At 36.9% G+C, this 57,671-nt stretch carries 54 protein-coding genes and 2 pseudogenes (1 of these 56 only partly in view); 32 read left to right on the forward strand and 24 right to left on the reverse strand.

The features are described 5' to 3' along the window. Window positions 1-843: the 5' portion of an anthranilate 1,2-dioxygenase large subunit gene (gene antA / locus B806_RS0115775; RefSeq protein ID WP_017403214.1), read on the reverse strand. 573 nt of this gene lie to the left of the window's left edge; the window shows 843 of its 1,416 coding nt (coding positions 1-843); its start codon is at window positions 841-843; its stop codon lies off the left edge, out of view. Between the two features lie 221 nt (window positions 844-1,064). Between antA and B806_RS0115780 the strand changes: the two genes are divergently transcribed. The 7 genes from B806_RS0115780 to B806_RS0115810 all read left to right on the forward strand — a co-directional run bounded on the left by B806_RS0115780 (window position 1,065) and on the right by B806_RS0115810 (window position 6,460). Continuing rightward, window positions 1,065-1,415 carry a LysR family transcriptional regulator gene (locus B806_RS0115780; protein ID WP_017386939.1) on the forward strand — a complete coding sequence of 117 codons (351 nt, stop codon included), beginning with the start codon at window positions 1,065-1,067 and terminating at the stop codon, window positions 1,413-1,415. Window positions 1,416-1,594: 179 nt separating this feature from the next. Then, complete coding sequence (modA, locus tag B806_RS0115785; RefSeq protein ID WP_017386940.1) at window positions 1,595-2,380, forward strand: molybdate ABC transporter substrate-binding protein; 786 nt, start codon at window positions 1,595-1,597, stop codon at window positions 2,378-2,380. Next, window positions 2,377-3,069: a molybdate ABC transporter permease subunit gene (modB, locus tag B806_RS0115790; protein WP_017386941.1), complete on the forward strand. Its 693-nt coding sequence runs from the start codon at window positions 2,377-2,379 to the stop codon at window positions 3,067-3,069. Before modA ends, modB begins: the two co-directional genes overlap by 4 nt. A gap of 4 nt (window positions 3,070-3,073) precedes the next feature. Next, the gene (locus tag B806_RS0115795) at window positions 3,074-3,694 is read left to right on the forward strand and encodes an ATP-binding cassette domain-containing protein (protein WP_017386942.1); all 621 of its coding nucleotides are present in this window, start codon (window positions 3,074-3,076) and stop codon (window positions 3,692-3,694) included. Between the two features lie 359 nt (window positions 3,695-4,053). Further along, window positions 4,054-4,824 (forward strand): SDR family oxidoreductase, encoded by a 771-nt coding sequence (locus B806_RS0115800; RefSeq protein WP_017386943.1) that lies wholly within the window; start codon window positions 4,054-4,056, stop codon window positions 4,822-4,824. Window positions 4,825-4,891: 67 nt separating this feature from the next. After that, a complete protein-coding gene (locus tag B806_RS0115805; protein WP_017386944.1) occupies window positions 4,892-5,554 on the forward strand; it encodes an isochorismatase family protein in 663 nt (220 codons plus the stop codon). A gap of 504 nt (window positions 5,555-6,058) precedes the next feature. Beyond that, on the forward strand, window positions 6,059-6,460 hold the full coding sequence (locus tag B806_RS0115810) for a transcriptional repressor (protein ID WP_005069251.1): 402 nt from the start codon (window positions 6,059-6,061) through the stop codon (window positions 6,458-6,460). A gap of 66 nt (window positions 6,461-6,526) precedes the next feature. Here B806_RS0115810 and B806_RS0115815 read toward each other — a convergent pair whose 3' ends face one another. Beyond that, window positions 6,527-8,317: a bifunctional metallophosphatase/5'-nucleotidase gene (locus tag B806_RS0115815; protein ID WP_017386945.1), complete on the reverse strand. Its 1,791-nt coding sequence runs from the start codon at window positions 8,315-8,317 to the stop codon at window positions 6,527-6,529. Between the two features lie 249 nt (window positions 8,318-8,566). On the opposite strand from B806_RS0115815, the gene pqqA reads away from it, so the two are divergent. The 8 genes from pqqA to B806_RS0115850 all read left to right on the forward strand — a co-directional run bounded on the left by pqqA (window position 8,567) and on the right by B806_RS0115850 (window position 14,139). Further along, complete coding sequence (gene pqqA / locus B806_RS19610) at window positions 8,567-8,641, forward strand: pyrroloquinoline quinone precursor peptide PqqA (protein WP_001982218.1); 75 nt, start codon at window positions 8,567-8,569, stop codon at window positions 8,639-8,641. A 74-nt stretch (window positions 8,642-8,715) separates the two neighbouring features. After that, complete coding sequence (gene pqqB / locus B806_RS0115820) at window positions 8,716-9,627, forward strand: pyrroloquinoline quinone biosynthesis protein PqqB (protein WP_017403215.1); 912 nt, start codon at window positions 8,716-8,718, stop codon at window positions 9,625-9,627. Window positions 9,628-9,635: 8 nt separating this feature from the next. After that, window positions 9,636-10,394: a pyrroloquinoline-quinone synthase PqqC gene (gene pqqC, locus B806_RS0115825; protein ID WP_017403216.1), complete on the forward strand. Its 759-nt coding sequence runs from the start codon at window positions 9,636-9,638 to the stop codon at window positions 10,392-10,394. Beyond that, the gene (gene pqqD / locus B806_RS0115830) at window positions 10,391-10,675 is read left to right on the forward strand and encodes a pyrroloquinoline quinone biosynthesis peptide chaperone PqqD (protein ID WP_004792407.1); all 285 of its coding nucleotides are present in this window, start codon (window positions 10,391-10,393) and stop codon (window positions 10,673-10,675) included. Before pqqC ends, pqqD begins: the two co-directional genes overlap by 4 nt. Continuing rightward, window positions 10,672-11,826 carry a pyrroloquinoline quinone biosynthesis protein PqqE gene (gene pqqE / locus B806_RS0115835; protein ID WP_017403217.1) on the forward strand — a complete coding sequence of 385 codons (1,155 nt, stop codon included), beginning with the start codon at window positions 10,672-10,674 and terminating at the stop codon, window positions 11,824-11,826. The genes pqqD and pqqE overlap by 4 nt, the downstream gene beginning before the upstream one ends. Window positions 11,827-11,841: 15 nt before the next feature. Next, window positions 11,842-12,894, forward strand: coding sequence for a dipeptidase (locus B806_RS0115840; protein ID WP_017403218.1), 1,053 nt, complete (start codon window positions 11,842-11,844; stop codon window positions 12,892-12,894). Window positions 12,895-13,473: 579 nt separating this feature from the next. Then, window positions 13,474-13,650 carry a hypothetical protein gene (locus tag B806_RS0115845; RefSeq protein WP_002113575.1) on the forward strand — a complete coding sequence of 59 codons (177 nt, stop codon included), beginning with the start codon at window positions 13,474-13,476 and terminating at the stop codon, window positions 13,648-13,650. 252 nt (window positions 13,651-13,902) lie between these two features. Then, window positions 13,903-14,139 (forward strand): hypothetical protein, encoded by a 237-nt coding sequence (locus B806_RS0115850; RefSeq protein WP_017403219.1) that lies wholly within the window; start codon window positions 13,903-13,905, stop codon window positions 14,137-14,139. A gap of 80 nt (window positions 14,140-14,219) precedes the next feature. Here B806_RS0115850 and B806_RS0115855 read toward each other — a convergent pair whose 3' ends face one another. After that, complete coding sequence (locus tag B806_RS0115855; protein ID WP_017403220.1) at window positions 14,220-17,327, reverse strand: efflux RND transporter permease subunit; 3,108 nt, start codon at window positions 17,325-17,327, stop codon at window positions 14,220-14,222. After that, a complete protein-coding gene (locus B806_RS0115860; RefSeq protein ID WP_017403221.1) occupies window positions 17,324-18,490 on the reverse strand; it encodes an efflux RND transporter periplasmic adaptor subunit in 1,167 nt (388 codons plus the stop codon). The genes B806_RS0115855 and B806_RS0115860 overlap by 4 nt, the downstream gene beginning before the upstream one ends. 143 nt (window positions 18,491-18,633) lie before the next feature. Between B806_RS0115860 and adeR the strand changes: the two genes are divergently transcribed. The 3 genes from adeR to B806_RS0115875 all read left to right on the forward strand — a co-directional run bounded on the left by adeR (window position 18,634) and on the right by B806_RS0115875 (window position 21,126). Continuing rightward, complete coding sequence (gene adeR, locus B806_RS0115865; protein ID WP_017386947.1) at window positions 18,634-19,365, forward strand: efflux system response regulator transcription factor AdeR; 732 nt, start codon at window positions 18,634-18,636, stop codon at window positions 19,363-19,365. Then, window positions 19,355-20,419 carry a two-component sensor histidine kinase AdeS gene (gene adeS, locus B806_RS0115870; protein WP_017386948.1) on the forward strand — a complete coding sequence of 355 codons (1,065 nt, stop codon included), beginning with the start codon at window positions 19,355-19,357 and terminating at the stop codon, window positions 20,417-20,419. Before adeR ends, adeS begins: the two co-directional genes overlap by 11 nt. Before the next feature lie 119 nt (window positions 20,420-20,538). Continuing rightward, entirely contained in the window at window positions 20,539-21,126 is a 588-nt protein-coding gene (locus tag B806_RS0115875; RefSeq protein ID WP_017386949.1) for a DNA glycosylase, read from the forward strand. A gap of 17 nt (window positions 21,127-21,143) precedes the next feature. On the opposite strand, the gene B806_RS0115880 is transcribed toward B806_RS0115875, so the two are convergent. After that, window positions 21,144-22,733, reverse strand: coding sequence for a phospholipase D family protein (locus B806_RS0115880; RefSeq protein ID WP_017403222.1), 1,590 nt, complete (start codon window positions 22,731-22,733; stop codon window positions 21,144-21,146). 188 nt (window positions 22,734-22,921) lie between these two features. Between B806_RS0115880 and B806_RS0115885 the strand changes: the two genes are divergently transcribed. The 3 genes from B806_RS0115885 (at window position 22,922) to B806_RS0115905 (ending at window position 25,137) form a co-directional block, all read left to right on the forward strand. After that, entirely contained in the window at window positions 22,922-23,356 is a 435-nt protein-coding gene (locus tag B806_RS0115885) for a GFA family protein (protein WP_079380999.1), read from the forward strand. A 187-nt stretch (window positions 23,357-23,543) separates the two neighbouring features. Next, on the forward strand, window positions 23,544-23,999 hold the full coding sequence (locus B806_RS0115890) for a hypothetical protein (protein WP_005069217.1): 456 nt from the start codon (window positions 23,544-23,546) through the stop codon (window positions 23,997-23,999). An 832-nt stretch (window positions 24,000-24,831) separates the two neighbouring features. Next, on the forward strand, window positions 24,832-25,137 hold the full coding sequence (locus tag B806_RS0115905; RefSeq protein ID WP_017386953.1) for a hypothetical protein: 306 nt from the start codon (window positions 24,832-24,834) through the stop codon (window positions 25,135-25,137). Between the two features lie 65 nt (window positions 25,138-25,202). On the opposite strand, the gene B806_RS0115910 is transcribed toward B806_RS0115905, so the two are convergent. Further along, window positions 25,203-26,360, reverse strand: a complete 1,158-nt coding sequence (locus B806_RS0115910) for a catalase family protein (RefSeq protein ID WP_017386954.1) — start codon at window positions 26,358-26,360, stop codon at window positions 25,203-25,205. 182 nt (window positions 26,361-26,542) lie between these two features. Between B806_RS0115910 and B806_RS0115915 the strand changes: the two genes are divergently transcribed. Further along, window positions 26,543-28,414: a hypothetical protein gene (locus B806_RS0115915; RefSeq protein ID WP_017386955.1), complete on the forward strand. Its 1,872-nt coding sequence runs from the start codon at window positions 26,543-26,545 to the stop codon at window positions 28,412-28,414. Window positions 28,415-28,642: 228 nt separating this feature from the next. Then, the gene (locus B806_RS0115920; protein ID WP_004792384.1) at window positions 28,643-29,752 is read left to right on the forward strand and encodes an S-(hydroxymethyl)glutathione dehydrogenase/class III alcohol dehydrogenase; all 1,110 of its coding nucleotides are present in this window, start codon (window positions 28,643-28,645) and stop codon (window positions 29,750-29,752) included. Window positions 29,753-29,808: 56 nt separating this feature from the next. Here B806_RS0115920 and B806_RS0115925 read toward each other — a convergent pair whose 3' ends face one another. From B806_RS0115925 to B806_RS0115955, 7 genes are all read right to left on the reverse strand, one after another. Beyond that, entirely contained in the window at window positions 29,809-30,783 is a 975-nt protein-coding gene (locus tag B806_RS0115925) for a DUF4882 family protein (RefSeq protein ID WP_017386956.1), read from the reverse strand. Window positions 30,784-30,895: 112 nt separating this feature from the next. Further along, window positions 30,896-31,906 (reverse strand): fimbrial protein, encoded by a 1,011-nt coding sequence (locus B806_RS0115930; RefSeq protein WP_017386957.1) that lies wholly within the window; start codon window positions 31,904-31,906, stop codon window positions 30,896-30,898. After that, window positions 31,903-34,464, reverse strand: a complete 2,562-nt coding sequence (locus tag B806_RS0115935) for a fimbria/pilus outer membrane usher protein (protein WP_017403223.1) — start codon at window positions 34,462-34,464, stop codon at window positions 31,903-31,905. Before B806_RS0115935 ends, B806_RS0115930 begins: the two co-directional genes overlap by 4 nt. 55 nt (window positions 34,465-34,519) lie before the next feature. Then, a complete protein-coding gene (locus B806_RS0115940) occupies window positions 34,520-35,254 on the reverse strand; it encodes a fimbria/pilus periplasmic chaperone (protein WP_017386959.1) in 735 nt (244 codons plus the stop codon). A gap of 87 nt (window positions 35,255-35,341) precedes the next feature. Continuing rightward, on the reverse strand, window positions 35,342-35,875 hold the full coding sequence (locus B806_RS0115945; protein WP_002113678.1) for a fimbrial protein: 534 nt from the start codon (window positions 35,873-35,875) through the stop codon (window positions 35,342-35,344). A gap of 479 nt (window positions 35,876-36,354) precedes the next feature. Beyond that, complete coding sequence (locus tag B806_RS0115950; protein ID WP_005069200.1) at window positions 36,355-36,645, reverse strand: hypothetical protein; 291 nt, start codon at window positions 36,643-36,645, stop codon at window positions 36,355-36,357. A gap of 938 nt (window positions 36,646-37,583) precedes the next feature. Then, window positions 37,584-37,796, reverse strand: coding sequence for a hypothetical protein (locus B806_RS0115955; RefSeq protein ID WP_017403088.1), 213 nt, complete (start codon window positions 37,794-37,796; stop codon window positions 37,584-37,586). A 183-nt stretch (window positions 37,797-37,979) separates the two neighbouring features. Here B806_RS0115955 and B806_RS0115960 point away from each other — a divergent pair, with 183 nt between their 5' ends. From B806_RS0115960 to adeT1, 3 genes are all read left to right on the forward strand, one after another. Next, window positions 37,980-39,203 (forward strand): phage/plasmid replication protein, II/X family, encoded by a 1,224-nt coding sequence (locus B806_RS0115960; RefSeq protein ID WP_017403087.1) that lies wholly within the window; start codon window positions 37,980-37,982, stop codon window positions 39,201-39,203. Window positions 39,204-39,216: 13 nt separating this feature from the next. Continuing rightward, the gene (locus B806_RS0115965; protein ID WP_017403086.1) at window positions 39,217-39,498 is read left to right on the forward strand and encodes a hypothetical protein; all 282 of its coding nucleotides are present in this window, start codon (window positions 39,217-39,219) and stop codon (window positions 39,496-39,498) included. Between the two features lie 706 nt (window positions 39,499-40,204). Further along, a complete protein-coding gene (gene adeT1, locus B806_RS0115970) occupies window positions 40,205-41,200 on the forward strand; it encodes a putative multidrug efflux protein AdeT1 (RefSeq protein ID WP_017386960.1) in 996 nt (331 codons plus the stop codon). Between the two features lie 43 nt (window positions 41,201-41,243). Here the strand turns inward: adeT1 and B806_RS19790 are convergent. Next, a pseudogene (locus B806_RS19790) lies at window positions 41,244-41,339 on the reverse strand (hypothetical protein); the annotation flags it as partial. A gap of 130 nt (window positions 41,340-41,469) precedes the next feature. Between B806_RS19790 and B806_RS0115975 the strand changes: the two are divergent. Together B806_RS0115975 and B806_RS0115980 are read left to right on the forward strand one after the other, a co-directional pair. Next, window positions 41,470-42,105, forward strand: coding sequence for a 3'-5' exonuclease (locus tag B806_RS0115975; RefSeq protein WP_017386961.1), 636 nt, complete (start codon window positions 41,470-41,472; stop codon window positions 42,103-42,105). Between the two features lie 75 nt (window positions 42,106-42,180). Next, a complete protein-coding gene (locus tag B806_RS0115980) occupies window positions 42,181-42,882 on the forward strand; it encodes a hypothetical protein (protein ID WP_017386962.1) in 702 nt (233 codons plus the stop codon). A gap of 303 nt (window positions 42,883-43,185) precedes the next feature. Here the strand turns inward: B806_RS0115980 and B806_RS0115985 are convergent, their stop codons facing one another. Further along, complete coding sequence (locus B806_RS0115985) at window positions 43,186-43,944, reverse strand: Bro-N domain-containing protein (RefSeq protein ID WP_017403224.1); 759 nt, start codon at window positions 43,942-43,944, stop codon at window positions 43,186-43,188. A 222-nt stretch (window positions 43,945-44,166) separates the two neighbouring features. Between B806_RS0115985 and B806_RS0115990 the strand changes: the two genes are divergently transcribed. The 3 genes from B806_RS0115990 (at window position 44,167) to B806_RS20115 (ending at window position 45,813) form a co-directional block, all read left to right on the forward strand. Further along, window positions 44,167-44,757, forward strand: a complete 591-nt coding sequence (locus tag B806_RS0115990) for a hypothetical protein (RefSeq protein ID WP_017387292.1) — start codon at window positions 44,167-44,169, stop codon at window positions 44,755-44,757. A 239-nt stretch (window positions 44,758-44,996) separates the two neighbouring features. Continuing rightward, the gene (locus B806_RS0116000; protein ID WP_017403225.1) at window positions 44,997-45,623 is read left to right on the forward strand and encodes a hypothetical protein; all 627 of its coding nucleotides are present in this window, start codon (window positions 44,997-44,999) and stop codon (window positions 45,621-45,623) included. Next, a complete protein-coding gene (locus B806_RS20115; protein ID WP_017403226.1) occupies window positions 45,592-45,813 on the forward strand; it encodes a hypothetical protein in 222 nt (73 codons plus the stop codon). The genes B806_RS0116000 and B806_RS20115 overlap by 32 nt, the downstream gene beginning before the upstream one ends. Window positions 45,814-45,999: 186 nt before the next feature. Here B806_RS20115 and B806_RS0116005 read toward each other — a convergent pair whose 3' ends face one another. Then, the gene (locus B806_RS0116005; protein ID WP_025466055.1) at window positions 46,000-46,560 is read right to left on the reverse strand and encodes a TetR/AcrR family transcriptional regulator; all 561 of its coding nucleotides are present in this window, start codon (window positions 46,558-46,560) and stop codon (window positions 46,000-46,002) included. An 806-nt stretch (window positions 46,561-47,366) separates the two neighbouring features. On the opposite strand from B806_RS0116005, the gene B806_RS0116010 reads away from it, so the two are divergent. Then, window positions 47,367-47,807 (forward strand): HD domain-containing protein, encoded by a 441-nt coding sequence (locus B806_RS0116010; RefSeq protein WP_017387295.1) that lies wholly within the window; start codon window positions 47,367-47,369, stop codon window positions 47,805-47,807. Between the two features lie 35 nt (window positions 47,808-47,842). Here B806_RS0116010 and B806_RS0116015 read toward each other — a convergent pair whose 3' ends face one another. The 8 genes and pseudogenes from B806_RS0116015 to B806_RS0116055 all read right to left on the reverse strand — a co-directional run bounded on the left by B806_RS0116015 (window position 47,843) and on the right by B806_RS0116055 (window position 57,377). After that, window positions 47,843-48,487: a hypothetical protein gene (locus B806_RS0116015; RefSeq protein WP_017387296.1), complete on the reverse strand. Its 645-nt coding sequence runs from the start codon at window positions 48,485-48,487 to the stop codon at window positions 47,843-47,845. 12 nt (window positions 48,488-48,499) lie between these two features. Further along, window positions 48,500-49,471 (reverse strand): 5'/3'-nucleotidase SurE, encoded by a 972-nt coding sequence (locus B806_RS0116020; RefSeq protein WP_079381132.1) that lies wholly within the window; start codon window positions 49,469-49,471, stop codon window positions 48,500-48,502. Window positions 49,472-49,703: 232 nt separating this feature from the next. Further along, window positions 49,704-50,867 carry a hypothetical protein gene (locus tag B806_RS0116030; protein WP_017403229.1) on the reverse strand — a complete coding sequence of 388 codons (1,164 nt, stop codon included), beginning with the start codon at window positions 50,865-50,867 and terminating at the stop codon, window positions 49,704-49,706. Further along, the gene (locus tag B806_RS0116035) at window positions 50,860-52,188 is read right to left on the reverse strand and encodes a TolC family protein (protein WP_017403230.1); all 1,329 of its coding nucleotides are present in this window, start codon (window positions 52,186-52,188) and stop codon (window positions 50,860-50,862) included. Before B806_RS0116035 ends, B806_RS0116030 begins: the two co-directional genes overlap by 8 nt. Further along, window positions 52,185-53,771, reverse strand: a complete 1,587-nt coding sequence (locus B806_RS0116040) for a GH3 auxin-responsive promoter family protein (RefSeq protein WP_017403231.1) — start codon at window positions 53,769-53,771, stop codon at window positions 52,185-52,187. Before B806_RS0116040 ends, B806_RS0116035 begins: the two co-directional genes overlap by 4 nt. Next, window positions 53,768-54,556 (reverse strand): annotated as a pseudogene (locus B806_RS0116045) (hypothetical protein). The gene B806_RS0116040 and the pseudogene B806_RS0116045 overlap by 4 nt, the downstream one beginning before the upstream one ends. A gap of 187 nt (window positions 54,557-54,743) precedes the next feature. Then, window positions 54,744-56,291, reverse strand: a complete 1,548-nt coding sequence (locus tag B806_RS0116050; protein WP_017403232.1) for a DHA2 family efflux MFS transporter permease subunit — start codon at window positions 56,289-56,291, stop codon at window positions 54,744-54,746. Between the two features lie 24 nt (window positions 56,292-56,315). Beyond that, a complete protein-coding gene (locus tag B806_RS0116055; protein WP_017403233.1) occupies window positions 56,316-57,377 on the reverse strand; it encodes an HlyD family secretion protein in 1,062 nt (353 codons plus the stop codon). Window positions 57,378-57,671 lie beyond the last annotated feature (294 nt).

A 57,671-nucleotide genomic window follows, 5' to 3' on the forward strand; every position in this document is an offset into this window, starting at 1 on the left:
GTTCGGCATGTCACTAAACAGCACGCTATGACCATTTTTGAAACTAAACCAGCCATCGTCAGTTTCTGAGTCACCGGCACCTAACTTGCTATAGTCAAGCGTATCGAGTTCTTCACCTTTTGATGCATTGACTTGCTGACGGTGTTGGACTGTAGAGACATAGTTATAGTGAACGGTACTGACATGGTAACCATCTAGGCCATTTTCATTTTGTAGCTTCCAGTTACCTGCAAATGTATAAGATGACTTGCCTTGAAGTACTTCGAGTTCACCTGTTGGAGACTGGTTAACCATTAAATCAAGAAACAGTTTTGCATCGCCCAAAAAGTCTTCTAGAGAATCTGTTGCTTGAGTATCAAGGCTTACAAATACAAATCCACGATAGCTGGCAATACGGCCTTGTTTTAAGCCACGGCTTGATTTATCAAAATCTTCACAGTACTCGCTAGGCGCTTTTACCTTAACCAAACGACCATCTGACTTGTAGCACCATGCGTGGAATGGACAAGTAAATGTAGACTGATTGCCTTTAGCAACGCGTGTTAAGGTCGCTCCACGATGCTCACAAGCATTAACCATGGCATGTAGTTCGCCTTTACCATCACGGCTTACAATGATCGGTTGGCGGCCAATTTGAACGGTTAGGAAATCATGATTGTTTGGAATCTCACTTTCATGACATGCATAAATCCAAACCTTTTCAAAAATAAGTTCCATTTCCAAGTCAAATAGTTCAGGCTCGGTAAACATATTACGTGCAATACGAAACACGCCATCGTTAGGACGGAAGTCGATACATCCATCTATAAAATCATTCCATTGTTTTAAATTAGATGAGGTCATTTGCTCAATCCTCCAATCAATCAGCTTTTAACTGATTGAACCGCGATTAGGCCTTAGCCTCTATCCGTTTTTTCCAGATCTTTATCCACTTTGTGCAGATTTGATTTTTTAAATGAACTCTTTTTATGAAAGAGTAGAGATTTAAATTTGTATGTGTTTTAACCTATCAAAGTTCCTTATAATGTTAAGGAGCATAAAATGAAATTTTGTGAACTAAGTCTATGAAAGAACAAAACTTAAAATTACAAATTAGAATTCTTTTAGAGCAAAACATCGCATTTGGTCCGGGTAAAGCAGATTTACTTGAAGCAATTGAAAGAACTGGTTCGATCTCACAAGCTGCAAAATCTATGAATATGAGTTACCGCCGTGCATGGCAGCTGGTAAACACCATGAACCAGTGCTTTGAAACAGCTTTAGTTGAAACTCAAACAGGCGGAACACACGGAGGTGGGGCAGCCGTTACAGCTATAGGCCAAAAAGTCTTAGAGCATTACCGACAAATGGAAATCAATGCTCGACAAGCCTTAGAACAGGACTATCAAATCATGAGTAGCTATTTAAAGAAATAAGATGAGAAATACTTTATAAATTAAAGAATTTAAGCGCGAATCAGTTTTATCTACCAATAGTTTTCAGTTGCTCAGAAAAAATATCCATCTTTATAAATAATTTCTACTTTTCATCGTCTATGGTTATCGCTATATTCTTGGGTATATATCGCTGCAAAAACGACAAAAAGGTAAAAATAATGGTAAGTGATACGAAGATAAAAAAATTGGCTTTAACCTGTTCAGTCCTCAGCATAGGATTGGTCTTTAATGTTCCAGCCAAGGCTGAATCGGTTACCGTTTATGCAGCAGCGAGCTTAACGAATGCGATTAACGATTTAGAAAAAATTTACGAAAAAAAAAATAATATAGAAGTTAAAACCTCATATGCAGGTTCATCGACATTGGCGAAACAGATTGAAGCGGGGGCACCAGCTAATGTATTTATCTCTGCTGATACCCAGTGGATGGATTATCTGCAAAATAAAAAATTAGTTGCAGCAAATGACCGTATAAATTTATTAGGCAACCGTCTGGTTCTAATTACCCCTAAAGGGCAGTCACTAAATATAAAACTAGATAAAACGACCGATCCCAATAAAGTGTTTACAGGCAAGATTTGTACAGGGGATACCAAAAGTGTGCCTGTAGGCAAATATGCTAAACAAGCTTTTACTAACTTAGGTTGGTGGAGCCGTATTGAGCCAAAGTTAGTTGAAACAGAAGATGTTCGGGCGGCATTAAATTTTGTTGCGCGCGGTGAATGTCAGGTGGGGATTGTCTATGCAACTGATGCAGCGATTAGCAAAGACGTAAAAGTAGCTGGCGTATTTCCGGAAAATACGCATTTGCCAATTATTTATCCTGTAGGGTTGATTAAAAAAAATCCGAATTCAATAAAGTTCTATCAATTTCTACAAAGCAACCAAGCTAAAGCCGTCTTTAAAAAGTATGGTTTTAGCGTGTTGGCTCCAGTCAAGCCATGATGTTTTCTTTAACCCCAGAAGAGCTCAGCGTTCTGCAACTTTCTTGTAAGGTGGCAGCAAGTTGTCTTGTCGTCAGTATTATTCCTGCAATTTGTGTGGGATGGTTTTTGGCGCGTAAAGAGTTCTGGGGTAAGTCATTCATTGAAACATTGGTGTTTTTACCTTTAGTGCTACCGCCAGTTGTACCTGGTTATTTGCTTTTACAAGTTTTTGGCAGTCGCGGCATTATTGGGCAATATTTGGCACCGATCGGAATTGATTTTGCATTTAACTGGAAAGGCGCTGTTCTTGCTTCGGCAGTGATGGGTTTTCCGCTTTTGGTGCAATCTATTCGACTAGCAATTGAATTGGTCGATCAGCGTTTAGAAATGGCAGCAAAGACATTAGGAGCTTCATCTTTAGGGGCATTTTTTCATGTCACTTTACCTCTTGCCAGCAGTGGCATTTTAGTTGGTGCTATTTTATGTTTTTGCCGTAGTTTAGGTGAGTTTGGTGCGACCATTACCTTCGTGGGTAATATTTCAAATGAAACGCGTACTTTGCCTTTAGCTATATATAGCTTAATGCAACAACCAGATACAGAGGCCGCTATTCAACGGCTTATTGTTTTATCGTTAAGCGTGGCTTTTCTGGCATTATGGTTTGCGCAGTGGTTTCATCGTTATCAAAAGAAGCGTTTAGGGCGGTAAAATTATGTTGATTGATTGCCGTTTCCAGCTACAAATGGGTCAATTTCATATTGAACCTAGTTTCCAGTCAGATGCTTCTGTTATTGGCTTATTCGGTGCATCGGGTTCAGGTAAAACATCGATTTTACATGCCATTGCTGGCCTGAACACTCCGCGTAGTGGGCTCATTAAAATACAGGACCAAACATGGTTTGATTCAGATCAAAAAATTAACTTGAGTACCCAAAAGCGGCATGTTGGATTGGTTTTTCAAGATGCTCAGCTTTTTCCGCATAAAACGGTAAAGCAAAACTTATTATTTGGTCTTAAGCGTCTATCCCAACAAGAACGTCACTTCGAAGCAGATTACATTATTGAGTTATTAAAGTTAGGGCATTTATTACAACGTATGCCCATTAAACTCTCAGGAGGGGAAAAACAGCGCGTAGCACTGGGTCGAGCATTGTTATATTCACCTAAGCTGTTACTGCTTGATGAGCCTTTATCAGCATTAGATGCGAATCATAAAGCTGAAATTATTCCTTTTTTTCAGAAAGTAAAAGAGGAAATAAAAATTCCAATGATTTATGTGAGTCATGATATTCAAGAGATTAAACATCTGACCGAAACTATGTGGATTTTATAATTTTTCATTTTTTATACGCATTTCCAAACTTACGAGAGTCGGAGTTATAGAGAACTCATTCTGAGCCTGCGGGAGATTGAACCCTAAAAAGTTACTGGGTTTGATAAACCATAAACCTGATTTTAGCCGAATAAACCAAAACCTGCCTTATTGAAAATGATTATTAATAATAAAATATTCCTGACCTTCTAATTTAATAAAAAACATATAAAACAACAATTTAATTTAAAATTTTAAGCTAAAGCTCATTTGCCTGAGATCATAAATTAATCTTTTATATTAATTTGCTCTTGATAATAATGATAATTATTTGCAATTATATTTATAGATTTCTTTATAATATAAATTGGAGTATCCACATGCGCTCTACCATCGTGGTCACAGGTGCTGCAAGAGGGATAGGAGCGGCTATTGCCAAGCAACTACTAGATCAGGGCTATCATGTTATTGGTATTGACCGACAAGAAAATCCTAAACAATGGGATATCAGCAAAACAATAACGCCCGATCAAACTTCACAATGGCAAGGCATCTCACAAGACATTACCCATCAACAAGAAACACAAACTTTAATTTCAGAGCTTTTAGAAAGATACGAAATTACGGGGTTAGTAAATGCAGCAGGAGTATTAATTATGCGCTCCATGCTTGAAGCCAAAACGGAAGATTGGGAAACACTTTTTGCGGTCAATGTCATGGCACCTATTGCGATTAGCCAACAAGTTGCTAAACATTTTTGTGCAAAAAGGCAGGGCAGTATTGTCACTATTAGTTCAAATAGTGCACGCATGCCGCGTATGCAACTTGGTATGTACGCCACCACTAAGGCCGCACTGAGTCATTTTTGTCGCAATCTGGCACTTGAAATTGCACCTTATCAAGTCAGGCTAAATATTGTTTCACCAGGATCTACTCTCACTCAAATGCAGCAACAACTCTGGACTGATAATGCACCTCCACCTGCAGTAATTGATGGTGATTTGAGTCAGTACCGAACAGGTATTCCCTTAAGAAAACTCGCGCAGCCAGATGATATTGCCAATACCGTGAGCTTTTTACTTTCGGACCGAGCGGCCCAAATTACGATGCAAGAAATAGTGGTAGATGGGGGAGCGACACTTGGGGTTTAAATACTACTTCAGCACAACAACCATCTGAAATTAAAAATATTTTGAAAAATAGAAAAGGAAAATACTAATGAGTATTCCAAAGATTGCAAGTTACAGTATGCCCCAAGCCCATGAATTTACTCCCAACAAAACAAATTGGTTATTGAATACCAATCGAGCTGTTTTATTGGTTCATGATATGCAGCAATATTTTTTAGATTTCTATGACTTAACTCAAGAACCTATTCCAGAACTCATTAAAAACACCAAAGCATTAATTGATGCTGCTCATCAGTCTAATATTCCCGTTGTTTATACAGCACAACCCGGCAATCAATCACCTGAACATCGACAGTTATTAACTGATTTTTGGGGACCTGGTTTAAAGAACGAGCCGAGCTTTACGCAGATTTTGCCAAAAATTTCACCTCAAAAAAATGATACGGTTCTTACCAAGTGGAGATATAGTGTTTTTAAATTTTCACCTCTCGAACAACTCATGCGGGAATCTGGTCGCGATCAACTGATTATCTGCGGGGTATATGCGCATATTGGTTGTCTTATGAGTGCTGCTGAAGCTTTTATGCTAAACATCCAACCATTCTTATGTGGTGATGCACTAGCTGACTTTAGCCGCGAAGAGCACGATATGGCATTAAAATATGCCAGTACACGATGTGCTCAAGTCATGACAACACAACAAGTAATCCAAACCTGGATGCAAGAACAAAATGTACTATCTTTAGCATAATAGTCATTTAACTTATTCTATTTAAAATATAAAAAGTAGATCATCGATCTGCTTTTTATATGGGTGGAAATGAATACTTATAATAGAGAATTGATGCAACTCATCATCATTTAATCAGTAATGTATAATGATTATCATTATGTATTTGATAATTACTTAATATTGAATATTAAAACTTATATGTATATGATACACCGCTAAACACAAATGATAATATTTATCATGTGTTAATCATTATATAGAATAAGGTCGAAAAATGACTTAATGAAGAGGGTCGCAATATGGTTCAGCTCAAGAATTCTTTTATTCGCCAAGGGCGTACATGTAGATAGTGAGTTAGGAATAATATTAAATTATTCAGAATCTTATAAACAGATCAAAGCTTATTTATAGGGTAATAAGCTCTGATTTATACATCAAATCATTTCCATAATTTTCAAGTAAGTATAGACAAAATAATTTTAAAAAATTTCTATATTTTTTCAACATTAAGGTTAATTAATCATGACAGCAACTTCAAAATCATTATTAAATGGACTACCAATAAAAAAATCGAGAATACAGGTTTTTGAAATTTTAAATCAAAATCCACAAGGCTTAAGTGCTGTGAGTATTTATACGCAAATTAAAAATGAACATAAAATAACGCTAGGAACGATTTATCGAATCTTGTCGGAATTTGAAAACCGTAAACTCATCAAAAGGGTGTTTTTAGGTAAAAGCAAAAGTATTTATAAGCTTAGAAAAGACAAGATGAGTTGTAACCTCATTTCGCTCAAAACCTCTGAAGCCTTGAACTTTGAACATGACAAAGTTAAAGAATTACTTCATGAGGTTACTGATATTATTTTTGCAAATACCGGAGTCGATATCAGTAGTGTTGAGCTCAATCTATATACCGAATAAAAATCTTTTAAACTGCCATAAAAATAAAGGACAGCATCATACTGTCCTTTATTTTTATTAAATCAGTTACTTGATAACTTTAATTCGAGTCGTAGCTGGAATAGTTAAAGGTGAATCTTTAGAGTTTTCAGCAACATAGTTTTCAAGCGCATCAATATCTTGACCACCACCGACACGGTTTTGGCCTTCTTTTAATACCGTAAAGTTGTCACCACCATCTGCCAAGAAGCTATTTACCGTCACGCGATACACTTTAGTGTCAACCAACGGCGAACCTGCAATCATAATATTACTTGCTCGTGGTGAAACAGATGTATTTGCCGCATATTGATAACTCAACTCCTTAGACGGTTGTAAAATTCTAGGCGAATTTGCATTTGCACCAGACCATTGCTGTTCAAGCACATCTCTAATCTGTTTACCGGTTAAGCTCAACGTCACAATAGAGTTACCGAATGGTTGAACCGCAAAAACATCGCCAAAGGTAATCTGGTTATTACTATTAATAAATAGATCAGCACGCACACCACCTGGGTTCATTAGCGTAAAGTCTGAGCCTTGATTACTTGCTTTTAAGGCAGCCGCTTGCTGAGCATCTGCAATCATAATACCTAGCGGACTTTCACCACTTTCGACTTGAGTACGGCTCACAACTGCAGTAGATGTACCAACCACACGACTTGAAATGGTGGTCACAGCTTGGCGGTATTTATCTAAAATTGCTTCAATGCTTGGGGTTTTACTAAATTTTTGATAGAGATCTGTAAGACTTACTGTGGTTGTACCAGACGTATATGCTTCACTTTGTACAGGAACCTGTTTCGCATCTTTTTTAATTACATCACCAGTTTTACCATCTAATTCAATCTTGATGTCAGTAATAAGCGTGCCATATTGTCCAGCTGAAGTAAGTAAGAATGGTTTAGCCGGATTTTTTGTTGCATAGTCACAAATATAAGATTGATGTGTGTGACCTGAAACAACAATATCAACTGCTGGATTAAGCTTATCCAAAATTCCTAAAATCGGACCACTTAAACCATCACATGTTTTTTGATTGAGCTTCGTACTTGGCGCTGCACCTTCATGGACAACGACTACAATAGCTTCAATTCCTTGTTTTTTTAATTCAGGAATCAGGGCATTTACTGTATCTGCTTCATCACGGAATTCAACATCTTTAATACCTGCCGCAGAAACAATACTTGGCGTCGCTTTAAGAGTTAAACCAATAAATGCGACTGGAATTCCGCCATAAGTTTTGACTTTATAGGCTGGGAAGATCGTTTTACTGGTGTCATTTTTCATTGCTACGTTAGCAGCAAGGAAATCAAATTTTGCACCACTAAAATTTTTATTAATTTGACAAGGTGCTGTGCTGGTATATTGCTGACATCCACCATTTTTTAAACGGCGTAATTCGTCTGTACCCCGATCAAATTCATGGTTACCTACAGCATTAAAGTCAATTTGAATATCATTCATGACTTCAATGGTTGGTTCATCTAAAAATAAAGAAGAGGTGAGAGGAGAAGCGCTAATTAAATCGCCTGCCGAAACCACAGCATTATTTGGATTTTCTGCTTTAAGTTTTTTAATTGCATCGGCAAAGTAACTCACTCCTCCCACAGGAATACGAACAGATTGAGCAGCATCATTTGGATTTGGTGCCTCGACATAACGCTTAGGTGGCTCAAGATTTCCATGAAAGTCATTAAAAGCTAAAATATTTACGGTTTGATTGCTTCTTTGGGCAGGTGGTGCTGTGTCATTATCATCATCGTCATTACATCCCGCCAATAATGCTACAGCCAGAGAAAGTGTTGTTACTTTAAAAAGTATTGTTAAATTTTTCATTTTTTTATCATTTGATCAATTAAGACGGATAAAAAAATACGCTTTTAGTATGAATGTTTGATGAAACACCCAATAAGTAAATATGTTCGAAATATTAAAATTTGGACAAAAAACACAATTATCGAACAATATCTTAGCTAGGGGTGGTCTACAAACCCAATTTTTTTATTTAGAATAAATTTTTAATTGCCTTATAAATCTTAATCAAGTGATTCATTTCATAAGATTAATATGAACCGGAGATAATTTATGCAATGGACTAAACCAGCTTTTACTGATTTACGCATTGGTTTTGAAGTTACAATGTACTTTGAAGCACGTTAATCAGTTTCATCAAATATGTCATAAGCCCTAGTCTTGTTCTAGGGCTTATCTCTTTCTAATAAGATATTAATTTTATGTATATTTATGTTTTAGGTTCAGCTGCCGGAGGCGGGTTTCCGCAGTGGAATTGTAATTGCCCGAATTGTCATGGTGTGCGCACAGGTACAATCCAAGCCAAAGCCCGTACTCAATCATCGATTGCTGTTTCTGAAAATGGAACAGACTGGGTTTTATTAAACGCGTCACCTGACATCCGTCAGCAACTCTTCGAATTTAAAGCAGCGCAACCAGCGCGTAAATTACGTGATACAGGAATAACAAGCGTTATTTTAATGGACAGTCAGTTAGACCATACCACTGGGCTTTTAACCTTACGTGAAGGTTGCCCAATGAATGTATGGTGTACAGCAATGGTCCACCAAGATTTAACGAGCGGCTTTCCAGTATTTAATATGCTCAAACACTGGAATGGCGGTCTTCAATATCATGAGATTAACCCTAAACAAGCTTTTAAAATTAATGGTTTCGAAAATTTAGAATTTTTGCCTTTAATTATTAAAAGTGCTGCACCACCATATTCACCGCATCGAAATGACCCACATGACGGCGACAATATTGCTTTAATTATTAAAGATCATAAGACACAAAAGCAGTTGTTCTATGCACCGGGTCTTGGAAAAATTGATGATCAAATCATGCAGATTATGCAGAGTTCAGACTGCGTCATGATTGATGGTACGCTTTGGACAGACGATGAAATGCAGCAAACTGGGGTTGGAACTAAAACTGGCCGAGAAATGGGGCATTTATATATTAGTGGCGAAGGTGGTTCACTGTCTTATTTAAACCAATTGAATACACCTAAAAAAGTGCTGATTCATATTAACAATACCAATCCAATTTTAAATGAAAACTCTAGCCAGTTTGCTGAGCTTAAAGCAAATGGTGTAGAAGTTGCCTATGATGGCATGCAGATTGAACTCTAAGGTGAAACATGACTCAAACACCTGAAGCTTTAACGACTGAACAATTCAAACAAACCATTATCGATAAAGGCCAGTATTATCATATCTATCATCCTTTTCACGTGATGATGTATGAAGGTAAAGCCACCCAGCAACAAATTCAGGCTTGGGTTGCAAACCGATATTACTATCAAATTAATATTCCGCTCAAAGATGCGGCGATTATGGCAAATTGCCCTGATCAGCGAGTCCGTCAAGAATGGATTCAACGCATGATCGATCAAGATGGTGAATATCCAGATGGCGGTGGTCGGGAAGCATGGTTACGCTTAGCTGAAGCTGTGGGCTTGAGTCGCGAACAAGTTATTTCTGAAGAGTTAGTTTTACCGGGCGTTCGCTTCGCGGTAGATGCCTATGTAAATTTTGCACGCCGTGCTTCATGGCGTGAAGCAGCAAGCAGCTCTTTAACTGAACTTTTTGCTCCACAAATTCATCAGTCACGACTTGATTCATGGCCGCAGCATTATCCATGGATTGATGATAAAGGCTATGAGTATTTTCGTTCTCGTTTGAGTCAGGCACGTCGTGATGTTGAACATGGTTTAACGATTACGCTTGATTCATTTACAACTTTTGAGCAACAAGAACGAATGCTTGAAATATTACAGTTTAAGCTGGATATTTTATGGAGCATTTTAGATGCTTTAACTTTGGCATATGTTCACAATGAAGCACCATATCACAGCGTGACAAGCAAACGAGTTTGGCACAAAGGACTATTTAAATGAATAAAGAGCAGTTTGATTTAAACCTTGTGCCAACATGGCGACAAGGTTACCGTTTTCAGTTCGAGCCAGCTCAAAATGGTTTTGTGATTTTATATCCTGAAGGCATGATTAAGTTAAATGAGAGTGCAGGGGCAATCGGGCAATATATTGATGGGCAGCAAAATGTTTCTGCAATTATTGCTCAGTTAAAGCAAAAATTTGGTGATATTGCTGAGATAGATCAAGATGTAGTGGATTACATGCTGGTCGCAAAGCAGCAACACTGGATTGATTTAGTATGACAGAAGGTGTTGGCCTGCCTTTATGGTTATTAGCGGAGTTAACTTATCGTTGTCCGCTACAATGCCCATATTGCTCAAACCCATTAGACTACGCTCAGCATAAAAATGAACTAACCACCCAAGAGTGGTTTGACGTTTTTGATCAGGCGCGTCAAATGGGTGCTGTTCAACTTGGTTTCTCTGGCGGTGAACCACTGGTACGTCAAGATTTAGAACAACTCGTTGCATATGCTCATCAACAAGGGTTTTATACCAACCTCATTACCTCTGGTATGGGCCTTACCGAACAACGTATTGCCGATCTGAAACAAGCGGGTTTAGAACACATTCAAGTGAGCTTCCAAGCTAGCGATCCTGTGGTGAATGATGCCTTAGCAGGTTCAAAACATGCTTTTGAACAAAAGTATGAAATGTGCCGATTGGTTAAGAAATACGATTATCCAATGGTGCTTAACTTTGTTATTCATCGACATAACATTGACCAGATTGAAGAAATCATTGAACTTTGCCTTGAGCTGAATGCCGATACAGTCGAGTTGGCAATTTGTCAGTTTTATGGCTGGGCTTTTCTAAACCGCCAAGGTTTATTACCCACACAAGAGCAACTGACACGAGCTGAACGGATTACCAATGAATATCGAGAAAAATTAAAAGCGCAAAATCACCCTTGCAAACTCATTTTTGTAGTGCCTGATTATTATGAAGAACGACCAAAAGCCTGTATGAATGGCTGGGGTAAAATCTTCTTTACGGTTGCTCCAGATGGTATGGCGCTACCTTGCCATGCAGCACGACAACTGCCCATTTCGTTTCCAAACGTCCGCGAACATAAATTGTCAGATATTTGGTACAAATCAACTGGATTTAATCATTTCCGTGGCGATGCATGGATGCCAGAAGGGTGCCGTAGCTGTCCCGATAAAGAACGTGACTTTGGCGGATGTCGTTGTCAGGCCTATATGTTGACTGGAGATGCGGCTAATGCCGATCCTGTATGTGGGAAATCGCCGTATCATCAAATGATTGAACAAGCACAGGCAGAAAGTCAATTGGCTGCACCTTTGCAAAATTTAGTATTCCGTAATAGTAGAAACTCTAAATCTTTAAGCGCCACACAAAATATTCCAGTCCACACGATTACAGATATATAGCAAGTAGGAATACTCATGAAGCCTCGCCATATTCCAGTTTTTGATGGACATAATGACGCATTAACACGTTTATGGCTAAGTGACCATCCAGATCCTGTACATGCTTTTATTCATGAACGTTTAGTAGGCCATCTTGATTTAAAACGCTGTCAAGAAGCTGGTTTTATTGGTGGAATGTTTGCGATTTTTTTACCGCCATATAGCTATGTGCAACAGCATCATTCCAATAAATTATTTGATCAGAATGCTTCTGATTTTACGCAACAGCAAATTGAACAAATTTGCTTGGAACAACTCGATTTAGCTCACCAACTTGCTCAGTATTCTAAAAATATTAAAATTTGCACCTCGGTTCAAGATATTCAAGATTGCAGAGCAGAGCAAAAACTAGCGATTGTATTGCATATGGAAGGTGCAGAAGCTTTACAACAAAATCCTGATTTACTCGATGTATTTTATGAAAGAGGCTTACGTAGTATTGGCCCCCTCTGGAATAGACCTAGTCGTTTTGGACATGGTTTAAATGCTAAGTTTCCTCACTCACCTGACACGGGAGCAGGTCTTACGAGTGATGGCAAAGACTTTATAAAACGCTGTGCCAATAAAAAGATGGTGATTGATGTTTCACATATGAATGAGAAAGCTTTTTGGAATACTGTAGATATATTGCAGCAGCCAATTATAGCAACACACTCTAATTCACATGCTTTATGTCCTCAAGCTCGCAACTTAACTGACCCACAACTCAAAGCAATAAGGGAAAGTAAAGGGATGGTAGGCGTAAATTTCGATGTCGCTTTTTTACGGTCGGATGGACAACGCAATGCAGATACATCGATTGATGTAATTTTGGAACATTTAGAATATTTAATGGATCATTTGGGCGAAGAACATGTGGGCTTTGGTTCAGACTTCGATGGTGCACTTATAGGTACTGAACTTGAAGATGTGACAGGCCTACATCGCTTAATTGAACGTATGCAACAGCGTGGTTATTCAAAAACACTGATTGAAAATATATGTCTTAATAATTGGATGAGGGTGCTTTATAGAATTTTTGGTCAATAATGAATGACTAAACAGAGTTAATCTACAGAATCATAACTATTTTTTTATTGGCCGAAATGACTAAAAAAAATACAAATAGTTTAATTGTCAACCATTCGGTATATTCACTACACTCAACCTTACTGAATGTAAGAACATTTGGTATTTCAGGTCTTTTGTGGTTTTCACATCACCCATTTCTTTATGAGAAGTAGAAATGGGTTTTTTCTTATCCTAATTATATAAACGTGACAGTCATCACAATAATCGCTAATTATTGGTAAAAACCCTCAATCCCATCTTGACTAAAAGTTCAGCATTAAATACATTTGTAATGTATTTTTAAAGATAATAAGATTGCCTTAAGCGATTCATAATACTGCTTAATCCTGAAATACAGTGAAAAGCCTATTCTTTTTTAGAATAGGCTTTTTGCTTTGTATCAAAATTTATTTTTCGGGATTATTTTTCTCTTCAATTAACATAAAAAATAAACACCTTACAAAAGCGGAGCAAATGAAAGCCGTTAAATAACAAATTTTATGCTATTAATTTAAGCTAATTTCTCAAAAGTTACTCCGTTAATCGAAGAGGTGCAAAATGTTAAAGTCAATTATAGTATTGGGAACAGGTATCGCGATTGGGATGTGTATGTACAAGAAAAAGCAAAAAAATAGCAAAAGCTTTACCACAGATAGTGATACAGACTCATTGATTAGTAAAGACACTGCTAAAAATAAAGATGATGGTTCGCTGGATAACGCAGTACAAGTTTAGAATTAAATAAAAAGGGTTCAGTTAATGAACCCTTTAATTTTGATTAAAAGTAAATTTTTTAATAAGTAATATCTATATTAAATAGATTAACTTAAAAATAATATTTAAATTAAATAATCACTCAACTATTCATTTAATTATTACAAAAATATGATTAGAACAAAGAAAACACTTTCATTATTAAAATTTACATATTGTATCAGTGCAATCTTTATTATTGTCGATACGGATAATAAAAAAATGGAGACTAGTATGTCAAAACGCCATATCTTAAAAGAAGTGAATGCTAAAAGTATGTGTGGTATGGAAATCGTTGTCGAACAAATTTATGAAAATATCAATGAAAAAAACTTTGTAGACGTTGAACTGGAACAGAGCTGGTTACCACTTTCTAAAATTGTGATTTCGGATAAAGTTATCAATTTAGATCCAGATAATAGCTTTGCTCATCCAAGAACAGGTAAAGTTTTTAAAGTCTTTAATTCTTAATCATTTTCCTGTCAGTACACTTTTCATATTTCTAAGTCATTGAGGCGAAACATAGATACGTTTCGCCTCAATCCATTTAACTAAGAATTAATTTTCTTTTTGGAAAATAGTTTCTCTGCAGCTCCCAACACAAAAATAAAGAACACGGGAACAAAAAAGATGGCCAAGATGGTGGCAGATATCATACCTCCAAATACCCCTGTACCTAATGCATGCTGAGTTTCCGAACTTGCTCCAGTTGCAATGACCAATGGGATAACACCACAGGTAAAGGCAAGGGAAGTCATCAAAATTGGGCGTAGGCGTAACTTTGCTGCTGCAACGGCTGCTTCAATTAAAGTCATGCCTTCTTCTTTGAGCATCTTTGCAAACTCAACAATTAAGATCGCATTTTTGGCAGATAAACCAATAATAGTGATAAGACCAATTTTGAAGAAAATATCGTTTGGCATTCCTCTTAACATAATGGCTAATATTGCACCAAAGATTCCTAAAGGAACAACAAGCATGACAGATAACGGAATTGACCAACTTTCATAAAGTGCAGCTAAAACTAAAAACACGACTAACATTGATAAAGCAATAAGAAATACCATTTGAGATTCAGATTGCTTTTCTTGTAGTGAAATGCCTGTCCACTCATAACCAATACCTTGAGGAAGTTTAGCAATTAACTTTTCCATTTCTCGCATCGCATCACCTGAAGATACCCCTATGTTAGGCACTCCAGCGATACTTAATGATGGTCGGCCATTGTAGCGATTATATTGCTGCGGCAACTTATTCCACTGAGGAATCACGACCTCGGATAAAGACACCAGTTGTCCGTTTGCGCCTGCAACCTTTAAACTCAAGATATCTTTTAAATGCATTCGTGATTTTGCATTGGCTTGAACAATAACTTGCTGCATTCTGCCTTGATTTGGAAAATCATTGATATACATCGATCCCATTGAGGTCGAAATAATATCCGAAACAGAAGCAAAGCTTACTCCTAGAGTGTTTAATTTCTCGCGGTCGATCTTCAAGCTAATATTGTCACCTTGAGGTAAACCTTCTGGGTAAACCATGTAAAATTTTTTGTTTTGGGCCGCCATTTCCATAAGCTTTTCTTGGGCCGAAATTAAAGCAGGCATTCCTAAATTTGCTTTGTCTTGTAAACGCAAACTAAAGCCTGAAGATGTACCCAATTCATCAATGGCAGGGGGAAGTACAGACATAGTTGTACCTTCTTTACTGTTTGCCATTTCTGCATTTATGAAGTTGGTATAGTCAGTAGTAGATTTATCACGCTCGCCAAAATCTTTTAAGGTTGTAAAAGCGAGTGCAACGTTTTGGCCAGCGCCACTAAATCCCCAACCCATAATTGAAATATTGCTTTTAACATCCGACTGCTCATTTAAATGGTTTTCAAAATCTTTCACAATTTTTGTTGTACGTTCAGCAGTCGCATCTGAAGGTAATTGGAACGACGTTAAAAACCAGCCTTGATCTTCCTCTGGCATAAAAGCAGTTGGCCAATATTTCATGCCTGCAAAAGTTAAACCTGTAATCACCACAAAAATAATTAAAGTCGGAATAGTATGTTTAACGACTTTAAGTAAAATCGCTTCATATTTTTTTGTGACTTTATCAAAGCTACGATCAAACCATGCATAAAAACCTTTCTTTTGATGATTTGCATCAACAGGTTTTAATAAGGTTGCACAAAGTGCAGGGGTGAGTGTTAAAGCTAAAAATGCCGAGAATAAAATTGAGACTGACATCGTAATGGTAAATTGGCGGTAAATAATACCGACCGAACCACTTGCTAAAGCCATTGGTAAAAATACGGCTGCCAACACCAAGGTAATACCAATAATCGGACTGGTAATCTCTGTCATGGCTTTAGAAGTCGCTTCTTTAGGAGATAGACCTTCGGTTGCCATAATTCGTTCTACATTCTCAACGACTACAATCGCGTCATCGACAATAATCCCGATCGCAAGCACCATACCGAACATAGTTAACACATTAATTGAGTAACCGGTTAAAAGCATGATGGTAAAGGTGCCAAGCAGGGCAATTGGAGCGACAATCGCAGGAATTAAGGTATAGCGAACATTATGAAGAAATAGATACATCACAATGAAGACCAAAACCATGGCTTCAATTAATGTATGAACGACCTTTTCTATCGAAATTTTAACAAAAGGTGCAGTATCGTAAGGAACGCTAAATTGCATGCCTTCAGGTAAATTTACTTTTAGTTCTTCAAGTTTCTGTTTTACCGCATCTGCTGTTTTTACTGCATTTGCACCAGGGCTCAACTGAATGGCCGCAGCTGTTGCAGGTTTACCATTTTCTAAAATCGCAAAATTATATGACTGAGCTCCCATTTCTACATCGGCGACATCCGACAACTTAATATTGGCGCCGCTAATATTGCTCTTTAGACTAATATTTTTGAACTGCTCTACATTTTCAAGCTGTCCTTGAGCGGATAAAGGTATGGTAATTAATTGACCATTAACTAGAGGACGATCACCAAGTCTACCTGGTGCAATATCGATATTATTGTTACGAATCGCATTATTTACATCACTAATCGATAGACCATAAGAAACTAATTTATTTGGGTCTACCCAAATTCGCATCGCTTTTTCAGCACCAAAGGACTGAATTTTTCCGACACCGTCAACACGTTTAAGCTCTTCGACCACATTACGAACCAGATAATCGCTTAAATCGACTTCTGAATAACGATGGTTAGGTGAGTTTAAACCGACAAGCATTAAAAAGCCTGAGGACGATGCCTCTACAGCTAAGCCTTGTTGGCGGACGACTTGGGGTAAGCGTGCTTCAACCGCTTTAATTTTGTTTTGTACGTCGACTTGTGCCATATCCACATCGGTACCGGGTTTAAATGTCGCGGTAATTTCAGCGGTTCCTGAAGAATCCGTTGTAGCACTATAGTAGAGTAAGTTTTTTACTCCTGACATTTCCCGTTCAATGAGGGTAATCACACTATCATTAATCGTTTTGGAAGTAGCGCCAGGATAACTTGCTGTAATGTTCACTTCGGGTGGCGCAACACTCGGAAAGCGTGCAATGGGTAGCTTTGGAATACTCAGCACACCAAATAGAATAATAAAAATTGCAATTACCCATGCAAAAACAGGACGGCGAATAAAGAATTGAGACATCATTTAGCATCTCCTTGCTTCACCGTATTTTCTGTTGAAGCCGCTTTCCATGCTGAAATTGCCAGTTTTTGGTTGGGCTGAATACGCTCTATACCTTCAACAACAACTTTGTCGCCTGCTTTCAGCCCTTTATTGATGAGATAAAACTGCTCATATTGTTGCCCTAACTCTACTGAGCGAATATCTGCGCCACCTTTGGCATTCATTACATAAACTTGAGGATCGCCATTCATATTGCGCTGAATAGCTTGTTCTGGCACGAGTAAGGCCTGAGGAACCGAAGCACGCTCAATATTAACGCGGACATACATACCTGGCAGTAATTTTCTTTCAGGATTGGTCACTTCAATACGAATGGTGACATCCCCAGTTTCAGGGTCCACATTAATATCTTCAAACAGCATTTTTGCTGTAACGTTATAGGGCTGTCCCAAACTATTCAAAATCTGTACAGCTTTTTGATTGTTGGCAGATAACTCACCACTTTGTAAAGCTGCCTGTAAGCGCTCATATTCCCCAATAGACTGCTTTACATCGACATAAACGCGGTCAATTTGTTGAATAGTCGCCATAGTGTTGCTATCAGCCTGACTAACCAAAGCACCTTCCGTTACGAATGATTTACCAATACGTCCGGAAATCGGTGCTCGCACTGTCGCATACTGTAAATTAAGATTTTGACGAGCCAATAACGCTTTCATTTGAGCAACATCTGCAATCGCTTGTCGATATTGCGCTTCGACATTACTTACTTCTTGCTTGCTAATCGCATTACTTGGTAAAAGTTGCTGGTAGCGCTCAAGTTGTATTTTTAAGCGGTTTACTTCTGCTTCAGCCTTATTTAAACCCGCTCTATTACTATTTACATCGGCCTCAAATGTTTCTGAGTTTATTTTGTATAGAGGTTGTCCAGCTTTAACTTCACTACCTTGAGCGAATAAAACTTTTTCGATAATACCGCCAACTTGAGGACGAATTTCGGCAGTTCTGAAAGCTTGAACGCGCGCAGGTAGATTTTCACTAAAGTTAATAGACTGTGGTTGAATTGAAATAACGGTAACCTTAGCCGTAGATACCTGTGTTTGATCACTTACTTGTTCATTGCCACAGCCATGTAATACAAGACCGAAAGATAAAATGAATGGAACTAAAAAATGCTTTTGCACTTTTATAACACCTAATGGACTTCTAGATGCTGGCATTATTTTTGATGTGTGTGTAACCAAAATCACGAATATGTGGAAAAAGTGTGGAGATCTATCAAAAAATACGCGTATGATAAATCAAATTTTTCCCGTGTCTTATTGCTATGTTCGAGTCAACCTTTACGTTTAATTGTCAGGATAAGCTTATTCTTATTGTAGAAGATGAATATGATATTGGCGATATTATTGAACATTATCTTAAGCGTGAAGGTATGCGTGTTGTACGGGCCATGAATGGTAAGCAGGCAATTGAAATACACGCAGCGCAGCCTATTGATCTGGTGATTCTCGATATAAAAATGCCGGAACTGAGCGGGTGGGAAGTACTGAATAAAATTCGGCAAAAAGCAGCAACACCAGTCATTATGCTTACGGCTTTAGATCAAGAAATTGATAAAGTCATGGCTTTAAGAATTGGAGCAGACGACTTTGTCGTAAAACCCTTTAACCCAAATGAAGTGGTCGCACGTGTACAAGCAGTTCTAAGACGTACTCAACAAAACCAGCAAACTCCCAACCGAAATCTGATTTATAAAAATATTGAGGTGAATGCCGAAATTCATACTGCTTACATCCATTCAGGCGATCAAAAACAAACACTCAATTTAACTCTAACTGAGTACAAAATTTTATTACTGATGTTACCGCATCCTCATAAAGTCTTTACCCGTTCAGAGCTCATGAATCAGTGTCTACCAGATCGAGATGCATTAGAACGTACGGTCGATAGTCATGTCAGTAAGCTACGAAAGAAAATAGAAGATCTGGGTTTACGAAATATGCTCATCAATGTTCGTGGTGTAGGCTACAGGTTGGATCATCCACATGAAAAATAAAACGGGCATTAGTAAACAACTAATTATTGCACTGAGTTTTACCAGCCTAAGTGTTACGCTGAGTTCGCTAATTTTAGGTTATGGCACCTACTATGTTGCAATTGAAGTAGGGCTTATATCTCTCGAAAAGCTGAAAGAAAGTGATGAGTTCTTCCACTATCTAGATGGTATATGGTTATTCGCCGTGCTTCTATTTGGCACAGCATTATCAATTATTTTAGGCATTAAGCTTGCTCAACGTTTTATTGTGCCTATTAATCTATTAGCCGATGCAGCTAAGAAAATTAGTCATGGGGATTTAAGCGCACGAGTTGAAAAACCAATACATCATTCTTCTGAAATTGGTGAGCTTATGGATAATTTTAATGATATGGCTCAAAAACTAGAGACCTCAGTTGAAAATGCTCATGTCTGGAATGCCGCAATTGCACATGAGTTAAGAACGCCAGTCACCATTTTGCAAGGTAGGTTGCAGGGGATTATTGATGGTGTTTTTGAAGCTGACCCCATTTTATTTAAAAACTTACTGAATCAAGTAGAAGGTCTTTCAAACCTAGTCGAAGATTTACGTACATTGAGTCTTTTTGAAAACCAACAGCTTAGACTTAACCTCGAAACGATTTGTTTTAATAAAACTGCTCACAAAGTCGTGCACATGTTTGAAGAAAAATTAGAAAAAGCTCAGCTTAAAGTCATTTTCGATATTGAAGCGCCAAAAGTTGAGTGTGATCAACGGCGAATTGAACAGATTTTAATTGCTTTACTGGATAACGCTACACGTTATGCAAATCCTGGAAAGTTAATTGTTTCAACGAGACAAGAACAAACTAACTGGATTCTTGAAATAGAAGATGAAGGACCAGGCATTTCAGCTGAGCATCGTAAAGATTTATTTAACCCTTTTTTCAGGTTAGAACAATCAAGAAATAAAGAGTTAGGCGGCACTGGGTTAGGTCTTTCGGTTGTACAAGCTCTTGTCATTGCCCATAAAGGTCAAGTCGATTATTTAAATCAACATTCACATAGTATTTTTAAAATAAGTATTCCTCAATAATGATCGCTTTTGTACAACCTTTAACGCTTTAATTAAGAGAAATTGCATTTCATGACTCGTGATTAACTAAAAAATAGGTTAATTTGTTTATAAAATTTTTAAGTAAATACTGATTTTTTATGATAATTGAGATAGAAACCCATCCACTTGAGCCATTTTTACCTGAAAATGCCCGTTTATTAATGTTAGGCAGTTTTCCACCGCCACGTAATAAATGGAAGATGGATTTTTACTATCCCAATTTCCAAAATGATATGTGGCGTATTTTCGGTTTGATTTTTTTCCAAGACAAAACTTACTTTTTAAGTGAAAGCCAAAAAAATTTTAATGAAGAACGTATTCGAAACTTCTTGATTGAAACTGGTATTGCAATCTTTGATACCGCTTATCAAATTAAGCGGTTGAAAGGGAATGCCGCAGATAAATTTCTTGAAATAGTAACACCAACAGATCTTGCAGTTTTACTTCAGCAGATTCCTCTATGTCAAACCATTATGACCACAGGTGATAAAGCGACTGATACTTTAATATCAGTTTTACCAGAACACACCGAAAAACCGCTTATAGGAATGTCTACCTCGACTTACTTTGCTGGACGAAATATTAATTTATATCGTCTACCATCTTCTTCTAGAGCATATCCATTAGCGCTAGAGAAGAAAGCAGAGGCTTATCAAAAATTCTTTAAAGAGATAGGCATTTTATAAGTAAACTTGAAATGCTGTTACATCATCCATTCAACTGGTAGATATGAAACAGCTTTAATCATAGTACGTTGGAAAAGGCTCGTATCTGGGTCTTTTTCATATTCAACAATCTTTCCATCCGACTGATAATCTAACCAAACAATTTTGCCTTCACTATTTAACTTAAGCTGGTAAGCAACTTGAGGTAAGTGCTGATCGAGCATGACAGAAATTTGCGCTTGTAATTGACTCGACTCAATAACCAGACCGACCTCAGTATTTAAGTAAGTCGAACGAGGATCAAAGTTAAACGAACCAATAAATACTTTACCGTCTACATCAAAAAACTTGGCATGTAAGCTCGATTTATTTTTACCTTTAGCAGGGATCACACTTCCAGTCACTACTTCATACCAAGTTCTGCGTCTGCGTTCTAAAAAGGGCTTAAACTCAAATAGTTCTACACCACTTTTGAGCATCTCAACTCGATATTGACTATAAAAGGCATGCACAATTGCCACGTCATTTGCAGCAAAAGAGTTGGTTAAAACCCTGACTTTAACACCTTGCACCTTGAGTTGCTTTAAATAGTAAGTGCCTTGTTGGGTAGGAACAAAATAAGCAGAAGCTAATTCGATATGCTGCTTTGGTTCACCCATAATCTTTAGGACTTGCCCATAAAGCATTTCTTCTTTAGCGGCCAGTCCTAAGATTTTTTTAGGTGAATCAGCAACAAAATATGCTTTTGACCACTGGATTGGATAGTGCTCTAAAAGTTCTTTTAAATAGCTTTGAGCATCGTAAAGCTTATCTTCAGTTTGAGTATGATTTTCACTTTCATGAATTAAATCATGGTAGTGCTGCCTTAGTGTTTGCAAATGGTGTACAGCACATGTTCCCACCAGCTCAGTAGCATTTTGACTTAAATCACTTTGCCAGAAATCATTAAAGACAGACTGTGCATGTTGTACGGTATGTCCATAAAATAAAATATCTAGATCTGTAAACTGAAATTTACTACTTGCATCAAAATACTCACTACTAATATTTCGACCGCCTGTTACCGCAATCACGCCATCTGCAATAATTAACTTATTATGCATGCGATGGTTTACTTTTTTGAACCGAAAAATATAGTCTAAAATTCTTAAATATCTAAACTTGTATGGATTAAACAATCGAATTTCAAAATTGGGGTGGTGGAGAAGGCTTCTAAGAACTCCATCCAGCTTTACTCCATTTTGATCATCAATAAGTAAGCGGATTTTTACGCCACGATCTGCCGCTGTTAGTAACTCGTGCAGCATTAAGTTTCCAACAAAATCATTTGTCCAAATATAATATTGTAAATCAATTTTTTCTTTTGCATTTCTAATCAGATACATACGAGAAGCGATACTGATAAAGGCATCATCTAATGCCACAAAAGCAGTCAGTCCTTGTTCTGTTTTTTTTGTAGCTTGCTCATCATTCAACCAATTAAAGCTATTCGTCACTATATCATTCTCATCAGGGTCGTATGTACCGTTATACGAAGGTGTATGTGTAAAGCCCCAAGCATTTAATGCCATACTACTATACTGCTGATAAATTTGATTAATCATGTAAGCTTTTAAAGTCGCATCCAAGATAAGCACATCACAGCATTTTTATATTCAATTTATATGTCAAAATTCATATTAAACGTTATAAATACATTCTGCCAAGCCTCAACGCTAGCAATTCTTTATTTTTATAGAGATATATCTATTTAAAAATATAAAGTTAAATTTAACCCTTTTATGCCTAATGCTATATTCAACATTATTTTTTAAGGATGCTTGAGATGAGTCACGTGGGTTCTTGTCTATGCAATGAAGTCAAATTTTCAGTTATTAAGAAAATAAACACGGTCTATCATTGCCACTGTAGTCTCTGCCGTAAACAAACTGGAACCGGGGCAAATGCAGCAACATTAGTAAATAAGGATAAATTTGAGTGGTTATCAGGTTTAGAACTTGTCCGTACCTATAAAAAAGAAACAGGCTTCACATCTTCATTTTGCAGTCAATGTGGATCACCAGTACCTAACTTAGTAGGCTCTACTAATTTTATGTGGATTCCATTAGGCCTGTTAGACCAAGATATTGTTGTGCTAAAAAAGCTTAATTTTTGTATCGTTTCAAAGTCAAATTGGGTAAACACAGTAGATGCAGATGAATCTTACGATGAACTTCCAACTTTAAATGAACTAAACATATTGTTTGAGTAAAGAATTTTAAAAAATGAGACTTAGTTTGCATTAAATTTAATTTTTTCGGATGGTTATGCTTGAAGGTTTCACAAAAACACTCTAATTACAATTGGCATTACAACAATTACATTAGAAAACATGATATCTATCATACTTCCTTAAAGGGCTGAGTGAGTAGCTTAATAATAAAAAGGAGAAAATAGAGATGCCACAATATTTAATCATCGCTGAGAATGTATATAAAAAGATTGAGGACAAAAATTTATTTTCAGAAAGCTCGGCAGAAAACTTAAATCAATTAGTTGGTGTAATTCGTAATGAAATTAAAGGCACCAAATTTAAACTTAAATACAATTTTATAGATTTTGAGGAATGCCTAACCAAGCCCTTAGAGGAGTGTGCCATTAAGTTAGACATGAGCCTTATGCCTAACTATAAAAATAAAGATGAATATATACTCTGGCTTGCAGGTTTTATTGAAAGAATTACAACAGGAGGTGAGGCAAAGCTTCCACCAATCTCAAAATTTATTCCTCCAGACTATAAGTTTAATTATGAGGAACCACCCAAAGTATCATCTTCAACACAAGATGGTGGAGAGATGATCATTAATTATTTCAAATCAGATGCATTTAATAAAATTATAAGCCAAGAAAAATAAGTACATAAAAAATATAGAAGTGATCGTCCACTACACTTCTATATCTCGCTGTAAATTCAGCAACCGCCTACTGGGGCGGTTTTTTAATTTTATCCACCTTATTCATAAAAAATATATTGTTATAACTTTTCACAAAAGTTTGCATAACGCACAGAATCAGTCTCATTGGCCTAAAAACAGATACAACCTTCAATGTTAATTTTAAATTTACTTAACTATCGTTTGGAGATAAGTATGTTCAAGGCTATGTTTTTCTTTAGTGCTGGTGCTGTTTTCGGATACTGCTGTAAACACAAGGAGGATAAAGCTAAAGAGGAGAACTCATCAAAATAAGCGAACTGCATTCATAAAGAACTTACTAATGAGTTGGTTTTTTATAAGGAGGTGTCTATGCTCCACAACCTTAGACAGCTTTTCTGTATTCATGTCTGGGAATATGACTTTGATATTACTCATGACGAAGTTAAAGAATGCAGAAAATGTGGGAAAATTCATAAAATCAAGAGTTTTCCCAAATTGACTTAAGATGTAACTTTTTACTTTTAGTCTTAAGTGAATATTAAAAATTAAATAGGCTCAAAATTTTAAATATTGAGCCTATTTAATATAAAACTTAATTAATTACCCTTAAATAAGATTAAAGAATACCTACCAATTTAATCAGAATAAAATCCCAAACAAATCACATTTTAAATCTATAAAACAGTTATATTGCACATAACTTATCAATTAAAATTAAAAATACAGAAACAATTTAATAAAAATTAAAAAATTATTTTTATAGCTTTCAACTTATACTTATATTTTACAAATAATTAATAAGGAGATAGAAATGCCAAAATACTTACTATTAGCAGAAAAAATTAATAAAAATATTAAAAGTTCTTATTCAAACAATCATTTTAGAAATTTAAATAACCTTATTTTAGAAATAAAAAAAGCTATTGCAGGCACTGAACTAAAGTTTTTATATAACTTTGTGAACTTCGAAGGTGTTGTTATTAGTGTAAAAAATGAACTCCCTATTAAGCTAGATATGAGTTTGATTCCAAAGCATAAAAGCGAAGATGACTTCATTTTATGGTTGGCAGATTTTATTGATCGAATCACTATCGATACAAGCAAAAATCTCCCTTAAAAGAAACAATTGCAAACTCTCATCTTTAGAAAAATTTTTACACCAAACTACAATGGCTAAAGTATTTAAGGTTCTTGTCTAAGAGCTGAATTCATATCATGTCGAACTCTGCTGATGTTTTCATAAATGACTTTACGCATTCGGTTTACTGCGCCTAATGGTTTATGCTCAGGTAGGGCATGCCACGGTGTAAAAGACAGATTCTCACAAAACTTATTTTGCTCGGGTGTGTCAAAGTTCTGCTTGGGAATATGAATAGTTGCTACTTGATAAAAAGGAGCTGCTTTTTCATCCCATTCTGTCATTGAGTCTTCTACCAACATTTGATTTGAAGTTCGTGGTTGAATAAGAAATTCCATACAAGCATCTGTACTTTGCAAAGTTTTCTTTAAAGCTTCTCTTAAAAAATCATGACTAGGATTCTTAGGTAGATTGTTTGGCTGCATTGAACAAGCACGTACTGAATATTTAACTGCTTGTCGATCATTGCCAAGCCCTAACTGATAGGGAACCATAGACCAATAACGTGCGTATAATGGATTTGCAATTTGTGAATTACGTGCTCCAAGAGCATTCATTGTTCCCTTAAAACCTAACGCAAATGGAATGTGAAGTTTTCTGACCATATTATGGCTATTCACGTCATTCATAAAAGAAAGATATCGTTTAGCATCATTCGCAAAAAAGACTGGATGATTAATCATAATAAAATCTTGAGTGGTTGCTTGCTTTTCACTTTCTAAAATTTTCTGTCCAGACACACCTAAAATTTTTATTGCGATGCCACGTGCATCTTTTTTAATGTCGGCATTAGAGGCGTCATTTGAAGCATTAGAAAAACGGATCCATGCTTGATAACTTCGATCTGGAATAAACATTCCTTTAGCAAACTGGACAGGTATATTTTTTGAGACATGAAAATCGGCACGAACACAACCATGCGCCTTAGGATGTGCATCACGTAAAGCATTTCCAGCCGTATACTGTTCCCGAATTGACTTTTCAATGACTTGAGCTATGTTTTGAGCGAGCAACTCTTCGTTAGGCTGTAACTTTTCTCCTAATACTGTGTCGATCTTTGGATAAGAGTTACTTTCCGAAAAGGTCTTTGCGGGTGACGTTGCATTGGAATATAAAGTTTCAGTACAACCTGATAATGCAAATACAAGAGGAGTAAATAAAAACAAACCTTTAAAATTTATAGGCTGTATAAAAGTTGCCATTTATTAACTCCTCAGAGTAAAATATTTTAGGATAATATTAAGATTTCATGTTTAATTTTATTTTGAACTTTATGAAAAATATAAACTGTAAATAATTTAAACGTCATTGTTACTTATCTGAACAATATAATAGGAATTATTATTTAATATAAAACCTCTTAATACATTAAGAGAATGTAGACATGATAAATAACTCACAGAATGTACAAAATAATACTAATACATCACCTCGCCCAATCACTCAAAATACCCTTATTGATCGGTTTAGCCCTATTTATTGGAGAATAGACGGCCCGCAAACGATGTCTTTCGCCATTACGAACTATGGAAATGGTTTTGAAGCATCTTTTAGATCACGTATGACAAATGATTTGGTAGGAATTACTTGGGATTCTTATGACACTAAAGATCATAAATTTTTAGCGTATCAAACCAAATATAGCTATGCAGGGGTGGTTTGGGACTTCGATATTGAGTTATCTGCCACGATGCCAGTGCTCAACAATCCAAGTTTAACGCCCACTTTAACGGTGTACTATAATGAAAATGGCGTAAATAAAATTGCATATGTTGTTCTATTTAATTACGCAAATAATCCTTCCTCGCGAACGGCGCATATTCGTATTAATTGGGATACAGTAAAAGCAGGCTTCTCTGCTACAGATAGCTTTCCGGTAACCAATATTCAGCGAATTTCATTTTCTGGCTTTACCAGTGACTATAATGGTCAAACCGCTATACCTTTAAGTCAACCAAAAGATGGCTACATTCGTCTCACTAACTCCGTTGTAACTGGAACAAATGCAAAGTTAAATTTGAGCCGCATAGTTGTGCCACAGCACAATTATGGCATCTGCACCAGCTATGATGACCACTATGACTTAAATCCTCAGCGCTTAGTCAACAATATGGTCGCTTTGGGATACCAGGGTTTTGTTAACCACTATTGTGGGATGTCGCATTATCCAGAAATGACATGGAAAAGTGATATTAATAAATGGCAAATACCAGATACGTTGGTAACAGGTGAAGCGGTCGTTAACTCATGTACGCGTAAATGGCATGAGAAATATGCTCAGGCTTTGCATAACGCCAGTTTGCAACCCATTTTTGGGGTCAGCTTTGAAATGTATTCCTTGGGGGCCAATGAATATTGGGCACAGCGTGACTGGAACAGTAATTTAGGTAAAACAGGCTACCAACCACCGAGCTATTTTTTTAGTTTAAGTCATCAGAATGCTTTGGCATATCTACATAAAGTCTTTATTGAGTTTGCTGATGCAATGGTAGCGGGTGGATGCGATGTAAATATGCAGATCGGTGAACCTTGGTGGTGGTATAACACTGATACCAATCTACCTTGTGTATATGACTATCCAACAAAATTGGCTTTTAATGCAGATACAGGATTATATGCACCAGATTTGGGTACAATTTATGAAGCAATGAATAAAACAGGAACGCCATATGATGAGTTTAAAACATGGCTTAGAAATAAATTAGGACAAACCTGTCAAAACATTCGTACCGTGATCAAAGCAAAATACTCTACTGCCAAAGTTAGTCCTCTTATTTTCTTTCCTTCCATTCAGTCCCCAATTCAGACATTAGCTACTTATATTAACTATCCAAGCCAACATTATTCATATCCTAATTTTGATTACATGATGACAGAAGCTTATGACTGGCTATTAGAAGCTCGCTTAGACTTGGCACATCAGGCAGTTTCCCAAATACCTATACAAGGGTTAGGCTATCCTGCAAATAAAGTCATTTATTTATCTGGTTTTGTTCCCGATGCCTCTATTGCTTATATCTATGGTTTTGATAAAACCAAGCCATATCGAACACCTATTTGGCAACGAGTTTTTGGTGACATGAAAAACAATGTTTCTTTAGGGTTAATGAAGCAATTTATCTGGGCATATCCACAAGTTATGTTTGATTCAATTACGATTGATACCACTCAAGCCCCCAATGGCTTCTTTGTTGAAAATACGCTTTATTCTCCAATTAGTGATAACACACCATATCCACCAGATATTTACCTCTAAGTAAAAACAAGCTGCTTATAAGCTAATGATTTGATAAGAAACCTCTTCAAGTAAGAGGTTTTCTTCTTTTTTAAATGTAGGCTTGCTTAGATGTATTTGACTGGCTATGCTGTGATAGATTGTCATGAAAGCCAATTTTAATTTAAGCAAAATTAAGCTCTTGTATTATCAATATATAATCTATTTTGCTCGACTATAAATACCGAATGATTTAAAGGAAACCCAAAGATGAAATCTCGTGCAGCTGTCGCCTTTGCCCCAGGAAAACCTTTAGAAATTGTTGAAGTTGATGTTGCACCACCTCAAGCGGGTGAAGTTTTAATAAAAATTACCCATACAGGGGTATGTCATACCGATGCTTTTACATTATCTGGCGATGACCCAGAGGGTGTTTTTCCTGCCATCTTAGGTCATGAAGGCGCAGGTGTTGTGGTTGAAGTGGGTGAGGGCGTAACAAGCGTTCAACCCGGTGATCATGTGATTCCACTTTATACAGCTGAATGTAAAGAATGCTTATTCTGTAAATCTGGAAAAACCAACTTGTGTGTTGCAGTACGTGCTACTCAAGGTAAAGGTGTCATGCCGGATGGAACCACACGTTTTTCATATAACGGCGAACCAATTTACCACTACATGGGTTGTTCAACCTTTAGTGAATACACGGTAGTTGCAGAAGTCTCTTTGGCTAAAATCAATCCTGAAGCGAATCACGAACAAGTTTGTTTACTTGGATGTGGAGTGACGACTGGTATTGGCGCCGTGCATAACACAGCAAAAGTACAAGAAGGTGATTCTGTTGCCGTATTTGGTCTAGGCGGTATTGGTTTAGCTGTTGTACAAGGCGCACGTCAAGCGAAAGCAGGGCGCATTATCGTCGTAGATACAAACCCAGATAAATTTGAACTTGCTAAGCAGTTTGGTGCTACCGATTTCTTAAATCCAAAAGATTATGACCAACCTATTCAGCAAGTGATTGTAGAAATGACAGGCTGGGGTGTAGATCATTCATTTGAATGTATTGGTAACGTTAATGTTATGCGCTCGGCTCTAGAGTGTGCACATCGTGGTTGGGGACAATCAGTTATTATTGGTGTTGCTGGTGCAGGCCAAGAAATCTCGACACGCCCATTCCAGCTAGTGACAGGCCGTAAATGGTTAGGTACTGCATTTGGTGGAGTAAAAGGCCGCTCACAACTTCCTAAAATGGTCGAAGATGCTATGAAAGGTGAGATTCAACTTGAACCTTTTGTAACGCATACAATGCCTCTACAAGACATTAATACTGCTTTTGATTTAATGCATGAAGGTAAATCAATTCGTACTGTCATTCATTTCTAAATGAAAGAAAAAAGGGCTGTGATTCAGCCCTTCTTTATGACTTATAGTTTTATATCTTAAATTACATTACCACACATGTCAGTGGTACCCTGAGGGTAGTTAAACTGTAGCGCATTACGGTCAGTAATCAGTTCGTTCGACAACTCTTGTCCAAATAATTGTTCGGCATCTATTGATATATCACTTGAAACAAAAAAGCGTATATTCTCAAGTGGCGCAGGCAAAGTAGATTTATATCCTTGATCAACACCATTTATAATAAAGCCAACTTGCTTAGTGTTCTGATTAATATAAATACCTAATCTTTGGTATCCATTTGCATTATTTGTCATGTTTTGACCTTTAGAATATCGACTGTCAGGGCCAGTCTCATCACTAAGTCGGTAAGCTACAGAATAGCTTAATCTAGCAGGATTCTCACCAAAATCTGGATCATAAGTACCCATATTAAACCTAAAATTGGATCTGACTGTATAGCCATTATTTGTTACACCATTAAAACCAATGCCAGAGGAGTAATAAGCAGAATTACCAAGTGATGAGCTCCCAAGAGCTGAGGTTGGGATCTTAAGCTCTATTTCAAATGCAATAATACCTGTATGAGGTATTATTAAATCACCAATGTCATTAGTTGAATTAAGACTAGCTTTACTTCTAGCTACATACTCTACAGTACCATACTCATTTTCTGGCATAGGCTCTACTTTAAGACTAAATTTTTGGCCAATTATTAATGGGAATATTTTAATTGGCCAATAGTCAGTATGTTCATTATTCCAAAGATCATAATCTTCTTGAGTCGCATCAAAATTGTATTGGCAGACTGGGGCAGAGGAATTAAGGGAGGCAGTTTTAGCCAAGAGGGTTTGAGACGCTAATTTTTCATTCTTTGTAGTGGATGAAATGCTTTTAGATGCTACTTTTTGGCTAGATTCATTCTGCGATACGGTAGTCGTATTATCAGAAGATACCTCATACATAGCCCAACATAATGTCACTGCACTAACAGCAATTATGCCTATTTTTTTCATAAATATTCCTATCGAGTTAAGTGTTAAATTTTTAGAAAGTAGTGTTAAAGTAAAATTTATTATTAATATTTAAATATTTGAAATTATTAAGTTTAAAAACTATTGAATATGATTAATCATATTCAATAGTTACAGTAGCCATTGCACGGACCTTACCAGCAGTCACATTTGTTGCTGTTTGATAGTAGCGGGCAGTCATTGGTACGTTATATTGAACTGTCTGGTTAGAAGACAATGTACCTAATGCTAATTTGTCACCTTTTTTGATGACCTGATTTTTATTTTGATAGTTCCAGAGTAACTGCACACCTACGCCGTTTGCTTTTTCAGATGTCGGAGCAGTATTCGCTAAAACCTGATTGTTTGTTCCGTCTTGGGTAAAGTCGTAAGTTAAGCTAATGAGGTTTTTCTCTTCATAACCTGTTGGGTTGATACCTCCATTACAGAGAATGTTCATATCAAAAGTTTGTTCACCTTGGGTAGAACCAATGCCTTTGAACCCTGCTTTTGTAACAGTAGGAAGCTGTACAACTTTATTGATATTACCTTGAATTTCACATGAAGAAGAAGCAATGGTAATTGCATTAGCATCAACAGTACTTGTTAAAAACGGCTGATTTGGGAAACCACGGACGTAATAACTACTATATCTGCCTGGTACTAATGTACCAGAACCAGTTTGTGGAGCAATTTTAATAATTTCTACAACAAAATAGCCAGATGCTAAATAACGAGTACCAGAAATGCCACCACGTTCATAAGGATAATAACCAGAAAAATTGGTACTATTCTCAGCTTCACGATATAGACGAATACCAATACCAGGAATATTGGTTGTATAAATACTATTCCCTAAAGAACTTAAAGGATAAGCTTGAGTTAATTGAGCAACTACAGTGTCTCTACTATCACAATACATCGCTTGTGTACCGCTACTAGAGATAGGAAAAGTTGCTTTCCTTAAAACTGCACCTACTGGATCACTAGGGCGCACAACAACACGGCCTACTGCCATACGAACGTCATTTGGTTGATAATTATATATACGGCATGCAGCATTAGCTTCACCATATACACCAAGGCCGGCCGTAAATAAAAAACCTGTTAATAATATTCTTTTCATTTGCAGACAGCCTCAGTCATTACCATGCTTTGTTGCTTATTTTGCAACTGATTACTAATGTTGTACTCAACTGAACAACGCTCATTGCTTTCGTCGCCCCATTTTACATAGAGACTATCTTGAGCAAGTGGGGTACGTAAGTAAATCATACTACCTTGTGCAACAATGCCTACAGCTTCATCTTTTTGATTAAAGACTTGAGCGCCAAACGGTAAACTGTTGCCATCAGCAGTTTTACTATTAATATAGACTGCATAACCTGTCTTAGTCGCAAAATCTACTTTAGCAATTGCGCCAGCAAAAGGTGCGATACGTTGACTAGTTTCTTCAAGCTCTACTTGGCTCGACATTTCTTGTGGGTCAAGCGTAATATCGTTTAGGCGATAAGGTGTTACATACGGGATAACCGCATAACCAGCCTTATTTACACTTAAACCAACGGTATTATTCACTTTTGCCCCAGCTGCATCAGGTGCATGCACAAGTACCATTGTTTGACCTTGCTCAGGTCCAAATAAAATACCATCTGAATGTGCAACCACACTACCACTTAAGCTAACCATTGCTTGTTGGTAAGAATCAGCAATACTGTAAGAACCGCCAACAGTTGCATAGTTCGTACGGTAACGACCATTAGCATTAAATGTTGGGTTTGCATAGTCCTGATGCGAAACAGAGGCACCATAACTAAAGCGATCGCCAACCATTCCGCTTGCGCCAACAGTACGGCTGTCTTCAGAAGCAGTAACGTTGACGTTGACTGAATTCTTCTTAAAGTTAATTGGGAATGAAAGCGTCATTAAATATTCAGTATCATGCGTCGCATCATTTGAACCGTACTCAACCTTACGGTTAATTGCAGATAAACCATAAGTTAAACCATGGTAGTTATTGCTATAACCAATTTGGTACTGTTTAGTACTTTCGCTACGGTTCCAATAGTCAACCCAAGAACCCACTACATAGAAATTACCCCAACCTTCAGGAAGTCCTTGGTTTAAAGTAATTTGAAATTCACTACGCTGGTGACCAGCAGTTGCATAAGTGTTTACGCCTTTTTCTTCTAAATCGCGAATAAGTAGAGCATCACGTAATTTATAGAAGTTTTCTGTCGAGTAACGATAGGCAGCAAGGGTTAAGTTTGTGTTAGTCGGAGAAATTAACTTACTATAACTTAAACGGAAACTTTGCCCAGATTGTGATGACTGTTTTTCAAAGTCGGCTTCAGAGTGGGTCACATCTAACGCAACAGCACCAATTGGTGTAGCAAAAGCAGCACCTAACAATACAGCAGCATAATTTTCTGTAGCTTGTATTCCTGTATAACCTGTTAGGTAGTTATTAATACCTTGTTGGTATTTACCCTGAACTACCCAAGGATTAAGGTCAATATCTTGATCTCGGAACTGACCTACAGTTAAAGAATAACGGTTTACACCTGGACGCAACATTTGTACAACTGAAGCATATGGAACCGAAAATTTTTGTACTTGACCATTTGCTTCAATAATAGAAACTTCAATTTCCCCACCAAAACCAGTAGGGTAAAGGTCATTAATCTCAAAATTACCTGGTGCAACAGTTGTTTGATAGATAAGTTGGCCTTGTTGACGAACTTCAACTTTTGCATTGGTTTTTGCGTTACCACGAATACGCGGGGCGTAACCTAACATACTATTTGGTAGCATTCGGTCATCACTTGAGAAATCGATACCACGATAACCAATAGAGTCAAATACTTCGCCGTTTGTAAAACTATCACCTAGCGTTAAAACACCACGGTATTTAGGGAAGGCTCTTTGTAAGTATGTACTTGTTTCTTGATAATCTGATTTAGATTGATTTTCAGCAGGTGTATCTTGCCATTGCCACTGGCCATTATGACGTAATTGCCAACCCGCAAAATTTAAACCAGCTGTAACGCCCATAAATGCGTTTGTTGTTTCGCTTTGATCATTCGACTGATTAAATGTTTTATAGGCACTACCACTATAAGATAGAAAACCAGCATTAATACCGCGATCCCATACGCTTGGGTCGACATAGCCTTGAGCATTTTTTTGCAAAGCAACTTGCGGAATAGAAATATCTACACGTAAACGAGAGGTATCAAATTCATAGAATGCATTTTCAACCCACTCTTCAATTTTATAACAACTATTATTTTCTTTTCGAAGGGCAGTGTGTTTAGACAAAACATCTTGTTTAACGCCATACTCAATCAGGTTTGTTCCTGTGAAACACGTTACTGCATTTTTATTAGGGTCTAATGCTTTAAAGACCATACGACGTTTACCAAACCATTGACCATTTACATATACGTCAACGTTATATTCGCCTGGTAAAACAGGGTTTCCATATTTAAAACGAGAAATATCAACTTTTTGAGCATCCCCAATTAAAAAAGCAGAATCAAATTCAGCCTCTACTGGAGCACTCGTAGTTGTTTCTTCAGCATGCACGAATACAGGCATTGTCATTGTGACAACACCAGAAGCCAAGTAGTAACAAATATGGCGTTTTAATAATTTATAAGATTCTTGCCTTTTTTTTGGCATAGCTAAGTCCGCCTACACATATAGGTGCTTAAATTTATTAAAAAGATAAATCTGATTACTGAAGTTTTATCGGGTGCTCAACGCGACCACCATAGTCATTGACGTTAATAAAACTCATATCTTGAAGGTTGCTATTCTTAAGCTGAACTGACGCTTCAGAAAAAGGCTTAATCATTAGCCCCTGAGGTAATAAATCTACTTTTTTATCACCTGCCTTTTGGTAAACAGAAGTCATTGTGATATGAAAAGGGGTAGGATTCTTTACCGTTAAGCTTTGACCAGATTTAATCCATTGAAGCTTATCTGATGCTAAATTCGCATCTTCTTTAATCGATGAAGGACGATAGAAGAATTTAATGCGTGAACGAATTGCAAGTTGTAAGAAATTATCAGGCGTCGTATCTTCACTTTTTGAAGTAGGTCTTGGTGGAATATCTAAAATATTCAACCACAGAACTGTTTCTTGCTTCTGATTTAACTGAGAAGCATTTGGTAAAGCTGTAATACGAAGAGTCTGACTTTTCGTTGCTTCAACACGAGAAATAGGAGGAGCAATCATAAAAGGAACTTTTGATTGGTCCGGTGTACTTTTTGGGTCACCTTCGTCAATCCAAGCTTGGACAAGTGCTGGCTTTGAACCGTTATTGCTAACTTGTAGCGTAACTTCTCTAGCATCTGACGGGTAAATTACACGAGTGCCATGAATTACAATTTCTGCTTGAGTAGCAGGTGCAATAACTGCTGAAGCAAATGCTAAACCTAACAAAAAATTATAACTGTTCAATTTCATTTTCGAGTTCTCAACCAAGAAAGATTCAGGAAAGCGTTACACAAAACAGGGTTTCCATGCGGACATAGAAACCCCGCTATCAATTAATTATTGATAGATAATTGTGTATTGAACAGAAGTAGTTACTTTACCAGCAGTAGAAGCGCCAGTTGCATAGTATTCAGCGTAGTAGTTAAGGTCAGCACCTGCGCCATCAGCTACGTCAACCCATTGAGAGTTAGCTTGAGCACCGTTTGCACCCGCAGCAAGTACTGGGATGAAGTTGTTGTTGCTACCTAAAAGTTGAACGTTAACGTTTTTAGCACCAGTAGCGTCTTGGTTAAGTAAGCGACCAGTATTAAAGTCAACAGTTGCACCTGGTTCGAAGTAAGTAGCTACTTTACCTTGTGAACAGTTAGCTAAGTTGATTTGGAAAGGAGTACGACCAGCAACATCCCCAGCAACAGCTAAAGTTTGTTTAGAAACAGTTGGAAGAGTAACTGTGAAGTCTTTACCAGCAGGGGTAACGATGTCACAAGTTTTGTCTGTAACTAAACCATTAATTGTAATTGTACCATCAGCAGCTTGAGCATTAGCAATCCCTACAACCGAAAGAGCAGCGATCAAAGCAAGTTTTTTCATAGTGTTTTCTCAAAAGTCTGGATAAAAGTTTATTTCCTTACTTTTCCAGTGTTTGACATCTTGAAAAGTAATGCGGCGATCTTAACACTTCTTAAACAAAATGCAAACTAGATCACATTATTTTTTCATAATTTTAATTAAATCACGCTTTGTATTTGAAGTTCAGGGCGACCATCAATGGTCTATATCATTGTTTATGAAAGTTTTTTTATTTTATAAAAAAGAAAAGCTATAAAGAGAAGAAAATTACATAAGAACACGATGTAAATAAAAAAGAATTAAACAAATTATGTGAAAAATAAGCTTAAATTCATAGAATACAATTATATAGAATAAATTATGCATATGTATACAGAAAAAATATACAAATAGTCATTTTTTATAAAAAAAGAGTGACTTATCAATCAATTCATCAAAACATGCGATGGATTCGACAAATCACTCTTTCATCAAACATACTGCAAAAATAAGTTTGGATATTAATGGTAATTAATAAGCACGACTTTGTGGTTAGAACTTATGCTCTCAATGCTTGTGTCCATTTTCTCAGTATGTTGAGCTAATTTAAAAAGACTATCTTTATTTAAATATTCACTATCAAGTTTAATATTTAAATTATTTACCTCAACACATTCTATCTCGCTATGTTCTCTTGAACATGTATCTTCAACAATATTTCCTCTTATCATTATTGTGTTACTTGCGTAACAAAATAGTGGGGAAGAGGAAAGCACCATCAAAACAAGAAGTTTAAATATATTATTTTTCATTTTATATACCTATTTATAAAATAGTTTATATATATGTGATACCTTATTTTTAATTTAAAAACAATCATTAAGCTTTAAATAATAAAAAATCATTAATTTATACGTGATATAAATCACATTAAATACTTTAAATAATATAATAGTTATAATTTCTAAAAATTTATTAATAATAAAACCACCAAAACAATATTAAGTTATTGTTATTTATAAAAATTTATAAAATAATGATTAATAAAAAAACAGACTTCAAATTAAAACAGCAAGATATACGTTAAAATATTTAATAAAAATATAATTCATTTTTTAATTTATAATTTATATTTCAAAATTATTACTGAGAAATAAAATATAGATTTCAATAAAAATGTGACTAAATATACATTATTCAACCAATCTGTAATTAAATTTGCTTTATATTGCGGATTGGAGCATATCAGAGTTAATAAATTAGAATTTAGCATAGACTTTAAAGATTTTAGGAAAATGGTCTAGCGAAATATAGTTTTAATTTCTAGGAGCGCTAGGTAGAGAAAAAGCTCAATAAAAATCAAACAAGCGATTGAAAGATAGCTACCAAGCTATGGGGCAATATTGAATTATACAACTATTCGTATAATAGCCGCATTATGTTACTTGCCATGTTCGTTGACTAAAGACCCCGCGCTAGCGGGGTTTTTTGTCAATGATGCGACCATATTTCTGCACTCGCATGGCATTTAACATCAATGCTCATTATGCGAATTTGAAGGATAGGAAAGGGCGGGCAGCGACTCGTCGCGCCTGACCTTTCTGGGAGATTTTGAGAGTAGGGCACACTACTATCTAATAGTGTGCCTGACTGCGGAAAGTTTTTTGAAATACGACTTATTCCTTAAATAATTCATATACTTACAATTTATTGAGAAAGTTTCGCAACAAGTCGTTATTTTGATTATATTTTAATCATTGTCTTGGTTTTTTGGCTCTCTTACTAGAACCTTTCCACTATTACTTAATTCAGCCGCTTCAATACACTGATCTAGAATTATGTGTACTAGTTCACTGTCTTTAATTGGCATTAAGCCTTTGTTGATTAGTGCTTTGTTTAATTCAACACACTTCTTTCTGAGCAATTCTTGCTCTCTGTCATTCAGTCTTACAGTGATCGCCATTTTTTTGATCTAACTATTGCCAATTACATGTATGCAATAATACTTATTTACATGTTATTTGTGCTTGCTATACATGTGTTTTTGTATTAAATTTACTTCGATGTTATTTGTATACATGTTTAAATTGGGGAATTTCATGAACAAACAACAAATTCTAATAACTATAAAATCAGAGTAATAACTATGCTCGATTTTCTGCGGTTAGCGATTCCAATCATACCTACGCATGTACGTAGCCTTGAGAATAACCACTGGTTTACTGGTGATATTCGCGATTTTGGTATTCCTGCTGCTACTCGTCATGTCGGTAAATTGGATGATGGAACAACAACGACAGGGGAGCTTTATCATCCTTTCGAGGCTCTTCCTAGTGATTACACTGACATGGCTATGAAGTTTTACACTCATACAATCAATAGAACGCCTTATGTTGAGATCAAGGCATCTCCATTGAAATTGTTACAAGGTCACAATGTTTATGGTTTTGAGTCTATAGAACTTGGCTCTGATCATATGCTTGGCATGTTACTCGAAGCCTTTCCCCAGTTAGCCCCAATTTTGGATTTGGAGAATACTGAGGTTTTACATCTAGATACGACTTATTTATTTAGATTGCCACATCAGAATATGGTTCAACCAACTTTGGATTACATGGCTAACTTGGCTTCGGGTCATCGTAAAGCAAGACAAATTAAATATGAGAATTACATTACTTGGGGTAATGACGGTGCAACCGTTCGTCCTAAAGCTTATGGCAAATTTGAAGAAGTAAAAAGCCAATTACATAAGTTACAGAAGCAAGCAGACAAGGGCTGTATGCGCTCTAAATCGCTTGTTATTGCTATGAACAATGCATTGCCATTTGCTAATGCTGTTTTACGTTTAGAAGCTCGTATTTGTAAAACCTATTTAACCAAGAATGGTTATCCATCTAATTTATTTCAGCTTATTAAGCTGCAACATGAACAGCCAGAATTATTGCTACGCCTCTGGCACGTAGCTTTTGACCCGATCTTAAACACATTGAAGGGTAAACACATGAATTTTTCGAATGATGGAGAAATCCTAGATTTATTTAAGTCCAAATTAGTGACTTATACAAAGACAGGTAAACCTAGTTATACCAAAGCGAATAACGCAATGAAGTTTTATTCATTGATTCGCCAGATCGGCTTGAAAGCTACTAAAGAACTTTATAACGAACGTACTTTTTATGATGCGCTTAAAGCATTGGAATTATGTGAGATTTCTAAAGGTCATTTACAGAATCTTGCTAAGAATCCTAACGGGAAAGTTATTCCATTTGTTCGTTTGTTTGAACTCAAGATGTCTGAGCAAGCACCACAAGATTACGTTCAACCAGTTTCACAATACACACCCAAACATGGGTTACATCTAGTTGCCTGAGGAGGCTTTGACCATGCAAGTTTCATTTAATAAACGCACAATTTTTCCAACCGTTTACCGTTCTGAGAAAGATGGTAAAGAACGCGCATTTTTATCTACGACAGTTTTGTCTCCAGTTAAATACAACTTAACTGCAATGCCGGGAATGATGCCAGTCGAACAGATTCAAGCGATTCTTGAAGAATGTGCCGATAACGCACAGGAAGTAGAAATCGAATTTACAGAGCAACAGACTAAGTTTGGTGCACAAATGCAGGTGTTTAGTGTTAAGCCAGTACCTAAGAAAACACAATAGAATCAATGGCTTAACATGGAATTATACGATTGTTCGTATAATGTATATTATGTTAAATAAAAGATTTGGAAACCTACCATATATCAGACTTCGCTTCTCTATGTTGTTGTTGCTTCACTACTAATTCTTTACTGTGATGAATACTTAGCTTGGTTAACTGTATGTGTTGTTCTAGCAAATTACTAAACGCCTAAGCTGGTTCTATTGGATGCTTATGTATTAAACCTTATTTCTAATCTTAACCAGAATAATTTTCTAGACAACTTCCTGTAAGTTGTCATTACACTTTTATATTTACCCTAGTGAGCTGAGCTACCTACTAAATTCACAAGCTGTATTTGCAACTACTGGCTGCTATAGAGATTTCTTTTTCTAAATCTCCTTTTAAGCCTCAAAATCTTTAACCTGGTAAGCTAAAAACTGAAACTTTCATTATTATGTATACTATTGAAATTTAAATAGAATATTTAAAAACCTCTTTTACGTGCTTGAAAAAAACGATATAGTGCGGTATGCAGCTGTTCTTTAAATTTAGTTCAATGGTAGATCTCAATTCATATACAACATAGCCATACAATTAAAAAATAAGGTGCTAATTAAGGCTACCTTTTGACCTTTTCTCTTTAAATTCTTATTTAAATGTCATATCTAATCTAAGCAAGATTCATAAAATAATTTTTATAATTTAAATAATGGATAATTAAATATGGATCGTTTTAAAACTATTTTACTCATTGCAAGCACATGTTTAACAACAACTATTTATGCAAAACAACAAGTCGTTTGTGTGTATGACCCCATTGGTAAATCGGGAGATGCTTTCGCTTTAGCCAAAGACTATGCACTTGAAGCTAAAAACTGGGGTGCTGATCTATCTTTAAAAGCATATGTAGATGAACGCATTGCGGCTGAAGATTTAAAAGTCGGTAAGTGTGATGGCGCTATTATTAGTGGTTTACGTGGCCGTCAGTTTAATAAATACACAGGATCTTTAGATGCAGTTGGCGCATTAACAAATATGAAAACGGCAATTAATGCCTATAAGCTGTTGTCTTCACCAATGGCCGCAAAAAATATGGTGGTCGGTCCTTATGAAATTGCAGGTTTAGGCACAATTGGCCCTGCATACTTATTTGTAAATGATAGAAGTATAAATACTCTCGCGAAGGCTGCCAGTAAAAAAATTGGGGTATTTAAATATGATGAAGCCCAACCAAAGCTTGTTCAACATGTTGGAGGTCAGGCTGTATCTGTAGATGTCACCAATGCCGGTGCGAAGTTTAATAATCATGAAATTGATATTGTGCCCGCTCCTATTGTGGCATTTAAACCTTTTGAACTACACAAAGGTTTAGGTGAGAAAGGAGCAATTGTTCGTTTTCCTTTAACTCAAATTTCAGCAAACTTTATTATTCGTAAAGACCAGTTTCCAGCAGGTTTTGGGCAAAAGTCGCGGACTTGGGTAGCCAGCCAACTAAACAGAACATTTGGCATTATTGCTAAATATGAAAGTGATATTCCTTCAAAATATTGGATGGATATTCCTAAAAATGAACAAGTAAACTATATGAAAATGATGCGTGAAGCACGTATACAGCTAACTAAGGCTGGTATATATGACCCTAAAATGATGAATTTTTTGAAAAAAGTAAGATGTAAAGAAAACCCAAGTAATTTTGAGTGTGCGTTAAACGATGAATGAACACTCAAAACATATGCACATCTTATTTTAAGAGGTTCTAACCTTAGTTATTCATTTCCTCTCGGGCTTGTTGTGGTGTTTTACCCGACCACTCTTTATAAGCCCGTGTAAATGGGCTGTGCTCGGCATAACCTAACAACTAAACATATCACTTACTAATATCATTTCAATATTAAGATAAGTTAACTTAGTGCTATCTTTGACTTAAAGCTATTATGATGAAAAGTGTTGTGCTTTTAATACCTAATTTCTAATAGAGAAAGCGTTTTATGAATGTTTCGCCAATCATTGTACTTGATTTCGAGACCACAGGAGTCAGCCCTGAGGCTGGTGATCGTATTACAGAGGTCGCGGCTTTACGTATTGTAGAAGGTGAAATCACAGAGCGTTTTGTTTCATTAATAAACTGTGGTGTAAATGTTCCATACTACATCACAAAGTTGACTGGTATTACTCAAGATATGGTTAATCATGCTCCTTTAGTGGAAGAAGTCATTCCTTCTCTATTGGACTTTATTGGAACAGATCCTTTACTTGCTCACAATGCAGGATTTGACGAGAAATTCCTAAAAGCAGAAAGTATTCGACAGGAGTTAAGTCCATCACACAATGGACTCATTTGTTCTTTGAAACTTGCTCGCCGTGTTTTACCTCATCAACCCAGTTATCGACTTGGGGCAATGGCAGACTTATTCAATATTAAGTTTAATGGCACAGCTCATCGTGCAGAAGCAGATGCTGAAGTTACGGCTCAATTATTCAACTATCTTTGTATGAATATTTGTCACACATATGGCTTCAATAGCATTGATCAAGATTTATTGTTAGCCATTAATAAACTTAGTATATCTAGAGTACCGAAATACCTAAAAAATATAGCTGCCCAATCCTTACTTCTTAAATAATAATCCATAGGCGACATTCCCTGCTAATTTACAGGTGTCCTCATAAATTTAAGATCTCTTTTTTCGACGTAAATCATGAATAGAAAATTAATCAGTACTATTGTTCTCATTTCTCTATTTGGAGTTACTGCTTGTAGCAAGGCATCAAATGAACAAACAAAAGTAGATGCTACTGCGAAAAGCAGTTCTCAAAACGTAAAAACAGAATTATCAGCAAGTGATAAAGCGATTTTAGATAGATATGAAACAATCACAAATGAAGTTGTGATTTCTGGTGAAGATGAAAAGATAAAACAAACTTTAGCACCTTTAATACCTGAAATTAAGAAAGTTACTGCCAAGAAACAAAGAGAAATGGCATTGATGAATATTTATATGCTGTCTGGTATGTACAAAGAGGCTTATGAGTTAAATGAGCAACAAATCAAAGAAAAACCATTGCCTCAGCGGGTAATGTTTAGATGTACATTGCTTGAAAAATTAAATGAGGCCAAAGTAAAAATTCAACAGTGTCACGAAGCTTCAGCCCAACTCATACAAACCGAATTGAGTAAATCATCTAGCAAAAATGATCCCCAGTACAGAGACGCCGAATTTGTATATTTAACTGAAATGTATAAAGCTGGTCACACTGACTACAAAGCTAAAATACAGAAATTTATTGATGAAACTAAAGATGTCGCATCAAAAGATAGATATAAGTCTTTGTATGATGCAGATATTGAATCACTTTATGGTACTGATTCACCAAATTATATACCAGAATCATTAAAGTAAAAATTAAATGAAAAGCCCCGAATAATCAGGGCTTTTTTAAATTGCTTTAACGTAAATAGAAGCATCAGACTTAAGCACTCTAAGCTGGCTATATATCTGGTAAAAATTTTAATGGAAAAGCCTTTGATTTAGTACCAGAAGCTTGACTATTATCTAGTAAAATTTATTGAATTTGAGATTTTTTGAGTCTATAAGTGTTTCTTAGTTTGCTTAATTGTAGATGACACTTTATTCAAAAATACTTTTTTAATCAGTCAAAAGATAACTCTCCATGCTAGTGAGCTATCTTTTAATTTTTTGAAATTAATTTAATAATTTTGGTACAAAATTTAATGCAATTGGATCTCTATCCTTAAAGTAATCACTTGCACATTCAGGTATCCATATTTCATCAACAAATTGGATAAAAATAGGTAGTAAAATATTTTGATACTGTCTAGCCTCCACCTCATTCCCATCAGGGAATTTATGATTATACATTTTAAATTTATCTAAATGTTCGGGATATTTTTGTTTTAAAAACTTAGAAAATCTTAAACCAACACTCACATCTGGACGAATTTCCTTACCAGTAAAAGCCTTGTTTGGTATTTGATAACCAATTTTTTCAAAACGGCCATATAAACGAATAAAAAGCTCACTTATCACCGAGAAATAACCTTTATCAGTTCTATCCCAGTTGTCATTAAACCGCACAATAAAGTTAGGTGTTTCGAGACGATTTATGCCATAGCTACCTTTTTTCCGAATAGATGGGATTACTTCTTTGGTTACCCACTTTCGAAATTGTTTGGCAGATGGTTTATTACTTTTAAATATTAAAGCATAAAGACCACTTTCTGAAATTAAGTTGACCTGTCTATTTTGACCTGATATCGGTATTACCGAGGTTTGCTTTTCATCATCATCAAGTCTAGAAACGGCATCACTCGCATTTTTGATGTCTAATAACCTGCAAACCTCATTTGCAACAAACCAAATCTCATTATCAATCTCAATTGTTGTTAAGTTATCCAAGTTACTATCATCTGATTCAAACTCAAATATTTGCAATTGCATCATTTATTTTACCCCATCCCGAACTGTTATAAAGTACCGTGTCGGGTCACGATTTTAAAATCCTAGGTCACTTAAATTAATAAGTTTTTTTAAATATTAACTTAAATATACCTCAACTTTTGGCATTTGTGGGATATCTTTTTAACTATAAGTTACTCTATTCTTTAAATAGCTAGTATGATTACCTATGTTCTATATCTAAGGTATTTTTGAAAGAAAAATAATATGAAAACAAAAGTGGATCTAATATGTGAAATAATAGTTCTTTATGGAATTATTCTTATTGTATGTATATTTATATACCTGATATTTCAATCATTAGTTAGCTTAAACTTATTTGATAAACCTTCTGATTGGTCATCAGTTTTGACAGGGTTACTCTCATGGTCAGCAACTATCTATACTCCCATTGTAGCCTACTTGTTGTTTACTGATTGGCGTGAACAAGAACATAAAAAATTGATACGTGATCAAGCAATAGAGTCTATTAAAACTTTACAAAGATATATAACAATTAACCTTCATCTATCTCATAAAGAAGAAATAACAGTCAATGAATTCGAAGAATTACAATCAGTATATTATGCTGCTTACCTCTCAGTGAACATGCTTCATAAGCTTACAAAAAGTGAGGAGTTTCTAGTGTTTCAAGAAGAAATACAGGGATCTTTTAAGACAGTATTGAGTTACAGAGAATTGATTATGAGTGGAGAAGTTGATTTTCTTGTTGGTAAAGAAATTATTAGGGCGGCTGTAAATTCCACTTCAGCTATATACAATAAAATAAGTGATTACATGGATATAAATAAAATTTAATTTAGACTTCCGAATATTTTTATGTTTTTTAACTAACAACCTTTGTCCGATCTATTCCTTATTTCTCGGATCATTAGAAGCAACCCGGCACTTATCTTTTTGGTGATCCCATGCACCGCCTGAATCAGCCCAAGCATCTTTCATAGTAGTATTATCAAAAATACTTATTTTAAAACGCCCTAGTTTGATGTATTTAATTATTTACAACCTACTTAAAACTAATAATTGGACTTAGAAATATGAAAAAATTTGGCATCTGCAAGTTAACTGGTGAATATGGCCAGTTTATTAAATCGCACTTAATCCCTCAAGCCTTAACAAAGCCAGAAATAAAAGGAGGGATTATGAAAGAAATAGGCGAAGGTTTAAGGGCAAAAAAAGCCACTTCAAGTTGGTATGATTCTGAAATAGTAACCAAACATGGGGAAGATATACTTACCGAGTTTGATACTGCAGCAATAAAAGAATTACGAAAACACAAATTAATTTGGAGTAGTTGGAATGATAGTGAATTACCTGAAAATCTAATGGATAAAATAAGTGATATCCATGGAATACGAAAACTTGAGGAAGTAGACCATAAAACTTTAAGATTATTTATTTTAAGTCTACTATGGCGCTCATGCGTTTCAAATAGAGCTGGGTTCAATGAAATTTGTTTACCTGAAGACGAGTTAAGAATATTAAAAGAAATGTTGATAAATCGAGACGCTGGACAGTACTTTTACTTTCCAATCACACTGATACAGTTATCAACAAAAGGAAAAATCCACAATCAAACTCCATTCATTGATGAATTAATTGTTAAGCCTATTTTTGACGAAGACATTGAGAATGTCATATCCTATTATAAGATATTATTTTGATGGTTTAGTTGTTCACATACGTTTAACTAAAGATGAAGAGAGTGCCAAAAACGTAGGAAATATGTTTATTGGCAAAGATAAAGATTTACTATTAACTACAGTTACTTATGATGAATCATTTCAAAATCAGAATATGAAAGCAATTCAAAACCGCCATATATTTGAAGCTACAAACGGTCTTTTAAAATAGATATTTATCTGATCATACAGCTCTTTTTAAAGTGTTTTACGCAGATTGAGATATTTACATTATTATTGATCGTATGAGCTGTGCATCCTAATAACAGAATGCACAGTAAAACCAGAACCTTCAGAGTGAAATGCGGTTGGCAATCCAACTGTGTTATATCAAAAAATCAAAGATCCGCTCTACAACTTAAATCTTAATTGTCGACATCCCCCTCAAAAACACCTCCAACACCCTCTCATCAACTTCACTCAAACTTAAACGCTGAATAATGGCGCCTTCGATCATATATAAAAATAGTTTGGCATTGGCAAAGGAAGCATCACTGTTAAGTGTTCTAAGCAGGCTATAGATTTCATTGGTGAGCCATGTTCTATATCGCACGGCGGTTATGTACGCTTTGGGATGAGTCAGTTTTGTTTCAAAAATGGCTTTAAATAATAAGTAGTACAGCCCGTCTAGATCTGTGTGTAAAAGATAGAGTTTTTTGAGTTTATCGGCTGCGTTGGTGCTGCGGTCGTATTCAACCACTGAAACCACTTTTTCTTTTAAGCGTTCTTTTTGCACAATCAAACAGATTTCAATCAGCCGCTCTTTAGAGTAAAAGTAGTTATAAAAAGTCGCTTTGGTAACTTCACACTCTTTCACAAGCCTGTCGATGCCGACCAGATGAAACCCATTGTAGTGAAATAACTCAATTGATTTATTTACGACTTGTACTGCACGTGTTGGGAGAACTATTTTTGGCATATTTTTACCATTATAAAAAATTATTGTTGTATATAAATGAGATATAAAAACCGCTGCCTTTTGGGAAAAAAAAGGCATAGCAAAGCCGTAAAGACTGTGCGCAGCACATCTCAAGGTTTAATTGTCAAAGTTTTAAGTAATAACGAGCTAAAGCCTGAAAAAGCCTTACGGCGATCAAGCTGCGTTAAATGTTTTAAGCTGTGTTGTTATAGCTTTTGGCAAAGGTTGCCATGAAATGATGAATGTACAAAGCCAACTCCTTATATATGGAGTTCTGCCAAGACATTAGAATTATGGTGGCAGAACGAAAGAGGGTTGACAGCCTGGTAGGACTCCAGCACACACAAAGGTGTCCCTCTCCCGTCCTACCGCTACGGGAGGGAACGAGAAGTACACACAAAACTATTCCTCGGAAGGAATAATCCCGATGCGGTCCTATAGCAGTCTGTCAAAACTGCCTGGCAATGTAGGCCAGAAGCCAAATGTTAATCTTCAATATTTAAGGTGTCAATGTGAAATTGGCTAGAAATTATTTAAATAATTATTGTTTTTCATTTAATTAGATAATTAAGGAAATTCTTAAGTAATATTTTTAATCTACCCTTATATCATTAAGTTAAAGTTTAAAATTTCAAAAACTTAAAGTCTGAATTGTCCTATTTCAACTAAAAATGAGTAAATAAAAAGAGACACTACTGTTATTAAGAGATGTTTTTAAGAGTCGCTATCCAGTATAAAATTATAAATTAAGCGACCTATCTCACACATTAGGCCGTGTCATATACTTAAAGTGATAAGAGCAAAAAATGACTCAAAATAAAGTTGAACTCGCAGAGAAATTGTCAAAAGAATCGCATCAAGGTCAAAAGTATGGTCCTCATGATTACTTTGATTATCATATTAAAGGTGTGGTCAATTCATTAATTGAGCACCAATTTTCAGAAGTCTATATTATTACAGCCCTTCTACACGATAGCGTTGAAGACACACCTCTTACCCTAGCCAAAATCGAAAGTTTATTTGGAAAAGAAGTCCGTGATGCGGTTGATGCATTAACTAAACGGGAAAGTGAAACACGCGAAGAATATTTAATTCGTTGTAGTTCGAATCCGATCGCTCGAGTTGTGAAACTTCATGACGCAGCCTTTAATGCGCATAACTCACATAAGGACAATAATCACTCACGCGTAGATTATTACCTTCAAACCATATTAATTGTTTCAACGGCGCAAGATAGGTTGGGATGAAAAGACAACGAAATGAATCCGTTGCCTTTTTATTTTTAAGATTGTGCAAATGCCCAAATGTCTTTTGAGGCAACTGTGTCAGATACAAGTCTAAAACTCATAGGTTCCAAGTCTTCATCTACCACAACATAGCCTTTCGAGTTATTTTTTAGCGCATCACATTTGTTATCGGTCAGTTGATAGTTTGCTGTATTGGCTAATGCACTTTCAGTAATAACACCTGTAAACACACAATTTGGATCTTTTGAGACAATTTTGCCTTGTGCATTCACCTCGGCATTTACCGTTGTTCCATCTGGGAAAGATAGATCGTAATTGCCGACCAATTGATTCAGCGTAATTTTCTGATCATCAATTTTTTCATAATGTGCCAATTCAACGGTCATCGCTTGGTTAGACTGATTGCTCTGCCAAGCTTTGGTTTTTGCGTCATAGCTCATCACAATCTTGGCACGATTTTCGTCATCATCTAAAACCAATAATTTAGAACCGTCAGCGCCAGAATAGTATTTGCCCGCCATAGGCAACTCTTGATCAGTTTCGGTACTAATAATATAAGTACCGACATCTAAGCTCGGAGCTAGTGCAGGTTTTTCAGTCGAGACTTGGCCATTATTGTCATTGTCATTACAAGCCGCCAAGCCAAGCCCAAGGAGTAAAACCAACAAACAACGTTTCATGGTCTTTCTCCCTTACTTGTTAAATAGGCTTTTTAAACGAATTTTGAGCCATTCTTGACCTGCTGGTCGTTGGTCATAAGCAACTTGCATTGCAGTCACAGCAATTTTGCTTTGCATGACGGCGCTTTCATCCGACATTTGAGCGGCAGTTGGCGCCGATGGTGCCGCATCGATTCCGAGGCCAAATTGGTTGTTGCCTTTATTGTCTTTGGTCACTTGGAATTTCAATTTATATAAGTCATAGGTCCCAATTTTTGAAAAAGCAAAAGGTGTGCTGGTTGTTAAATTTTTAGGGAAATTAACATTAAGCGTAATGCCTTTTGGCAACAACTGGCCCTTACCTGCTTTAGCTTGTAATTCTTTTAATAACACTACGGTTTGTTTTGCCACAATCGCAGAGTTAGGGTTGTTTAAAGTCTTATCATCTACCGTGTTTGTATCGGCGCTTAAGGCAATTGATGGAATACCGCGGCCTGCCGAAAACTGTACATTACCAATCGTGCCAGAGTGCACAACGACTTTTCCGACATTTTGTCCTTCATTCGGGCCAGATAAAACTAAGTCTGGCGCTTTACCCCAGCGTTTTGGTGCAACCACATCCAGTCCATAAAGTGTTGCCATGACTGGTGTGCCATGCGTGTAGTTCCAGTCACCATTGGTATAACCCGCTTTGGTAAAAGTCCCCGCAGCAGGTGCGCCAATGGGTGCAGCGCCGTTGTGACAACCGTTTTCAGCCGCAATTTGCTTATCGTTATCCGCAGTAATCGTTGTTGAGCTGTACATTACAATTGCGCCACCGCGACCACTTTGTGGTGAACACGGTACAGACACAAGCACGCTATGACCATTTGCTTTTAATTCATCATAAAGCGCTTTGACATTGCTGGTTAGACCGTCATCATTAACCAATAAAATATTTAGTGCAAAAGCTGGAGTTGTACACAACGACAGAATAAGACCGCCCAATAAACTTTTTTTCATCACTTAACTACCATGTTCTTAAATTTCGATTTGTATAGTAGTTGCGCTATATGTACGTTTAGTGACTAAGCATCAATAAAAATTAAAATACTTTTCCATTAAAAATTAAATAATTATATTATAAATTATTGCTATATTTTCTTTTATAAACTGATCTTCAACTTCATCACTCATATTCAAAATGACAAAACCCACTCTCGTGGGCTTCATTGAAAATGTCATTTCAAGCTTTAAATTAAATACGTCCGACCTCTAAATATGGAATCAGGTTTTTATCAAAATTTGGTCTTGGGTCGCCCTCATAACTAATAAAACCATGCATACCCGTTAAGCGTTCACCTTTATAAAACTGATTTAATTGATAGCGCGGGTCTTTATGGGAAAGCGTAAAACTCACCACACCAACGCCCTGCTGTTTTGACTTGTTATAGGCATCTTCGAGCATTTTATGGTGTAAAGCTAAATCTTGTGGATGGCACATAAGCGTATGTAACACATGGTACTTGATAGAGTCACCCAGTTTAGGCAAACGCATGCCCTTAGTTAGCGGAGTTAATAAGTTATAAACGGGTCTAAAAATTCCAATGACTGAACTGTAATCCAAAATTTTGGTTTGCTTAATACTGTGCTGATCCCACAAGCCAAACATACCCACCAGTTTTTCACCCTTAAAATAAAGTGAAAAGTCTGAGAGTTTTATCCCTGAAAAATACTGATGCCCTTGAGCCAGTTCTTCAAAGTTATAGGCAGGTATAAAGTTATAAAACTCTGCCATGTCGGCAATAAACTGGTTCATCGCTTCCACATGTTGAGCTTCAGCAACACATGTACGGATTTCCTGAATGTCACTCTGCGGAGAAATCTGCTTTAGAAAAGCCGTGACTTTTCTTTTTGCACCTGTACTCGTCAGACTGAGTGTCTCGATAAGCCCTTCATCATAATAATCGGGCATACCCGTTTTGCCCGTTTGGATGGCAGCCCGCGCGGCATGGTTATCATCAAAAATAATCATTTGGCTATAGTTCGGTTCATGCATGGTCTGTTTTACATGCTTTGCTAGAACCTTCACCAGAGATTTGCCACGATAGTTATGATCTACCCGTAAATCACCCGCATAACGTAAGTTTTGAACGTTCCGATCCACATAACACGGGCGGTAACCATTGCTATAACAAGCGACATTCTTTTGACTCTCGGTGTCTTCAATCACGACATGCAATTTATGCCGATAGACAATATCAGACGCTCTAAAATAACTCGGTTCACGCTGAAAGCTAATTTGTATGCCTTTGGTGGTCATGGGTACGGCGATTAAGTCTCGCAAAGCCTGATCATCTGCCAAAGTCGCTTCTCTGGTAATGAGAGTGCTGTCAGCAAGTGGTGGATTTGTTTTATTCATTATTCACCTGTTGTGCGGTCTGTGTGGGAACCAAACTGTTTAAACGGCCCATTTGGTCGAGTAGCTGATAGACAAACACCACTTCGTCTTGGTCATTCACCGTTTTTTGGGTTTGTACATCGAGTAGCTTTTGCTCAGTATTGAGCAAATCAAAGGTGGTTTTGGTTCCGACATCAAACTCTTTACGTGTGTAGACAAAGGCAATAGACGCCGCTTCTATGGCATTTGCTAGTGCTTCTTTATTTTCTCTAATGGTTTGAAGCTGCGCATAGGTGGTACGGGTGCGCTTATTTAAGTCCAGTTCAAGACTTCGAATTTTTTGCGTAGCCAAATCAATATCGGCCTGCGCTTTTTTAACATTGGCCCGATTTAAACCATCGTCATAGAGCGGTACATTGAGCTGTACCCCAACCATGTAGTTATTACTTTCAGAACCAATATAGCTTGCCTCATCTTGTTTTCCGGCACGGCTGGTCAGCATGACCGTTGGCCACAGTTCCCGTTTGGTTAAAGCGTATTGTTTCTCTGCGGCCTGCTTTTCGTATTTACTACGCATTAAAGCCGGATGGTTTTTGGTTTGTGCCAATATTTCATCTAAGTTAGCCGGAATAACTGGCAGTTGTTTAATGGCGACAAGGTTTTCAGGCGTTACACCTGTCACTTGGTAAAACTGAGCTTCGCTTACGATTAAATTAGACTGCGCCTGTGTAATATCGGCTTGGCCTTGAGCAACTTGCGCCAAAACCTGAGCTAAGTCTGCACGGGTAATCATTCCCACGTCAAAACGGCGCTTTGATTCATATAAAGACCGTTGTAGATTTGCCATGGTCTTTTGTCTAAGCTCTAAAATGGCTTTCTTTTTTAATACGTCGGTATAAACCATCACGGTATTTAAAATGGTTTCCGACCGTTGATCTGATAAACCTTGGTTTTGGGCAGAAAGCTGACTTTCGGCAACATCAATTCCTAAACGGTGTCTGCCAGACGTATAAATCGGATAATCTGCCTGCAATTGCAAACTTCGGCCTTTACGGTTTCCTTCGGTTGGAAACAGGACGTGTGAAGGCGTATCTATTCTTTCATAGTCCAGTTGGCCGACTAAATTGACTTTAAGTCCATCACGCTGTTTAGCCTGTTCAAGCACTGCGGTGGACTGGTTCACGCTTAAACGGCTGACTTCAAGCTGACTTTCATGTCTTAAACTGGCAGACAAAGCCTCGTCTAAAGTCATGGCTTGTACATTCGACACAATCAACACGCCTAAGTACAAGGCGTGTCGAAGTGTTAAAAACCGAGTATTAAATGGCTTCATCCCTTTCATAATTGTTCCAAACTATTGAGGGTGACTTTTTTAAGTGGCTCAGGTTTGATATTGCCTTCGATAATGCCATCAAACATGACTAGTTTCTTGTAGGCATTCCAGCCATTATTGGCTTGGCGAATTTGAGGCTGGTCGAGCTGCCCTAAGTTTCGTGCAAGTTCGTAGTGGAAGTTTTGACGCAAAATGCTGTCGATATATTCATTGTTAATGCTGTGATGAATGTCACCTTCAAAAAGCACGCAATAAAAAGGTTTAACCTGTTGCTGAGTATCAATTGCGAGTAAAGAAATCGCTTTAGATTCCGTTTCATTTAACTGAGACAATAATTGCTGAGCGGTTTCAGGTGCGAGTTTTTCACCGACCAGATCTACCCCAAAACGGCGGCCTTGGAATTCAAAACACGGAATTTGCTCTATAAAGCCAGTCACCCGTAAGCAATCATCCAAACAGTAGCGAAGTAAGCCATTGCCCGAAGTAATGAGCGGGCTGACCACATCACCTTGTTTAAGCTGCCACGACGGAATGATTTGCCCTTGTTTCTCACCCTCTAAATATTCAAATTCGTAGAAGTGACTTTGATAGGCCAGCGGGTATTGGTCGTTGTAGGGAATGGTGACTACACCTTCCGTCGCCCATAGACCTTTTCCTTCAAACTGAACACTGGGCAATTTCTCTTTTAATTTCTCCGCCCAAGCTTTTGAACCCGCAGTATCCCAACTCGACACTAAACTTAATTTTGGCCAAAGTTTTTTAAAGTCGATCTGTTCGCCGTTTGAACTTGCAATTAAGGCTTGAGCACTTTCAGAGCTATGCGGTGCAGTGACTTCTTTTAAGGAAGCCTGACGACTGCCCCATTTACCACTTTGTAAAACCTCAACCACGTCTTGTTGCATAGACTCCAAACGTTCAAGTAATTGCAAAGCAAACGTTGGACTCCACACCGAAATCATGGCTAAGTTACGGTTTGCGACCAAATAGCAAATGGTGGCAAACAGTGCGTCATCGGCATTGGCTGCAAAAGCAACGTTACTTGGAACCGCTTGGGTAAACTTAGACAAAATGCGCTTACCTACACCAAGTAGCGCACAATCATCATTTAGGTTTTTGTCTTTTAAAACTTCACGCTGACTTTCAGGTAACCATGACACCGACCAATAATGTGTACCCGAGCTAAGCTGTGGGCATTTACGGTATAAACTCGCCATCCACGGCGCAATTGCATGGTCAAGTTCATCTAAAAACAGCTTGGTGTATGGAATAAACTTAATTTGTTCACTCGAACCACTGGTCGGCTGGAAACGAACCAATTTACTGCTAGAGAGTGAAAGCTTTTGTTCACGGTAACGCTGAATGTCTTCTCGCCATGCGCCGTAACGTGTCGCAGGAAATGCTTTTACAAACTGTTCATAGTTTTGAACCTTTTTATCTTTGGCAAAGGTAGAGGTCTGTAATATTGAATGCAAAATTTGACGTTGCGTGGTCTCTAAAGCATTAAACTGTTTTTGGAAGTTACGGTCAGATGCATCACACCATTTTTTTAAAATCAGATGCGAACCCAAAGTTAGCCATTCATTAGTTTTCATTGGATGGCCTCTCTACGTTTTGTTTTATGTGTTACGCAAGCTTCAAACTTTCCTTTACTGGTCGGTTTAGTCATCAGCTTTACGGGGAAACGGGCTATGTCTTTCCAACCAAGACGACCAATACACGGTAGTTCTGTGCCAGCTTTCCATGTTGGATTCATCTGCTCAAAGAAATGAATATTTGGGTTTTTCTCTCTCATTTCGGCAGTAATTGGTGCGACTTCACCTTTTAATGGCTGATAGTCATCACCAAAATTTAAAAGGCCTGCTTCACGGTCATAGTATTCGCCAAAGAATTTTTCACAGTAGTGCTCAACGACTTAGGAAAGATGCCGGTTTTCGTCTTTAATATTTGGGTAATAGACATAGTAGTTATTGGCGAGCAGTAAGTAGGTTTTATAACCTTTAGAAATGAGGAGCCAATAGAGTTCGTTAAATGGATATTTGATTCGAAGCTTAATCATGAGTTTTAGCATGGTACTTTGCAGACTACGCGTACCCCAAAACTTCTTCAAAATGACCGTATCACCGCTAAATAACACGGTGTAGTCTTTACCGTTTAAATAGAAATGCTGCACCACCACAGTCGAGAAACCAACAATCTCATCTGTTTGTGAATCAAAAATTAAGATCGCACCGCTTTTATTTTGGAAATCATCTACGAAAATAGAAAATCTCGTATTTTCATAATACTGTTCGTAAATGGAATACATCACTTTTAATCGCTCAGTATCGATTTGCTCTTTTTCAAAATATTGACCATAAGTCGTGTTTTTCAGGTTCAATTTTGAAATTAGTTTATACGTTGTATTAATCATAATCCTTTAACCTTCCACCTCTAATTTGTGAGTTCCCCGATCTCATCAACCGATTTTAGAAAACTCAGATCAATGTTCTTTTTCTATGAAGGGATACGTTTTGATATGCCCTATTGTTTTTCATTCTTTGAAAGCTGCCTTTATTTTTTAATATCTACATATTCATTTTCTTCCCCCGATCCATAAAGATGGTTAAAAATGCAGTCACAAACATGATGATTGCGAGCATGCGTAATAGATCATTAAAACTCGATGTCAGTGCCTGAAAATGAATGTCGCGATAGATCACACTCAGCGCGATTTGCTGAGCATTTGCACCGACTTCCTGATATTGCGCCGTGAGTTGATCTAGTCTTTCTGTAAAAATCCAGTTTTGCGGTGTCATTCCCTGATTAATCTGGGTGACATGAAGCGCAGTGAGCCAATCTAAAGATGAGTTAATGAGAGCTAGTCCAACCGCGCCGCCAATATTACGCATCAGGTTATAAATACCGCTGGCATCAGCCACTTTACTCAGCGGCAAAGTACTCATGGCTAAATGCGACACCACAATCAGGCAGATCATGAGACCAATACCACGGTAAATTTGCGGCCAAAACATAAAGTCGTAATCGCTATGAATGCTGAGGTGTGAATTAAGCCAAACACCAAAGCCAGCCAGAATCATTCCAACAAATACCGTTTTTCGGGTATCAAAATTGGGAATAAGCCACGCAAGAAACGGCGCGAAGCAGAACATGACAATACCTGTCACCATCATGACGTGACCAATTTGGCTACTGTTCATTTCACGGACTTGCCCAAGAAACACGGGAATCATGTAACCCAAGCCATAGAGTGCCATGCCAATCACAAAAGTCGTGATGGCACTTAAGGTAAAGTTTTTGTTTTTAAATACGGACAAATCGAGTAAAGGCTTAGGCTGGGTAAAACTTCTAGAGAAGAAAATCATGCCGCCCACAACGCAGATCATAAACGCAATCCGAACGCCTGTGTCTGCAAGCCAGTCATGTCTTGCGCCTTCATCAAGGAAATATTCAAGCCCACCCAAAAACATCGCCATGCCAATCAGGCTAAACCAGTCCATGCTTTTGATGAGTGAGTAGTTGGCACGGTCGATATTGGGGCCTGAGTAAATGACCGTAGCAATGATAATGCCCGGAATAATATTGATCAGGAACATCCAGTGCCATGAGAAGTTATTGGTTAACCAGCCGCCAATGGTTGGGCCAATGGCCGGTCCCAAAGTACTGATCATGCCAAACATGACTAAAGGCAATGAGCGTTTTGCTTCAGGGAAAAGTAGATACAATGCCGTCATGGAGGTCGGAATCATGCCGCCGCCCATAAAGCCTTGAATACCGCGAAAAACCAATAAACTTTCTAAATTCCATGCCAAAGCACAAAGTAAAGAACTGACCGTAAAACCAATTGCACAGATGGTGTAATAGACCCGTGTTGAAAGCACCCGCGAGACAATACTCGACATTGGAATTGCAATAATCTCAGCAATTAAATAAACCGTTTGCACCCAAGTGACTTCATAACGACTTGCACTCATACCAGCTTGAACTTCGTTTAGAGAACTCGCCACAATCTGAATATCAAGAATCGCCATGAAGTTGCCAAAAATCATGGCAGCAAAAATTGCCCATGCAGTTTTTGCTGGGAATCTCCACTCGGCCTCAAGGTGCTTATTCATTTGTTATTACCTAAAATTTTATTATTAAGTTCTTAGGTCAACGGTGGCACTCACCGACATTCCAGGTTTTATCAAATCAATATGCGGGCTTGAATCTATGGCAATACGCACAGGAATACGCTGAACAACCTTGTTAAAGTTGCCTGTGGCATTGTCTGGTGGCATAAGTGAAAAAGTTGCGCCTGAAGCTGGTGAAAAGCTCTCAATTTTTCCGGTATAGGTCAGGCTTGGGTAAGCATCAAGTTTTAATTTAACTTTCTGACCAATATGCATTTTTTCAATTTGGGTTTCTTTGAAGTTCGCTTGTACATACAAACTATTTTCAGGAATGATCGCCATTAAACGAGTTTGTGGAGAAACACGTGAGCCTTTCTGGATTGCAAGGCTACCGATTTTGCCGTCTACAGGACTAACCACTTTTGATGAAGCCAAATCGACCTGATACAGGTTTAAGTTTGCATTGGCACTTTGAATATCTGCTAAAAGCTGCGCGCGACTCGCTTGTAAACTCCCCAACTGCGCTTCTGCTGCATTGACGGCGGCTTGCGCTTTGCTAAGTTGTGCCTGAGCCGTTAAATATTGAGATTGAATGCCTTCAAAGTTTTGTCGGGTAATCACGCCATCTTTTAGTAAATCTTGATAACGCTCAAACTCTTTTCTTAAACGATTTAAATCAGCTTGTGCTGCCACTACACCACTATGAGCTTCAGTAATTGAAGAGCGTGCAGACTTTTCATTTTGTTGTTGTACACCCAGCGCTGCCTCTTTTAAGCTGACTACTGAGCGGGCCTGATCATAACGAGCTTGATAATCGCGGTGATCTAATAGCGCTAAAGTTTCCCCTTTTTTTACCACCTGATTATCGTTAATTAATAACTCCATTACTTCGCCCGAAATCTTTGGCATCACCCAAGTGACATCGGCTTGCACATAAGCATTATCTGTAGATTGATAGAAACGATATACAAAAAAATAATATAATATGCCAGCAAATAAAAATAACAGTAGGACACTAAAAACACCCCAAGTTATTTTCTTTCGGCTTTGGAAATTAGTATCAGTTTCTAGCTGAGCTACGTTATCCATATTCATTCCGCTTATTTGTAATATTCGATTTTTTATTTAAGCCAATAAAATTATTGGTTTCTTTTTTACGTAACTTTTCACTTGGTTTTATTCAATGAATCGTGACAGCGTAAAATTTGGTGCAAATTATGGTTCTTAAGTGAATTAAATATCATTGACCTATTTGCCAGATATTTTTTCTATTTATGTCAATAAAACATATTATATAAACTATATTAAAAAATTATGTAATTCTAATTTGTGGAGATTTTTGGTTAAAAAAATCTCAAAAAAACAAAGATAAGTATTTGTTAA

This window comes from Acinetobacter sp. TG2027 (assembly GCF_000302435.1).
Lineage (GTDB): Bacteria > Pseudomonadota > Gammaproteobacteria > Pseudomonadales > Moraxellaceae > Acinetobacter > Acinetobacter pittii.

Coding starts and splice junctions, on each gene's coding strand:
- B806_RS0115840 (WP_017403218.1), top strand. CDS start 11,842: ATGAAGCCTCGCCATATTCCAGTTTTTGATGGACATAATGACGCATTA.
- B806_RS0115945 (WP_002113678.1), bottom strand. CDS start 35,875: ATGAAAAAACTTGCTTTGATCGCTGCTCTTTCGGTTGTAGGGATTGCT.
- pqqB (WP_017403215.1), top strand. CDS start 8,716: ATGTATATTTATGTTTTAGGTTCAGCTGCCGGAGGCGGGTTTCCGCAG.
- adeS (WP_017386948.1), top strand. CDS start 19,355: ATGAAAAATAAAACGGGCATTAGTAAACAACTAATTATTGCACTGAGT.
- B806_RS0116030 (WP_017403229.1), bottom strand. CDS start 50,867: ATGAATAAAACAAATCCACCACTTGCTGACAGCACTCTCATTACCAGA.
- B806_RS0115810 (WP_005069251.1), top strand. CDS start 6,059: ATGACAGCAACTTCAAAATCATTATTAAATGGACTACCAATAAAAAAA.
- B806_RS0115850 (WP_017403219.1), top strand. CDS start 13,903: ATGTCAAAACGCCATATCTTAAAAGAAGTGAATGCTAAAAGTATGTGT.
- B806_RS0115975 (WP_017386961.1), top strand. CDS start 41,470: ATGAATGTTTCGCCAATCATTGTACTTGATTTCGAGACCACAGGAGTC.
- B806_RS0115990 (WP_017387292.1), top strand. CDS start 44,167: ATGAAAACAAAAGTGGATCTAATATGTGAAATAATAGTTCTTTATGGA.
- adeT1 (WP_017386960.1), top strand. CDS start 40,205: ATGGATCGTTTTAAAACTATTTTACTCATTGCAAGCACATGTTTAACA.
- B806_RS0115905 (WP_017386953.1), top strand. CDS start 24,832: ATGCCAAAATACTTACTATTAGCAGAAAAAATTAATAAAAATATTAAA.
- B806_RS0116015 (WP_017387296.1), bottom strand. CDS start 48,487: ATGAAACGTTGTTTGTTGGTTTTACTCCTTGGGCTTGGCTTGGCGGCT.
- B806_RS0116035 (WP_017403230.1), bottom strand. CDS start 52,188: ATGAAAGGGATGAAGCCATTTAATACTCGGTTTTTAACACTTCGACAC.
- B806_RS0115920 (WP_004792384.1), top strand. CDS start 28,643: ATGAAATCTCGTGCAGCTGTCGCCTTTGCCCCAGGAAAACCTTTAGAA.
- B806_RS0115780 (WP_017386939.1), top strand. CDS start 1,065: ATGAAAGAACAAAACTTAAAATTACAAATTAGAATTCTTTTAGAGCAA.
- B806_RS0115815 (WP_017386945.1), bottom strand. CDS start 8,317: ATGAAAAATTTAACAATACTTTTTAAAGTAACAACACTTTCTCTGGCT.
- B806_RS20115 (WP_017403226.1), top strand. CDS start 45,592: ATGTCATATCCTATTATAAGATATTATTTTGATGGTTTAGTTGTTCAC.
- B806_RS0116005 (WP_025466055.1), bottom strand. CDS start 46,560: ATGCCAAAAATAGTTCTCCCAACACGTGCAGTACAAGTCGTAAATAAA.
- B806_RS0115885 (WP_079380999.1), top strand. CDS start 22,922: ATGCTTGAGATGAGTCACGTGGGTTCTTGTCTATGCAATGAAGTCAAA.
- B806_RS0115955 (WP_017403088.1), bottom strand. CDS start 37,796: ATGGCGATCACTGTAAGACTGAATGACAGAGAGCAAGAATTGCTCAGA.
- B806_RS0116010 (WP_017387295.1), top strand. CDS start 47,367: ATGACTCAAAATAAAGTTGAACTCGCAGAGAAATTGTCAAAAGAATCG.
- B806_RS0115985 (WP_017403224.1), bottom strand. CDS start 43,944: ATGATGCAATTGCAAATATTTGAGTTTGAATCAGATGATAGTAACTTG.
- pqqE (WP_017403217.1), top strand. CDS start 10,672: ATGACAGAAGGTGTTGGCCTGCCTTTATGGTTATTAGCGGAGTTAACT.
- B806_RS0115890 (WP_005069217.1), top strand. CDS start 23,544: ATGCCACAATATTTAATCATCGCTGAGAATGTATATAAAAAGATTGAG.
- B806_RS0115965 (WP_017403086.1), top strand. CDS start 39,217: ATGCAAGTTTCATTTAATAAACGCACAATTTTTCCAACCGTTTACCGT.
- B806_RS0115805 (WP_017386944.1), top strand. CDS start 4,892: ATGAGTATTCCAAAGATTGCAAGTTACAGTATGCCCCAAGCCCATGAA.
- B806_RS0116000 (WP_017403225.1), top strand. CDS start 44,997: ATGAAAAAATTTGGCATCTGCAAGTTAACTGGTGAATATGGCCAGTTT.
- B806_RS0115950 (WP_005069200.1), bottom strand. CDS start 36,645: ATGAAAAATAATATATTTAAACTTCTTGTTTTGATGGTGCTTTCCTCT.
- pqqD (WP_004792407.1), top strand. CDS start 10,391: ATGAATAAAGAGCAGTTTGATTTAAACCTTGTGCCAACATGGCGACAA.
- B806_RS0115800 (WP_017386943.1), top strand. CDS start 4,054: ATGCGCTCTACCATCGTGGTCACAGGTGCTGCAAGAGGGATAGGAGCG.
- B806_RS0115875 (WP_017386949.1), top strand. CDS start 20,539: ATGATAATTGAGATAGAAACCCATCCACTTGAGCCATTTTTACCTGAA.
- adeR (WP_017386947.1), top strand. CDS start 18,634: ATGTTCGAGTCAACCTTTACGTTTAATTGTCAGGATAAGCTTATTCTT.
- B806_RS0115925 (WP_017386956.1), bottom strand. CDS start 30,783: ATGAAAAAAATAGGCATAATTGCTGTTAGTGCAGTGACATTATGTTGG.
- B806_RS0115915 (WP_017386955.1), top strand. CDS start 26,543: ATGATAAATAACTCACAGAATGTACAAAATAATACTAATACATCACCT.
- B806_RS0115960 (WP_017403087.1), top strand. CDS start 37,980: ATGCTCGATTTTCTGCGGTTAGCGATTCCAATCATACCTACGCATGTA.
- B806_RS0115910 (WP_017386954.1), bottom strand. CDS start 26,360: ATGGCAACTTTTATACAGCCTATAAATTTTAAAGGTTTGTTTTTATTT.
- modA (WP_017386940.1), top strand. CDS start 1,595: ATGGTAAGTGATACGAAGATAAAAAAATTGGCTTTAACCTGTTCAGTC.
- B806_RS0115930 (WP_017386957.1), bottom strand. CDS start 31,906: ATGAAAAGAATATTATTAACAGGTTTTTTATTTACGGCCGGCCTTGGT.
- B806_RS0116055 (WP_017403233.1), bottom strand. CDS start 57,377: ATGGATAACGTAGCTCAGCTAGAAACTGATACTAATTTCCAAAGCCGA.
- B806_RS0115935 (WP_017403223.1), bottom strand. CDS start 34,464: ATGCCAAAAAAAAGGCAAGAATCTTATAAATTATTAAAACGCCATATT.
- B806_RS0116050 (WP_017403232.1), bottom strand. CDS start 56,291: ATGAATAAGCACCTTGAGGCCGAGTGGAGATTCCCAGCAAAAACTGCA.
- B806_RS0115940 (WP_017386959.1), bottom strand. CDS start 35,254: ATGAAATTGAACAGTTATAATTTTTTGTTAGGTTTAGCATTTGCTTCA.
- modB (WP_017386941.1), top strand. CDS start 2,377: ATGATGTTTTCTTTAACCCCAGAAGAGCTCAGCGTTCTGCAACTTTCT.
- B806_RS0115855 (WP_017403220.1), bottom strand. CDS start 17,327: ATGATGTCTCAATTCTTTATTCGCCGTCCTGTTTTTGCATGGGTAATT.
- B806_RS0115845 (WP_002113575.1), top strand. CDS start 13,474: ATGTTAAAGTCAATTATAGTATTGGGAACAGGTATCGCGATTGGGATG.
- B806_RS0115980 (WP_017386962.1), top strand. CDS start 42,181: ATGAATAGAAAATTAATCAGTACTATTGTTCTCATTTCTCTATTTGGA.
- B806_RS0115795 (WP_017386942.1), top strand. CDS start 3,074: ATGTTGATTGATTGCCGTTTCCAGCTACAAATGGGTCAATTTCATATT.
- pqqC (WP_017403216.1), top strand. CDS start 9,636: ATGACTCAAACACCTGAAGCTTTAACGACTGAACAATTCAAACAAACC.
- B806_RS0116040 (WP_017403231.1), bottom strand. CDS start 53,771: ATGAAAACTAATGAATGGCTAACTTTGGGTTCGCATCTGATTTTAAAA.